At 36.8% G+C, this 57671-nt stretch carries 53 protein-coding genes and 1 pseudogene (2 of these 54 running past the window's edge); 18 read left to right on the top strand and 36 right to left on the bottom strand.

Annotated elements, in window-relative coordinates:
- The 7 genes from J0N78_RS09170 to J0N78_RS26145 all read right to left on the bottom strand — a co-directional run.
- Positions 1-877, bottom strand: partial view of a NupC/NupG family nucleoside CNT transporter gene (locus J0N78_RS09170; protein WP_209122734.1) — the 5' portion only. The gene continues 344 nt to the left of window position 1, outside the view; only the first 877 of its 1221 coding nucleotides appear in the window; its start codon is at positions 875-877; its stop codon lies off the left edge, out of view.
- An 813-nt stretch (positions 878-1690) separates the two neighbouring features.
- Positions 1691-3133 carry a glycoside hydrolase family 1 protein gene (locus J0N78_RS09160; protein ID WP_209122733.1) on the bottom strand — a complete coding sequence of 481 codons (1443 nt, stop codon included), beginning with the start codon at positions 3131-3133 and terminating at the stop codon, positions 1691-1693.
- Between the two features lie 79 nt (positions 3134-3212).
- Complete coding sequence (locus J0N78_RS09155) at positions 3213-5063, bottom strand: beta-glucoside-specific PTS transporter subunit IIABC (protein ID WP_209122732.1); 1851 nt, start codon at positions 5061-5063, stop codon at positions 3213-3215.
- A 204-nt stretch (positions 5064-5267) separates the two neighbouring features.
- A complete protein-coding gene (licT, locus tag J0N78_RS09150) occupies positions 5268-6098 on the bottom strand; it encodes a BglG family transcription antiterminator LicT (RefSeq protein WP_209122731.1) in 831 nt (276 codons plus the stop codon).
- Between the two features lie 224 nt (positions 6099-6322).
- Positions 6323-7327: a helix-turn-helix transcriptional regulator gene (locus tag J0N78_RS25755; RefSeq protein ID WP_209122730.1), complete on the bottom strand. Its 1005-nt coding sequence runs from the start codon at positions 7325-7327 to the stop codon at positions 6323-6325.
- Between the two features lie 215 nt (positions 7328-7542).
- The gene (locus tag J0N78_RS26150) at positions 7543-7722 is read right to left on the bottom strand and encodes an HPP family protein (protein ID WP_280637201.1); all 180 of its coding nucleotides are present in this window, start codon (positions 7720-7722) and stop codon (positions 7543-7545) included.
- A gap of 37 nt (positions 7723-7759) precedes the next feature.
- Positions 7760-7951 (bottom strand): HPP family protein, encoded by a 192-nt coding sequence (locus J0N78_RS26145; RefSeq protein WP_280637199.1) that lies wholly within the window; start codon positions 7949-7951, stop codon positions 7760-7762.
- A gap of 42 nt (positions 7952-7993) precedes the next feature.
- On the opposite strand from J0N78_RS26145, the gene J0N78_RS25750 reads away from it, so the two are divergent.
- The 3 genes from J0N78_RS25750 (at position 7994) to J0N78_RS09130 (ending at position 9377) form a co-directional block, all read left to right on the top strand.
- Positions 7994-8218, top strand: coding sequence for a P1 family peptidase (locus tag J0N78_RS25750; RefSeq protein ID WP_307794918.1), 225 nt, complete (start codon positions 7994-7996; stop codon positions 8216-8218).
- A complete protein-coding gene (locus J0N78_RS09135; RefSeq protein WP_247747208.1) occupies positions 8163-8657 on the top strand; it encodes a P1 family peptidase in 495 nt (164 codons plus the stop codon). The genes J0N78_RS25750 and J0N78_RS09135 overlap by 56 nt, the downstream gene beginning before the upstream one ends.
- A gap of 324 nt (positions 8658-8981) precedes the next feature.
- On the top strand, positions 8982-9377 hold the full coding sequence (locus J0N78_RS09130; protein WP_209122729.1) for a hypothetical protein: 396 nt from the start codon (positions 8982-8984) through the stop codon (positions 9375-9377).
- A 106-nt stretch (positions 9378-9483) separates the two neighbouring features.
- Here the strand turns inward: J0N78_RS09130 and J0N78_RS09125 are convergent, their stop codons facing one another.
- The 3 genes from J0N78_RS09125 to J0N78_RS09115 form a co-directional block, all read right to left on the bottom strand.
- Positions 9484-9774: a phospholipase A2 family protein gene (locus tag J0N78_RS09125; RefSeq protein WP_209122728.1), complete on the bottom strand. Its 291-nt coding sequence runs from the start codon at positions 9772-9774 to the stop codon at positions 9484-9486.
- A 348-nt stretch (positions 9775-10122) separates the two neighbouring features.
- Positions 10123-12078, bottom strand: coding sequence for a phospholipase D-like domain-containing protein (locus tag J0N78_RS09120; protein ID WP_209122727.1), 1956 nt, complete (start codon positions 12076-12078; stop codon positions 10123-10125).
- A 371-nt stretch (positions 12079-12449) separates the two neighbouring features.
- Entirely contained in the window at positions 12450-13451 is a 1002-nt protein-coding gene (locus J0N78_RS09115) for a DUF3231 family protein (RefSeq protein WP_209122726.1), read from the bottom strand.
- A 479-nt stretch (positions 13452-13930) separates the two neighbouring features.
- Between J0N78_RS09115 and J0N78_RS09110 the strand changes: the two genes are divergently transcribed.
- On the top strand, positions 13931-14884 hold the full coding sequence (locus J0N78_RS09110; RefSeq protein WP_209122725.1) for an EamA family transporter: 954 nt from the start codon (positions 13931-13933) through the stop codon (positions 14882-14884).
- Positions 14885-14914: 30 nt separating this feature from the next.
- Here the strand turns inward: J0N78_RS09110 and J0N78_RS09105 are convergent, their stop codons facing one another.
- Genes J0N78_RS09105 through J0N78_RS26495 form a run of 3 tightly spaced genes read right to left on the bottom strand, consistent with a single transcriptional unit; the run spans position 14915 to position 15839 of the window.
- Positions 14915-15478, bottom strand: a complete 564-nt coding sequence (locus tag J0N78_RS09105; protein ID WP_209122724.1) for a hypothetical protein — start codon at positions 15476-15478, stop codon at positions 14915-14917.
- A gap of 51 nt (positions 15479-15529) precedes the next feature.
- A complete protein-coding gene (locus tag J0N78_RS09100) occupies positions 15530-15688 on the bottom strand; it encodes a DUF421 domain-containing protein (RefSeq protein ID WP_209122723.1) in 159 nt (52 codons plus the stop codon).
- A complete protein-coding gene (locus tag J0N78_RS26495) occupies positions 15660-15839 on the bottom strand; it encodes a DUF421 domain-containing protein (RefSeq protein ID WP_374193897.1) in 180 nt (59 codons plus the stop codon). Before J0N78_RS26495 ends, J0N78_RS09100 begins: the two co-directional genes overlap by 29 nt.
- Before the next feature lie 134 nt (positions 15840-15973).
- On the opposite strand from J0N78_RS26495, the pseudogene J0N78_RS09095 reads away from it, so the two are divergent.
- Together J0N78_RS09095 and J0N78_RS09090 are read left to right on the top strand one after the other, a co-directional pair.
- Positions 15974-16695: pseudogene (locus tag J0N78_RS09095) on the top strand (DUF421 domain-containing protein).
- Between the two features lie 197 nt (positions 16696-16892).
- Entirely contained in the window at positions 16893-16994 is a 102-nt protein-coding gene (locus J0N78_RS09090) for a YjcZ family sporulation protein (protein WP_209122722.1), read from the top strand.
- 100 nt (positions 16995-17094) lie between these two features.
- Here J0N78_RS09090 and J0N78_RS26345 read toward each other — a convergent pair whose 3' ends face one another.
- The gene (locus J0N78_RS26345) at positions 17095-17859 is read right to left on the bottom strand and encodes a protein NO VEIN domain-containing protein (protein WP_209122721.1); all 765 of its coding nucleotides are present in this window, start codon (positions 17857-17859) and stop codon (positions 17095-17097) included.
- Positions 17860-18075: 216 nt separating this feature from the next.
- On the opposite strand from J0N78_RS26345, the gene J0N78_RS09080 reads away from it, so the two are divergent.
- Positions 18076-18993, top strand: coding sequence for a bifunctional helix-turn-helix transcriptional regulator/GNAT family N-acetyltransferase (locus J0N78_RS09080; RefSeq protein ID WP_209122719.1), 918 nt, complete (start codon positions 18076-18078; stop codon positions 18991-18993).
- A 99-nt stretch (positions 18994-19092) separates the two neighbouring features.
- On the opposite strand, the gene J0N78_RS09075 is transcribed toward J0N78_RS09080, so the two are convergent.
- The 8 genes from J0N78_RS09075 to J0N78_RS09040 form a co-directional block, all read right to left on the bottom strand.
- Complete coding sequence (locus J0N78_RS09075) at positions 19093-20220, bottom strand: DNA adenine methylase (RefSeq protein WP_209122717.1); 1128 nt, start codon at positions 20218-20220, stop codon at positions 19093-19095.
- Positions 20221-20560: 340 nt separating this feature from the next.
- Complete coding sequence (locus J0N78_RS09070; protein WP_209122716.1) at positions 20561-21736, bottom strand: TraB/GumN family protein; 1176 nt, start codon at positions 21734-21736, stop codon at positions 20561-20563.
- A 165-nt stretch (positions 21737-21901) separates the two neighbouring features.
- The gene (locus J0N78_RS09065; RefSeq protein WP_209122715.1) at positions 21902-22228 is read right to left on the bottom strand and encodes a DUF3870 domain-containing protein; all 327 of its coding nucleotides are present in this window, start codon (positions 22226-22228) and stop codon (positions 21902-21904) included.
- A 474-nt stretch (positions 22229-22702) separates the two neighbouring features.
- Positions 22703-23920 carry an acyl-CoA dehydrogenase family protein gene (locus J0N78_RS09060; RefSeq protein ID WP_209122713.1) on the bottom strand — a complete coding sequence of 406 codons (1218 nt, stop codon included), beginning with the start codon at positions 23918-23920 and terminating at the stop codon, positions 22703-22705.
- A gap of 12 nt (positions 23921-23932) precedes the next feature.
- A complete protein-coding gene (locus J0N78_RS09055; protein ID WP_209122773.1) occupies positions 23933-25120 on the bottom strand; it encodes a CaiB/BaiF CoA transferase family protein in 1188 nt (395 codons plus the stop codon).
- 303 nt (positions 25121-25423) lie between these two features.
- The gene (gene lhgO, locus J0N78_RS09050; protein ID WP_209122711.1) at positions 25424-26635 is read right to left on the bottom strand and encodes an L-2-hydroxyglutarate oxidase; all 1212 of its coding nucleotides are present in this window, start codon (positions 26633-26635) and stop codon (positions 25424-25426) included.
- A 128-nt stretch (positions 26636-26763) separates the two neighbouring features.
- A complete protein-coding gene (locus J0N78_RS09045; protein ID WP_247747206.1) occupies positions 26764-27018 on the bottom strand; it encodes a biotin/lipoyl attachment domain-containing protein in 255 nt (84 codons plus the stop codon).
- A gap of 55 nt (positions 27019-27073) precedes the next feature.
- Positions 27074-28066 carry a glutaminase gene (locus tag J0N78_RS09040; RefSeq protein ID WP_209122709.1) on the bottom strand — a complete coding sequence of 331 codons (993 nt, stop codon included), beginning with the start codon at positions 28064-28066 and terminating at the stop codon, positions 27074-27076.
- 296 nt (positions 28067-28362) lie between these two features.
- On the opposite strand from J0N78_RS09040, the gene J0N78_RS09035 reads away from it, so the two are divergent.
- The 7 genes from J0N78_RS09035 (at position 28363) to J0N78_RS09010 (ending at position 36353) form a co-directional block, all read left to right on the top strand.
- Positions 28363-29685, top strand: a complete 1323-nt coding sequence (locus tag J0N78_RS09035) for an ATP-binding protein (RefSeq protein WP_247747205.1) — start codon at positions 28363-28365, stop codon at positions 29683-29685.
- Positions 29682-30605 carry a response regulator gene (locus J0N78_RS09030; protein ID WP_209122706.1) on the top strand — a complete coding sequence of 308 codons (924 nt, stop codon included), beginning with the start codon at positions 29682-29684 and terminating at the stop codon, positions 30603-30605. The genes J0N78_RS09035 and J0N78_RS09030 overlap by 4 nt, the downstream gene beginning before the upstream one ends.
- A 366-nt stretch (positions 30606-30971) precedes the next feature.
- Positions 30972-32078 carry a spore germination protein gene (locus tag J0N78_RS09025; RefSeq protein ID WP_209122704.1) on the top strand — a complete coding sequence of 369 codons (1107 nt, stop codon included), beginning with the start codon at positions 30972-30974 and terminating at the stop codon, positions 32076-32078.
- A 261-nt stretch (positions 32079-32339) separates the two neighbouring features.
- Positions 32340-32465, top strand: coding sequence for a hypothetical protein (locus J0N78_RS26140; protein WP_280637198.1), 126 nt, complete (start codon positions 32340-32342; stop codon positions 32463-32465).
- Between the two features lie 5 nt (positions 32466-32470).
- Positions 32471-34030, top strand: a complete 1560-nt coding sequence (locus J0N78_RS09020) for a spore germination protein (protein ID WP_209122702.1) — start codon at positions 32471-32473, stop codon at positions 34028-34030.
- Positions 34031-34057: 27 nt separating this feature from the next.
- Positions 34058-35161, top strand: a complete 1104-nt coding sequence (locus tag J0N78_RS09015) for a spore germination protein (protein ID WP_209122701.1) — start codon at positions 34058-34060, stop codon at positions 35159-35161.
- Positions 35148-36353, top strand: a complete 1206-nt coding sequence (locus tag J0N78_RS09010) for a Ger(x)C family spore germination protein (RefSeq protein WP_209122771.1) — start codon at positions 35148-35150, stop codon at positions 36351-36353. Before J0N78_RS09015 ends, J0N78_RS09010 begins: the two co-directional genes overlap by 14 nt.
- Positions 36354-36544: 191 nt before the next feature.
- On the opposite strand, the gene J0N78_RS09005 is transcribed toward J0N78_RS09010, so the two are convergent.
- Both J0N78_RS09005 and J0N78_RS09000 read right to left on the bottom strand, forming a co-directional pair.
- Complete coding sequence (locus J0N78_RS09005) at positions 36545-37966, bottom strand: alanine/glycine:cation symporter family protein (RefSeq protein WP_374193896.1); 1422 nt, start codon at positions 37964-37966, stop codon at positions 36545-36547.
- A 478-nt stretch (positions 37967-38444) separates the two neighbouring features.
- Positions 38445-39428, bottom strand: coding sequence for an MBL fold metallo-hydrolase (locus J0N78_RS09000; protein WP_307794917.1), 984 nt, complete (start codon positions 39426-39428; stop codon positions 38445-38447).
- 340 nt (positions 39429-39768) lie between these two features.
- Between J0N78_RS09000 and J0N78_RS08995 the strand changes: the two genes are divergently transcribed.
- From J0N78_RS08995 to J0N78_RS26135, 3 genes are all read left to right on the top strand, one after another.
- Positions 39769-40935: a M20 family metallopeptidase gene (locus J0N78_RS08995; RefSeq protein ID WP_209122699.1), complete on the top strand. Its 1167-nt coding sequence runs from the start codon at positions 39769-39771 to the stop codon at positions 40933-40935.
- Between the two features lie 409 nt (positions 40936-41344).
- The gene (locus J0N78_RS08990; protein ID WP_209122698.1) at positions 41345-41845 is read left to right on the top strand and encodes a MarR family winged helix-turn-helix transcriptional regulator; all 501 of its coding nucleotides are present in this window, start codon (positions 41345-41347) and stop codon (positions 41843-41845) included.
- A 195-nt stretch (positions 41846-42040) separates the two neighbouring features.
- Entirely contained in the window at positions 42041-42535 is a 495-nt protein-coding gene (locus J0N78_RS26135; RefSeq protein ID WP_280637197.1) for a CBO0543 family protein, read from the top strand.
- A 115-nt stretch (positions 42536-42650) separates the two neighbouring features.
- Here J0N78_RS26135 and J0N78_RS08985 read toward each other — a convergent pair whose 3' ends face one another.
- The 12 genes from J0N78_RS08985 to J0N78_RS08930 form a co-directional block, all read right to left on the bottom strand.
- Entirely contained in the window at positions 42651-43478 is an 828-nt protein-coding gene (locus J0N78_RS08985; protein WP_209122697.1) for a crotonase/enoyl-CoA hydratase family protein, read from the bottom strand.
- Between the two features lie 43 nt (positions 43479-43521).
- On the bottom strand, positions 43522-44580 hold the full coding sequence (locus tag J0N78_RS08980; protein ID WP_307794916.1) for a phosphotransferase family protein: 1059 nt from the start codon (positions 44578-44580) through the stop codon (positions 43522-43524).
- A 95-nt stretch (positions 44581-44675) separates the two neighbouring features.
- The gene (locus J0N78_RS08975; protein WP_209122696.1) at positions 44676-45434 is read right to left on the bottom strand and encodes an SDR family NAD(P)-dependent oxidoreductase; all 759 of its coding nucleotides are present in this window, start codon (positions 45432-45434) and stop codon (positions 44676-44678) included.
- 57 nt (positions 45435-45491) lie between these two features.
- Positions 45492-46232, bottom strand: a complete 741-nt coding sequence (locus J0N78_RS08970) for an SDR family oxidoreductase (RefSeq protein ID WP_209122695.1) — start codon at positions 46230-46232, stop codon at positions 45492-45494.
- A 2-nt stretch (positions 46233-46234) separates the two neighbouring features.
- A complete protein-coding gene (locus J0N78_RS08965) occupies positions 46235-47779 on the bottom strand; it encodes an acyl-CoA synthetase (protein ID WP_209122694.1) in 1545 nt (514 codons plus the stop codon).
- Positions 47780-47920: 141 nt separating this feature from the next.
- Positions 47921-48931, bottom strand: coding sequence for a zinc-binding dehydrogenase (locus J0N78_RS08960; protein WP_209122693.1), 1011 nt, complete (start codon positions 48929-48931; stop codon positions 47921-47923).
- A gap of 74 nt (positions 48932-49005) precedes the next feature.
- Positions 49006-49986 carry an NADPH:quinone oxidoreductase family protein gene (locus J0N78_RS08955; protein WP_209122692.1) on the bottom strand — a complete coding sequence of 327 codons (981 nt, stop codon included), beginning with the start codon at positions 49984-49986 and terminating at the stop codon, positions 49006-49008.
- A 30-nt stretch (positions 49987-50016) separates the two neighbouring features.
- The gene (locus tag J0N78_RS08950; protein ID WP_209122691.1) at positions 50017-50802 is read right to left on the bottom strand and encodes an enoyl-CoA hydratase/isomerase family protein; all 786 of its coding nucleotides are present in this window, start codon (positions 50800-50802) and stop codon (positions 50017-50019) included.
- 42 nt (positions 50803-50844) lie between these two features.
- Complete coding sequence (locus J0N78_RS08945) at positions 50845-52026, bottom strand: acyl-CoA dehydrogenase family protein (RefSeq protein WP_209122690.1); 1182 nt, start codon at positions 52024-52026, stop codon at positions 50845-50847.
- Between the two features lie 29 nt (positions 52027-52055).
- Positions 52056-53723 carry a long-chain-fatty-acid--CoA ligase gene (locus J0N78_RS08940; protein ID WP_209122768.1) on the bottom strand — a complete coding sequence of 556 codons (1668 nt, stop codon included), beginning with the start codon at positions 53721-53723 and terminating at the stop codon, positions 52056-52058.
- Between the two features lie 112 nt (positions 53724-53835).
- Positions 53836-55002, bottom strand: a complete 1167-nt coding sequence (locus J0N78_RS08935; protein ID WP_209122689.1) for a CaiB/BaiF CoA transferase family protein — start codon at positions 55000-55002, stop codon at positions 53836-53838.
- Between the two features lie 241 nt (positions 55003-55243).
- Positions 55244-56821 (bottom strand): acyl-CoA synthetase, encoded by a 1578-nt coding sequence (locus J0N78_RS08930; RefSeq protein WP_209122688.1) that lies wholly within the window; start codon positions 56819-56821, stop codon positions 55244-55246.
- 330 nt (positions 56822-57151) lie between these two features.
- Here J0N78_RS08930 and J0N78_RS08925 point away from each other — a divergent pair, with 330 nt between their 5' ends.
- Positions 57152-57671 carry the 5' portion of a TetR/AcrR family transcriptional regulator gene (locus J0N78_RS08925; RefSeq protein ID WP_209122687.1) on the top strand. Its footprint extends 68 nt past the window's final position, so 520 of the gene's 588 nt are visible here — the first part of the coding sequence; it begins with the start codon at positions 57152-57154; the stop codon falls past the right edge of the window.

Raw genomic sequence — 57671 nt, 5'->3', positions numbered from 1 at the left:
GAATGGACTGCAACGTAATGCCTTCAAAGCCAAACCAACCACCAATACCGCTTAGCAATCCGTTAATTAATGCGATTAAAGCAATAAACGCAAGAAGCATAGCACCAACATTTAGTGCTAGTTGTAACCCAACACCCGCTCCACGTGCCGCAGCATCAATTACATTTGCTGATTCTTTATCTCGCTCAATAATAATTTCATCCGATGTTTTTGATTTTTCAGTTTCAGGAATAATCATTTTTGCCATAATTAAGCCAGCAGGTGCAGCCATGAAGCTCGCTGCTAATAAATACTCAAGTGGGACTCCCAATAATGAATATCCGATTAATACAGAACCAGCAACAGATGCAAGTCCACCTGTCATTACAGCAAATAGTTCTGACTTTGTCATTTTATTTAAATAAGGACGAACAACAAGTGGTGCTTCAGTTTGTCCAACAAAAATGTTAGCAGCTGCTGACATCGATTCAGCCTTACTAGTCCCTAGTGCTTTAGAAAGTGCTCCTCCAAGTAGCTTAATTAACCATTGCATGACACCGATATAATAAAGCACTGATATTAATGAAGAAAAGAAGATAATAACCGTTAACACTTGGAATGCAAAGATAAATCCAACATTAGCTTCTTCTACAAACAAGCCTCCGAAAAGAAAATTGACCCCTTCATTTGCATAATTTATAACATCCGTCACTCGCATCGTTAACCATTGAAGAGCAGCTTGCCCTGCATCCCATTTTAAAACGATAAAAGCAAATGATAACTGAATAATTAAACCACCTATAATCGTTCGTAGATTAATAGCTTTTCGATTAGTTGAAAATAGAAACGCAATTGCAAAAACAGTAATAATTCCTAAAATACCCCATAATAAATTCATAACCACGACCCTCTCTCCTGTATTTAACTTTTTAAATTTCTAAAAATAATGAATGATAAGAACTTTATTAAAACGCTTACAATTAATGCAATAGTAAATGAAGGCTTTATAATAATTGAGTTACTTGCTCTTTTAATTCATAGAGTAGTTCTATCAATTTTATTGATAACCTATAGACCTCCTTCTTTTTATCTATCATTACATCAAAAAAATAAGTTAATATTTCCATTTAAGAAACCAACCCATTTTTTTACAAAACCTCTTCTATTAATCCTTGTATGACGTATGATGTCTGACCTCTTGTCGACTAAGTTTATCTTAATACATTTTCACTTATTCGTAAACCCTTATTCATAAAAAAACCTAACCGGTAAAATTATCAACTATCGATGGTAATTGTTGCCCTGGTGTTAAAGCACCATTTTCAATATCCTGCTTGATTTTTCGATAATTAAAAGGTATCTAGACTTTCATTTTTTTCTTTCGAGGAAAGTACGTGCTGCAGATGAACTTTATAAATTTATAGTCTATTTTTTCTTTACACCCTTCACCCATATCAGGTCGAGTTTTACCAACATGAAGAGTAAAACGCTTAAAAACTCGAAATAGGCAAACAGATAAGGGAAGCTCTTCTAATTATAATATCTTACCATACAATAAAAAAGGACCCTCTCCGCTCACGAAGAGAATCCTTTCAGCAACTTTCACATTGTTTTAAGCAGATGCCTTCTTTTGAGTAATAAATCTCAAAAGAATGATGAATTTCTTAAAGTACTGGAGGTAGATCTTAGCCCCTTAATCATATTAAAAGATCTATAAAGCTTCACCATTACTTTCAATTACATTTTTATACCAATAGAAAGATTTTTTCTTCTTACGTTCTAATGTACCACTGCCATCGTCATGCTTGTCGACGTAAATGAAGCCGTAACGTTTCGAGAATTCACCTGTTGACGCACTGACTAAATCGATACAACCCCAGCTTGTGTAGCCCATTAGTTCCACACCATCTACAACCGCTTCACGCATCGCTTCAATATGGTTGCGTAAATAATCAATACGGTAGTCGTCTTGAATAGAGCCATCTTCCTCGACCTTGTCGTACGCTCCCAAACCGTTTTCCACGACAAAAAGTGGAATTTCATAACGATCATAAAGTTTATTTAACGTAATCCGCAAACCAGTTGGGTCGATTTCCCAGCCCCAGTCGCTTGCTTTTAAAAACGGATTTTTTACTCCTTCAAGAAGGTTACCAGGAGTATTTTCAAGACCTGTTTTGTCTTTTTTCTGCGTAAGCGACATGTAGTAACTAAAGCCGATGTAATCAACCGTATGCTCCTTGATTAATTCCAAATCGCCTTCTTGAATGTCAAGCTTTATATTATGTTCTTTAAAAAATCGCTTAATGTACGCAGGATATTCACCACGGACTTGTACATCACCACAGAAATAATTGAATATACGCTCTTCTTGCAGGGCATACATCACATTTTCTGGATTGCAATCGTAAGAATAAACAGGGGCAAAAATAATCATACATCCAATTTGCGCATCTGGAATGATCTCGTGACATGCTTTTACTGCAATACTGCTAGCGACAAATTGATGGTGGAATGCTTGGAAAATCGACTGATATTTATCTTCTTCTTTTTCAATCGAGAATCCCATACTCATAATCGGGAAATGTAAGGCACTATTAATTTCATTGAACGTCATCCAGTATTTCACTTTATCTTTGTAACGATTGAAAATGGAGTTAACGTAACGTTCAAAGAACCCAATAACTTCACGACTTCTCCAACCGCCATATTCCTTAACAAGGTTTAATGGCATTTCATAGTGAGAAATCGTTACGACTGGCTCAATACCATGCTTGTGTAATTCATCAAACACACGGTCATAGAAAGCTAGCCCTTCTTCATTTGCTTCTAATTCATTGCCATTTGGGAAAATACGCGTCCACGCAATCGACATACGATATACTTTAAAGCCCATTTCAGCAAATAGCGCGATATCCTCTTTATAGCGGTGATAAAAATCAATTCCTTCATGGTTTGGATAGCTATATTTTTCTTTGTCAATTTCAAAATTAAAACCTGGTTCCTTTAATACGTTTAATCTCTCTTTTCCTCCAGGAAGAACATCAGCAATATTTAATCCTTTATTCCCATCATGAAATCCACCTTCTAATTGATTTGCAGCTGTAGCGCCTCCCCATAGAAATCCTTCTGGAAATTTTTTTGTTAATACATCCATCTGTTATTCCTCCTAAACCATATTCTTTATATTTTGTAAAAAAGGGGAAAGGTGAAGCATTATTTCCCCTTTGATAAACTTACACAAGAAGTGTTAATAAGCTTTCTTTCGCTTGAACTTTTCTCTTATCTGATTCCACGATTTCAATATAGCGATCTGTATTCGTAATGATGACAGGAGTTGTCACCTCGAAACCAGCTTCTTTAATTTTATCAAGGTCAAAATTCACTAAAAGATCGCCTTGTTTAACTCTATCGCCTTGCTTTACTTGAGGCGAGAAATATTTTCCATTTAACTGCACTGTGTCAATCCCAATATGAATTAAAATTTCTGCTCCATCATTTGATGTAATACCAATTGCATGTCCAGTTGGGAAAACAGCTGAAATGGTTCCATTGACTGGTGATACCACTTCTCCTACTGAAGGTTCAATGGCAATTCCTTTTCCCATTGCTTCGGATGCAAAGGCAGAATCACTCACTTCACTAAGCGCTTTTACTTCCCCAGAGATTGGACTAACAATGCTTTCTTTTTTCGTTAAATGCTTTTCTACAACTACCGATTCTCCAGCTGCTACGGTTTCATTCTTTACAATTTTTTCGTTTTTATTTTCAAACCCTATGAAAACTGTTACTAGAACAGCTAATGAAAATGCGACTAAAACACCAATTGCATGCAATCCCATAGGTGAATAGGCAGGAATTGAGAGGAAGCTTGGGAAATTGAACACCACTGCTTTTGACCCGAGCACTCCATTAATTGCTCCACCGATGGCACCAGCACCTACTACATAGACTAACGTTCGTTTGTACCGTAGAATTAAACCGTATAGAATTGGTTCTGTGATACCAGCTAACGCCCCTGGTAGCATCGTTGAACCAGCCAACGCTTTAAGCTTCTTGTCCCTTGCTCTAAAGAAGATACCTAGTGCTACACCGATTTGAGCGAATACTGCCGCCGAAAGCATAGAAGCGAGTGGATCTCCGCCTGCAGCAAGGTTTCCAATGATAATCGGAACAAGTCCCCAGTGTAATCCTAATAGGGTTAAGAACGTCCAGCTAGCTCCCATCACTGCTCCAGTTATTAAACCACTTCTTTCAGCTAAGAACCCAATGACGGCTCCAATTCCATTTCCTACATAAACTCCAAATGGACCAAAAATCATTACCGTTAAAGGAACAATAACAACAAGTGATAACATCGGTACTAAAAACATTTGTAAATCTTTGTGAATGACCTTTTTTATCATTTTTTCAAACGCAGCATACATACACACCGCAATAAAAACTGGGAAAACCGTTGAGGAATAATCGACGATAATCGCAGGAATTCCTAAGAACGATGTTGCTCCTCCATCAGCTAATAAACCTGTCAAATTGGGCTCAAGAAGTGCTGCTCCAATTGTTCCACCGACATAAGGGTTTGCGCCAAGTCTAATCGCAAGCGTAATTCCTAAAAAGATAGGAAGAAAGAAGAAGACAGCGTTTCCAGCAGCAGACAAGATAAAGTATGTCCCACTTTCTGGCGACAACCAACCTACCATTGTTAAAACCGTTAACAATGCTTTAAGCATCCCTGCTCCTGCAAGTGCACCTAATAAAGGGTGGAAACTTCGTGAAATTACATCAAAAATTTGTGATGTTATAGAACCCTTTGTTTCATTAGAGGAATCAGTATTGGCTCCAATATTGGTAATCTTCATGATTTCTTTATAAACCTCCCCAACATGTGACCCAATAACGACTTGAAATTGGCCACCACCTTGAACGACACTTAATACTCCGTCTGTTGCTTGTAATGCCTCTTTATTTGCTTTATTCGTATCTTTTAATGTAAATCTCAATCGAGTTGCACAATGGACCAAACTCGAAATATTCTCTTCTCCACCAACGTTTTGTAAAATCTTTTTTGCTAATGCTTCGTAACTCATTGTTTCTCCTCCTGTTCATGTTGTGTAGAAATAGTTTTAATAATAATTACTGTATAATTCAACTCTTTAAAAGTATTTACTTCATGGCGATATTCAATAATAATCCCTCCCTTCAAAGAAAAAAACCTAAATTGAAACTTTCATTCGCGAAAGTTCAATTTAGGTTTTGCCTTGTCAGTTACAATCCTAAAACAGAATTTTATTTTATTTTTTTACAACTCTTTCAATATGAATCGTTAAATAGAGCATTTCTTCATCGGTTAACTCATAATGATACTGTTTTTCTACAAATTTTCTTATTTTTTCTGAGCATTTATTCGCTTCAGGGTACTTATTTTTAATGACGTTTAAGAGATCGTCCTCGGGTTCATTATTATAATGATTTCCTTTAACTAATCTGTGAGCGAAAAATTTCAAATGCGTAATAAAACGGTAATAATTTAACGAGCTTTCATCAAATTCCATCCTAAAATGGTATTTAACGATCGTTAATATATCTTGAATCACCTTCGTCATATCTACAATATTTGTCATATCTTCATTCAACTGAGCATTCACAATATGGAGAGCTATGAAAGCCGCCTCATCTTCGGGTAAAATTACATTAAACTGTTCACAAATCATATTTAATGCTTCCATCCCAATTTCAAACTCTTCTTTATAGAGGTGTTTAGTCTCCCAAAGCAGTCCATTTTTAATTGGTAAATTATTTTTATAACGCTCAATCGCAAAATGAATATGATCGGTTAAAGAAATATAAATACTATCATTTAGCTTCTTTCCAAGATGGATTTTTGCGTAATTAATAATTCTTTCTGACAATTCCATATATTCCATTGGAATGTCAGCGATTAACGTCTTAAATTTCTTTGTGATATCTGCATCTTCCAAAGTGAAGATCTTCTCAATTTGTTCTTCGTTTATATCATCACCAGTCCGCTTATTATATGCAATACCACGACCCATGACGATAACCTCTTGCTTGTCCTTAATTGAGACTATTACATTGTTGTTTAAGATTTTTTCAATCTTCACTTTTTCACCTCCAATCACAAAAAAGACAAAACCATACTTTTAGCAAGTAATCGGTTTTGCCTGATCTAACAGTAACAACCCGTTCTGTATACGCTTTCTTATATCTTACAGCATGTTTTCCAAATATGCAACCACTCTTTTAAAGTTTTTAATAAATCATACAAGAAGAACCTACTGTTACCGCTAACGCAATCACTCCAAAGATGCACCATTCTCAGTACACCCTACTCCTCATACCTTTCTATTATTTTCCGTGTCTCTTCTCTAATCTCTGCTACAAGTGATGGTGGTGAAATCACCTTCACTTTACTACCCCATGTAAGGATCCAGCCTTTTAAGCCTGCACTAATTTTGGCTTTTGCTTTCAAGATAAAAGTTTGTTCATCGGCTTGTCTTAAATCTGCTTCAATTCCAAACTTATCAATGACGCCGTTTACTACATTTTGATCGAGCTTAAATTGAAGCATGATCCAGTCGTCTTGTCCACCAAACATATGAAAAGAATTTTGCACATATGTGCTAAGATCTCTCGTTTTTTCTATAAATTTTTCGTCTGTTATCTTGACATTCCTCATCCGATCTAAGCGATAGTTTCGTGGATTTTTTGCTTTGTTGTACTTAATATCGTCGCCGATTAAGTAATAAAAGTTGGACTCCCAAATGAGAGCATGTGGCTCAACCTGATAGGAGGCACCACCATGTCGCAATTGAAACACTTTATCGATCGTAAAATCTCCATATTGGAACGTAATCATTTTCTTTTCAAAGATTGCGGTATGAATGGTGTCAATATGTACCTTTATTAATTGATAATCACTATTAATCGATTGATGGTAGACGATCGGGTCAGGTAGACTTTTCGCCGTATGTTTACTCGTCAGCTTTTTAAGATTGATGACAAGATGCTTTTTTTCTTCTTCAGTTATAAATCGTGCAGATAGAATCGGATCAATAAGTAGTCTTAATTGATAGTTTTCAAATAACCGATCTTGATGACTATAAAAAATTTCCCCGAACTTCTCGACATTTTCGATGACCTCAAATCCTGAAGCTCTTAGAGTATTAATATATCTTTTCACTGCTTTTTGTTCGACGCTTCCTTCTAAGCCAAGTTCTACATCCAGCTTTTCAACTAATTGTTTGATCGACAGCTCATGATGTTCATCCGTATCTCTAAGGAAGATTTTTTTTAATAAAAGTAATCGTAAACCGGTTTTATTTTCACCCACTCCGGCATCCCCCTCATTCTAATTGGCTGTTTTCGTAAACTTTGTTGCTTTTGGACCGTTTTTTGAAAATAAAATAGCCTTCTCAAGACAAATTCATTTGTCTGAACGGCTATTTTATTTTCAAAACCTTCACGCTATACGTGAAGAGCCAAGCATCCGCTTGGCTTACGGTCCAAAAGCTAAAAGCAACAATCTTTGAGAAAAGAGCCTTCTATTTACACCCCCTGTTTAGGGTATTGTCGATCTTTGAACAAATTATTATAAATAACAGAAATAGCGATTAGTAGTAAAGCACTTATACATATCGTTAACAAAAAGCCCCAACCAGCCTCTGTATTAATAACTACAATAGCACTTGCCGCTGCTGGTGGGTGAAGAAGCTTTGAGATTACCATCAAAAATAACACTGCTGCCAGTGTAAGCCCAATCGTTTTAAATGCGTTTTTCTAAAATATCCCATATTGATAAGGCAACGATCGTTGAAATGAAATGCCCGCCTAATATGTGACGCGGTTGAGAAAATGGACTGGCATGAGCTGCAAATACAAGTAGACAGCTCGCCCCTATTGGACCAAGAACCATTGGAAATCCAAATGGAACCGCAATCAAACTGATTATACACATGGCTATTAGCCCACCCATTGCAGAAACAAGGTTGTCTTTTAGATTCACCTTCTGGTCCGAGTTCTTAGTACCTTTCATTTTAGTAAAATACGAACCATCGAAAATGCCTCGTCTGAATTTAATGAAGGAACGGTTGGAGCTGGGACTGGAATGATTTGTTACTCCTTAAAAGGGGGGATTGGGAGTGCTTCACGTCGGATAGAGTTAAACCATGGCATATACACAATGGGTGTTCTCGTGTTATCCAAATTTTGGAAAACTGAGTGATCTAACCATAAACGGAAGGCACATTGGTATTGAAATAAATGAAGCGATGATGCAAACACAAGAAGAACGAGATAAAGGGTCGATTATATTTATCGTTGGAACAGAGCTCCCTGTATCAGAGCGGCAGCTAAATCGTATTATTAAAAGAACGGTAACAGGGCTAGCACGTACAGGCTCTATTATTTCAAATGGGAGTGGTGATATTGCCATCGGTTTTTCAACTGCAACGAAAATACCTCATGATAAGCCAGGCCACTGTCTCACCATTCCAACTATTCATGAAGAAGATATGGATCTCGCCTTCCGAGCGGTTGGAGAAGCGACGGAAGAAGCGATAATTAATTCGTTAATTACTGCGACTCCTATCGTTGGTAGAGCTGGTAATGAAAGACTTGCCTTAAGTGATCTATTACAAAAATATGACATTCGCTTAACATGAAGTGAAACTACATCAGTGGGGGATTAACTTCATCCCCTACGGTTTGCTCCTGATTAAGACTGTTGGATCAATGTTGTCCAATTCCTATTGCAACTTATATTAGTTGCTTCTTTAATAGGATCTCAACCTCTTCAACTGGTAGTGGAGGACTGTAAAAATATCCTTGCCCGAATTTACAACCATTTTTAATTATCAACATAAAACTGGTAGCGTTAATTTTTTACAATATAAGCATTAGTCAGGTTGCCTATTTTCGATGAGGATAGGCTCATTTCCAAGTGACAATCAATACAATAGCTAATATCTTGAGGGAGGTGATATTACATGTATGCAGCTTCATTGCAAGGCATATACCCATTTGCTCCTGCTGATCAAAGGTACCATTTCTATCCTAACCAAAGCCCCTCCTGGCATAACGTCACTATGTATAAAGGATCGTTTGGACATCATCCTACCGCTTATCCTGAATATTTAAACTACGGACACTTCCAGCCGAGCACAAATTATGGGTATGGATACGCCACACATCCCCAACTAGGAGTCCACCATGATTATTTTGACGAATATGATAATAAACACGTTCAATACGTAAAAGCAAAGCCAGCTACAAAAAAACACCATCCAGCACCAATTCATCACCATGAATACCACTGGCATCATGGATACCCTTTCGGACAAGGATCTGGATTGTTCCCTAATTATTACCATTCAAATTACTAACCTGCCCTAAAAAAAGGATAGGTGAGCAGTAACACAATCTGCTTTTCCTATCTTTTTTGTACAACAAAATTGACACTGAATCGATAGTTAACTAGAATCCTATTATCTATCTTCTTCTGCTAAAACCGCAAGTGAACAACGTTTGAAATTTCATGTATTCGTACATGATCGCCGCCTTTCGTCCCTTGTCGGAATAGTTATTTACTTTTGGACGGAGACAATGAAGAAACTTCCGATCACATTCACATCGTGAACGTCCTGCACTTAAACATTGATCATGTCTTTGACAACACTCATCCACATCATTTATCGGGGCACCTGGTCCACTGCAACCTGGACCACACCACTTATATCCAGGAAATATACATAATCCAAATCCTCTTTTCCTTGATGGCATTTTTCCAACACCTCCCCTTTTTTCTATCATTTTATATATATGAAAAATGATTGAAAGGAGTATGTTTAGAAACCTAAGATAATTACTTTAATAAAAAGAAAAAAAACTGCCGAAGCAGCCGTATGGGACGACATAAGCATTCGACATTTGCATAATGAGTGTACTTAATTTCTGCCCTTACTCCATTTAAGACATAATAAATAGGAGCTGTCCCCAAGACAACTCCTGTTAATCCAAAGTACTCCATTAGAATTATAAAATATGTCTTTCAATCATTTTCCTTACTCTTTCATCAATTTACGATGATAGGTCAGTATTTCAATTCCAACCTTTCATCATTATGATTTTTTAGTTTATTGTCCCACCAGCTAGAGTATATCTTACATTGAACTCTTGTAAAAATTGATTTGTAATGAGCGCATCATGGATAAATAATAGGTTTTCATCATTGATGTTATTACCATTGTTACTCCAGTTAGTTGATCCTACTATAACAGTTGGGTCACTGCTTGTATCTACATCGATTAACATCGTCTTACTATGAAGCTTACGAGATTCATTATCTTGGTAAACCGGAGCAGGGTTGGCCCAGCGAGTATTCGGGTTATTTTCACTCTCTTGTGAGGCAGTACGTCCTGTCATATCTACACTTGCAGACCACCACTGGTTCCAGAAGCTTTCGTCAAAAACACCCTTTATATCAAATCCAGTTAAAGTCCCTTCAAGGTCATTATATGAACCTTCCCATAAGTACTTTAATTCGTCAACTAACCCTTGGTCACTCCATGCAAAAATTGTAAAGTATGTATTAATGTCTGCTGAGGTTTTAACAAATTCTCTCATTCTACCAACTGCATCATCACCAGCCGAGAAATAAATTTCTACTGTTTTACCGTTAATATCAACAACATGTGTTGTATTATCCGTTTTACGCGTACTAAAGTTAGAATTTACTTTATCAAAAGATAATGTAGAACTGCCCCACATCTCATTAAATTCAACCTCATAGATATCGGCTAGCTCTGGCCAATTGATTTCTACAACATGTTGTTGGTTACCATCTAAAACTCCTTGTTCCATATTCGTTTCAGAACCATATAATCCAGTAACAGTGAAGTTCCAGCTTCCTGTAAATACCCAACGGTCGTCAATAACAGCAAACTTATTATGCATTTGTGTTCCAGGACTATAGTAAGCATTTGTACTTTTTTCTTCTGCATCTACAAATAAATATCCTGTTACGTCACCGCTTCCAACTGTAACCGTTACATAGGGAAAATCATCTGGTGTTGAAGGTAAGCCAAAATCAGTTCTTACTGTACTATCTTCAACTGCAAACATTGGAGAGTCAGAGAATACATAAATATCATCTTCGGTTCCAATTATTCCATCCTGTCCTCGAACCATTTTTTCTACATATAGGCGCATTGTTTGAAAACGTTCAGCATAATGAGGATCATCTGCATCTTTTGCATCGGCAATAACACGCACATCTACTCCTTCTTCTGCTTTTGCTATTAATGTATCTATAATTCTAGGTAAATTTATTTCATAGGTTGCAAAATCAATACTTGTTGTTGCTTCATTTAAGCGCTTGATTAATCTGTCTTCAAGGTTAATATTATAGTTTGCATCATTTCCAGATGATGCATATGAAGTATCAGCACACTTATTAAAGTAAACATTAATAGCACCCTCTATTTCAGAAACATTATTTATATGTTCTGTTCGATCCGTACATCCATCTGCATTTGTATTTACTGCTCGTGGAGTACCATAACCTCCATCATAAACCCCTGTAGAATCAATCCAATTTGTAGAATCGGTACCAACTAGAAGAGGATCCATCCTTTCCATTGTAGCCTTTGAAGTGTTATCTCCTGCATACCAAGCATCTACGCTATCTATTAAACTACCTGCAGAATCTTTTAATTCAAGAATCTCTCCACCATTTTCCATAGAACCTGAGTAGATAAGATCTGCACTGACACCAGGAACAGTGTCATCATCAGTTCTCTCTAATATGTAATATCCTCCAGCAGCAATACTACCAGAAAGATTGATATTAGGTGATCCATCTGTCGCATTTAATGTCCACCCACTAAGATCAATTGCTGAACCTGTCGTATTATGTAATTCAATCCATTCATCATTATAGCTATATGATGTACCCATCCAAGCTACTTCGTTAATAACTACACTACGTGTTGTTTCAGCATGTACTTCCTGTTTAGTTTCGATAATAGGTACATAAAAAGAAACAATAAGTGCAAAAATTAATGAGAGCTTTAACGTTTTTCCCATTTTTTCAACTCCTTTTCCAACTCTGAATATGATAATGAATATCGATTTTATTATAAAACTAAATTGTTAATTTAATATTAAAAATATATTAATATTTAAGCGTTTTCACTATGAAGCGTATTTTTATCAAGTTGCGCAAATCAAACATTATGAAATAATAAATACCGTTTAAATGTAACGTTATTCTTTGGGAACGATTATAGATATGTGTTTAATCCAAAAATATCCTAAGTTGTTTCATGCATATATTGGGATCGGACCAACGCAATTTTGTAGTATTTCTCAAATCTAAAAAGTACGCCCACTGATTGAGCGCATTTTTAATTTTAATATTATTCTGTTATTTAAGCATCACAGCGGTACGTTTTATTTTATTCTTTTATCAATTTCTCTCTATTTGGTGCTTGTGGCGGTTCTTCTAACCATCCGTTTTCAATCATAAGATCAGCAACTTCTTCGGCAAACAACCCAATTTCTGAAGTAAGTCTAATATACGTAAAAGCTAGGTCATGTCGCATACTTGATGCAACCCCAAGTCCGTAATCACCAATACCAGTAACGGCTAAAAATGTAGTTATAAATAACATAAGCTTATCTGAAAAAGGAGCAACCTTTGACTTTGTAACTGAGGTATCCCATAATGAAGGAGCTGGTAAATTATCATCGACTAATTTTTTTGTAAAAATCCTGACGTGTTTATGGGCAATTTGTCTTCCTTTCCACATTAAATCTCGAACTTTTTCAGAATCGGCGACTTGACCGAAAGCTGTCATCATACTTTCACACATTAAATTCAAGTCAAGATTTGTTGATAAATTAGAAATTTCTTGAACAGCTAGAGGCCGGCGTTCTCCAAAAAAACCATTCATAAAGCTTTGGTTTTTAACATAACGAACTCGATCAGGGAATGGTAGATATGGTGATCTTATTAAGATCCCTTTATTTAACATTAGATGAAGGGATTTATCATCCAATTCCATAGTGGTTTCTATACATTTTTTATAAAATTCTCGTACGTCTTGTCGAGCAGATAAGCTTCGAGATAACGCATAGGTACCTAAACCTACTTTAGCCATACTTTTAACGAAATTTAACATAAAAATATCCGTAAATAATCGAGCAGCCTTTACATTAACATCCTGATCTGTAAATCCATGTGGGATCGGGAAGTTTTCCCTTTCTAATATCCGTTTAATCTCATCCGTGTAAAGAAGAGATAATTCAAGTGAGTATTCTAAAATCTGCTTTATTTCTTCATCTTCAACGGTATTATAAAAATATTTCATTAAACAAGTGGACGATGTATTATTTATATAACCAGCCCAAAGGCTAGCTATTTCTGAAGTTGTTAACTGAATTTCACTTTTACTCATTTTTCTCCCTCCCATTTTTATTGATTTTTTTGTACAACAAATTTAAGTACCAAGACTTTACTATGTAACTAATTGTGAAGAAGAAAAACCAGTTCCCTAAAGTTAAGGAACTAGTTGTATTGAATGATATTTTTATCTTAATATCGATTCAATTTAAGGAGGTAGAAAAAGCTATTTAGGTTTAATTGTAACTTTTCAATAAAATGAACCCATTTTGGAATTAGTATTTTAACCAATAAACGCAAAATATTTAACATTTTATCGCCTCCTAAGAAAAGTATGTTCTAAAAGCCTTATGATTACTTATGTAAATGAATGGAAAATTGTTTTTTATATACTAGCTATCGTCAATTTTGAAATTTTTATCTGTAATGTCATCACCTCAATATACTTATATTTTTCCGTTCAATTTGAGGATTTTCAAACTAATTTTTCATTTATTATAATACTATTATGATATTTAAAGGTGGAAAACAATCATGAATAGACCTACTAGAAAAACAGGATTATTTCTCGTTATAACGGGGGCGATATTATGGGGTGTGGGTGGCACAGTTGCACAAAAACTCTTTCAACAATTCGCAATCGATGTAAATTGGCTTGTTACAACTCGCTTGCTCATCGCTGGATTATTACTCTTAACCGTTCAATTTATAGGAAAGGATCGTTCCCAAATACTTGGTGTCTGGAAAAATAAGAAGACGGGTGTTCAACTAATAATTTTCGGGCTCCTCGGCATGCTAGCAGTTCAATACACGTATATGGCATCTATTAAACATGGAAATGCTGCTGTTGCAACATTATTACAATATTTAGCACCTGCAATGATTATTATTTATTTACTTTCACGTAAACAAACGGTATTAACACGACGAGATTTTTTATCGGTTTCTCTTGCTTTAATTGGTTGCTTTTTCTTATTAACAAACGGCTCACTCACTCAATTATCTGTTCCAACTTCGGCAATCGTTTGGGGAATTTTCTCTGGATTAGCATTAGCGTTTTACACTTTATATGCTGTCCCTCTACTTAAGCAATATGACTCCCTTGTTATCGTTGGCTGGGCTATGATTATCGGTGGGTTTGCTTTAAGTTTTTTCCATCCACCTTGGCAAATGGACTTTACAAGCATCCAACCTGAAGCTTATTTATACTTACTATTCGTTATCATATTCGGAACAATGATTGCATTTTGGTTTTATATCGAGAGTTTACAAAGTCTTTCACCTAAAGAAACAAGCCTTCTAGGTAGTTTAGAGCCACTAGCAGCTGTATTAACTACGGTCTTTTGGTTAACAGAACCTTTTGGAGCTTTTCAATGGCTTGGTACCGCTTGTATCATTGGAATGATTTTAATATTGTCACTAATTAAAAACTCTTCATCAAAAACGAATCAATCACTAAAAAATAAAAAGCCCCTAAGAGTTAGCTAATTTTAGCTAGCTAGCTCTTAGGGTTTACCGTTAATGGTATCTAAACATGATTGGAGCGGACACAATTCTTTTGTAATGCTTCCTTCTCTTTGATAAATCACTACTTTGCATAAACAGTAGTGAAAATGCCTCCCATAAAAACACCCAACCTCCAACCGTTAAATTCAGTGAAATGAGTTTTTGAACTAGTTTATTCAATTCTGAAAATTGGAAATAAGTAGATAATATCGTAAACATAATGGACACCAAAATATAAACAGCCGATTTTTTTCGATTTTGGGTAGTTTGCTTTGTTATCACATAGTGACGATAATTAAAATGATTGCGCACTCCAATTTCAATGTTTTTTTCCATTTTAATATCTTTTTTTGCATTTTGGAGATCAAAAATCAACTTTATTTTATTTTGTGAATCAATCTCATACGAAAATTCTTCTAGAAAAGATTTTAGACTTGAATCCAGGTCCCTAATATTATATATAGAAGAATCCCATGTATTAAATACATCATCATAATCCTTTAAAGCTATTTCGATTATATAGTCACCTGAAACTGGATCTATTGTATAAAATTGGTCTAAGAAATTGTTTTTCATAAATATAATCCCTCATTTTTAATTCAAGGCAATCTCATATCCATTCCAACCTTATAGTGACTGATTATCGTTTCTTTTATCTATAAAAATATTATCTAGCTGATCGATTTGGGCAATCGAAACCTCATTCACGTGTTTTAAACCAAACTTTTGTAAAATCGAATGAAGCCACTTTTCATCTTTACCTAACGAATCTAAACTTTCTGGCAATATTTGAACTGAATATTAAAGATGCTGTAATTGAACCTAATGTTACTCCTGCTACAAAATCAAAAAATGTCATTTGTGAAATTAGTTTTTTTCCTAAAATTCTACAAAGACTATAAAGAATAACAAAAGATAATATACAACGAACAGTCATCTCAACGATAGACATAATATCCCACCTCATCAACTAAACACATAAATATTTCCAACTATAGCATAAGAAATTTCGAAACAAATGTTACTTCAAATAATTAGCATAAAATTTATAGAAAAAAGGCGGTACAAACAATGTTTGAATTTCTGTCAGACTCACTTTTGGTTTTAGGAAGAATCGTTACGATTTTACCTTTACTTTTGTTTATGACCCTTTATATGGGAAAACGTGCAATTGGTGAGTTGCCAATATTTGATTATTTAATTATTATCACATTGGGAGCTGTTGTTGGTGCTGACATCGCAGACCCTAGTATAAAACATTTCCCCACCGCAGTAGCTATTATTATTATTGCTCTTTTTCAAAGGGTCATTACCAACTGGAAAATAACCAATCGTAAAATAGGGAGATTACTTACCTTTGAGCCCACTGTTGTAATTCAGAATGGGAAGTTTCTCGATAAAAACCTAAAAAAAATTCGTTATTCTATCGATAACATACTTCAAATGCTTAGAGAAAAAAACGTATTTGACATCAGCGAAGTTGAAACAGCAATTATTGAAGCAAATGGAGCTTTGAGCGTATTAAAGAAAACTGAAAAACATCCCGTTTAGAAGATATGAAGATTATAAAGCCAACATCTATGGTTGCTCTTCCAATCATCGTAGAGGGAACCATTTATTCGGATATCTTAAGGGATTTTAAACTGAGTCAAACATGGTTAGAGGAACAATTATCTAATCAAGGAGTAAATGAACTAAAGAATGTCTTTTTTGCCTCGATAAATCGTGATCTGGAATTACATGTTTCTTTAAAGGATGAACATAATGTAATTATTCCACAGATAAAACACTAACCTTAAATTCAAATATTCTGTTTCGATCGTTAAATAACCTTTATCTCTGTTTTAAAATTATCATCAATTTTTCTTTTAATACACGGTCAACATATCCTTTCGTAAAATGGTTTTTTACCGGATGAAGTTCGTCTACACATTCATAAAGACAAGGCATAAAATATAGTAATCCTGTGTATTTAGGAGGTGAAACCTTCATGAGTCATGAACACAAAAAAGATAATAATTTTGAGTTAATCGTTGTTCTGTTCATTTTATTAATCATTGTTGGGACAGCTTTTGTTAAACCTTATTACTAATTAGCACGAAAGTCCACCTGCATCCTTTCTCCTTAAACACTCACAAGAAGAGCCTTTTGGGGCTCTCTTTCCTTTTGATTGTAACTTTTTACCACTGTGCTCAGTTTTTCTTTAATGTAACTTTATAAGCGACTGATTGCAAATTTACGCTTGCGAGAAAATTTTCTCCATTCATCCTAAAAATTTTGCCGGTACCTGTCTCTAGATCAAACTCGTAAACCCTTACGATTTCAGCCTCATTTCCAAACTCTTCAATAAATGCTTTTTCATTTTCCGTTAAGTAAAACGGTGTTTCCCTCTGACCTGTTGTTGTTTTTACTTCTAAAAATTTTGGTTTTCCTGATTCTTCATAAGATAAAATATCGTAGCCTGCCCCGTCCCCCTCTTCAAGGGAAATATGAATCACTTTTTCATTTAGCTCTTGACTGAGTCTTTCTTTTTCAATTTTAAGAACAAACTCCTCCCCCATTAACCCAATCTTTTTATTTCTCATATTAAGCTCATCAAAGTTCACTTTTCTTGCCTGAAACCGTCGCTTCTTTTCCTTTCGTTCAGCAATTTCCTTTTTATCATTTCCTTCTCGTTCTAATTTTGGTAAAGACCTAGATCTTAAAATGCCATTTCGGCCTACTCTTCGATATTCACAGTACTTCAACAATTCATTGTTTTCTCGGTGAGAGATCATATTTCTTACTTTTTGCTCAAATTTCGTGTCATTGCGATTCATGTTGATTTCTAAATCGTTACCATCTGGCTTCATATCGAACATAAGGGCTTCTTTTAACTCTGTCGTCGTCATTTCCCCCGATTCTTCTAAAATTTTTATAGCAACAGCAAGTATTTCTCTTTCGGTATAATTACTCACTTTTACTCCTCCTTTAGTCCACTCTATTAATGCTAGCGTACCATACCATCGATGTTTTATGTTTCCTCGCTATTTCAGATTCAATAAAAAGATTATTGACTCACTCCCTTTGATTTACAAACTGTATATGGTATTTGTTTTATAGTTGACTGAGTCAACTATAAAAGGATAGAATATAGTTAGTGTTAATTTACTGAATAATAAGGAGAATTATCCATGAAATCAACCCAATATGTAGAGAAAATCCGAAAATTCAACAGGTATTATGCAAATGTTCTAGGCAAAATCGATCAAGCAATCTATAATCAACCTTTTCCATTAACGGAGGCACGGGTTATTACTGAAATCAATTACAGAAATGGTTGTACTGCAACTGAAGTCAGAGAAAATCTTGGTATTGACCGAGGCTATATGAGTCGAATTATCCAACGTTTCGAGGATGAAAATATCATCATAAAAGAACAGTCAAAAGTGGATAAACGTCAGCATTCTCTCTATCTAACTGAATATGGCAAAGAAATTTTCCAAGACTTAGTTGAAAATGCTAATCGTGGGGTAAATAAGATGATTGAAAACTTATCAAAAAATGATCTATCTAAGCTAGTCATAGCGATGGAAACAATCGAATCAATTTACTCGAAAGAACATTCTTCCCAATCAGAAGTCGTCATTCGACCATGTCAACCCGGTGATATTGGATACGTCGCCTATCTTCATGGAAAGTTATATGATAAGACATATAAGTTCGGTCGGATGTTTGAATATTACGTCATGAAAGGTTTAACAGAATTTATGATTAATACCGATAGAGGAGAGCTTTGGGTTGCTGAAGTGAATGGTGAAATCGTCGGTTCGATTGCAATTACGAAGTCCAGTGATACAGTAGCACAGCTAAGATGGTTTGTTTTGGATGAAAATTATCAGGGCATGGGCATTGGGAAAAAACTCATGGAGACTGCCCTTAATTTCTGTGAAGAACTAAAATATCAGCATGTATTTTTATGGACAGTAAGCACATTGCACACGGCTCGCTATCTTTACCAAAAATATAATTTTAAACTAACTGAAGAAAAACCAAATGAAGAATGGACCGGAACGAAATTAATCGAAGAACGATGGGATCTCGACCTTTAGATGAATACTAAACAAAGTAAAACGAAAAATCAAAATTGGAAACAAGGGATATTGGATTCATTACCAATAAAAAAGGTAGAGACTAAGCTGCTCTACCTTTTAATAATTCGTTATTAAGATATGTTCTACCTTACGATCATTTCGATCCATAAAACTTACGCTATACTCTTTGTTAAAGCCAATAATATTGATACCAGGCTGATTATAAAGATTAAAAATAAAGTCGGTATTTTTAATAATTAGCATGAAACGGCACTTGCACTCGTTTAATAAGTACTCCGCGAGCCGCTCTTGATCATGACTTGCAAACGAATGATTAGCATACGTCGAAAAATCACTATCATATGGCGGATCTAAGAAGATAAAGTCCTCTTCATGAATAGGAATTCCCTGTAAAAATTTCTCAAAGTCGACATTATATATATTCGTACGACTTAAAATTTCCTGCAGTTCGTCATTCCATAAGTACTCGATTTTATGATGAAATGCTTTACTATTATACGAAGTTCCACCATAAGGAACATTAAAACCACCGCTCTTATTATATCTAAACATTGACGAATAACAAAATTCACGTAAGTAGAAAAATAAAGCAATATGCATTTCTTGATTAAGATTATATTTTACCCTCTCATTATAAAGATAGCGATAATACGTATAAACACTTGCCCTGATACTGGATTCAAAGTTCTTTCGATAATCTTCTTCTGGCAGGTCGCCTTTTTTTAATTCGTTATTCTTAGTGTTACCGAATTTTGATAGGAGTGATTTTTTTAGCTCCGTTATTAACCTTTCAAAATTGATATTCAAACTATTTTGTACTCCTAATGCAATTTCATTTCGCTTAATTTCAATCATTTCATTAATAATTTGTTTTAATTGTTCTTTATCAATTTCGTTACTTTTAAATTGCTGATAGAAGCGTCGGAGTGTTTCATAATAATCATTGGACAACATTCCAAAAAAACTCCATACTTCCCATATTTCCTGTAAATATTGCTGAAACAACTCATTTTTTTCTTTTGTCAATGTATATAATGCAATCAGCTCACTTGAAAAATCATTAACATAAGCTTGATGATATCGTTCTTTTTTAATCGAGAGAAAGCATGCTCCCCCACCTAAAAAGGGCTCGATATAATTGTTCATTGTTTTCGGCATATATTGATGGATGATTTCCAGTTCGGCAGACTTGCCTCCTGGCCACTTTACAAACGGCTTTACCAAGTTAAACTTCCTCCTGCTAGTAATCTAGTTTATATTATAGCACTTTTTTAGAAAAAATAAGTAGCACCTGTAACAGATGCTACTCGTGTTTTAGGAAGGCTGTTTTCGTAAACTTTGTTGCTTTTGGACCGTTTTTTTGAAAATAAAATAGTCTTTTCAAGACAAATTTATTTGTCTGAACGGCTATTTTATTTTCAAAAGCTTCACGCGTAGCGTGAAGAGCCAAGCATCCGCTTGGCTTACGGTCCAAAAGCAAAGAGCAACAATCTTTGAAAAAAGAGCCTTTAGGAAAGACACTGCAATCACGTTCCACTTCCTAATATAATGCAATATTTTAAAATTAAGCTCCTAAGATGTTCTGTATAAACATACGAATGACATCGGCTCCACCAATAAACGTCCCTAACGCACTTCCTAAGTTCGTCAAGACAACGACCAAAAGAATGCGTGTTACCATATTGCTCCAAAAGCCTTTAACCGTAAAAACATCGTCGGACAAGTTTTCAAAATCTCCTACTTTCGGTTTTCGGATATAAGCTTCAACAAACCCAGCAAACCATCCAGCAGCAAGTAACGGGTTTAATGAGCTTATCGGAGCGACTATAAAAGCAGTAAGAATACTCAAAGGATGCCCAAAGGCAATCGCAGCTCCAAGCGCAGCAAAGCCTCCATTCCAAAGAATCCAACTTACCGTCAGATCCACTCCTATGGAAGGATTTGCATAAAATGTATACCCAATAATACTTAGAATAAATATTGGAATCATCCAAGCAATGACTTTCGGTGCATTTGATTTTGGTGGGCGCTGCGAAATCGCATCTAAGTCATGATCTTTATATATCTCTTCTTTTATACCAGGAACATGTGCCGCACCTAAAACAGCAACAACCTTATTGCCAGGAGCTTCTTTAATTTTTTGCGCTAAATATTGATCACGCTCATCAATTAACGGCACCTTTAATTTTGGAAAGGACACGGTGAACTCATGAAGCATCGAGTCGAGCATATCCTGTGATTTCATTTTTTCTAAATCCGCTTCTGAGATGTCTTCTTTATTGAAAATACTACCAAAAATCTCCATTAGAAGCTTGGCCTTTCCCCAAAAGCCAATATTATGCCAAATGCGGGCGAAGGTGATTTGTATATTGCGATCTGCTAATACGAGTTCCGCATCGATTTCCTTTGCTGATTCAATCCCTTGGATCATTTCTTGACCAGGCTTGATACCAAACTGCTTCGCCATGCGCTTTTGAAAAGAGGATATCACTAAATTCATTAAAAGTAAGGATGCTTTCTTTTCTTTAATCACTTTAAAGATGTCCATATCTTTCCATTTATTACTATCGACAATCGACTGATAGCGCTGTTCATCGAGTTCAACACATACTGAATCAGGCTGCTCCGCCTCGATCACTTCTTTTACTTGTTCTGCACTTTGTTTGGAAACATGGGCAGTTCCTATTAAGATGAGTTCCTTCCCATTTAAATCTATTCTCGTAATATTTTGCTCCGACATAAACTACCTACCTTCTAGAGTTCTATTTCATGTAAAAAACGAGTATTAACATATTCATTATCCATTATGGCAAATAATCAAAATAACTACAATCGTTACTTCATCGTTATGGGAAGAATTGATACCGAAGCACCTGTTTCCCCTATTTCAACTTTTAATTTTTTCTTAAAATGTCTCTTCTTCTAATTGTTTAAATTGTATATGTAAGTCCTTTAATGCTGCTACTATTGCATTGGCCGCTTTCCCCCGATATTGTAGCTGTATACTTTTAATTGGCTCTTCGATACCATCTTTTAAGCTAAACCCTTTTAATAGATTACCGATGTACTGCCGACCATGTTCAGTAGCCAAGGTGCAAGAAGCATCAAGAATAACACCATATTTTGACTCTATTTCAGCAGTAACTGTTAGTGTTTCAAATACACTTTTGGCAGCCATTCCTTGTGGCAGACGAGAATGACCTGCTATAAAAATAATTTTTGGACGATACATTACCTTACTCCTCTCAAAACGAATATCTTATAAAGTGAAACTTCATTCAGTGGGGGGGTTTCCTTCCCCCCCACTGAATGTTAGTTGAACCAATCGGGTTGTTACTGGCGCTTATATCCCACTTAGCTTTTCTTGTTTCCTTAAAACCTTGAAGTGGGAATCTTAGCGCCAGTTAAGCGGGATAAAAATGTATTCCCTTTCCAACTGTCGTTTCCCTGCTTACAAGCGTAGCGATTCTGTAGAATAAATCAAAAAAAAGAATCCCTTTACATTTAGGAATTCTAATAACCTAGTGAAGCATCCTACATAGAAAAAGAGTTTGAGTTTAAATTTCTAATAATTGAAGCGGACTACCCTATACATGTAAAATAGCGATATTTATTGATGACAGTAGACCCTGGTTCGTTAACCTCATATAAAAGTATTTCTTTTTTCACGATTTTCACAACGGAACTAGGGTCAGTTATAAATTTATTATTTTATAGCCGCTTCTCGTTGATTTTCAAATGGCCAAGCTGGTAACGTTTTGGAAAGAGGCTTATCTTCTCGGTAGCCAAGCACATATTCTCCTTGCATTACCGTATGGATCTCTCTCGTTCCTTCATATATTACAGGAGCTTTCGCATTTCGCAAAAAGCGCTCGACTGGATATTCATTTGAAAAACCGTAGGCTCCGTGAATTTGTACGGCATCATTGGCCGCTTCTAAGGCGAAGTCACATGATTGCCATTTCGCTAATGACGTTTCTCTCGTATTTCTAATCCCTTCGTTTTTCAAGTACCCTGCACGGTAAACTAATAAACGGGACATCTGTAGACCTGCTTCCATTTTAGCGATCATTTGTTGAACCAATTGATGTTTTCCAATCTCTTTACCAAATGTACTTCGCTCATGACAATATTTCACACTTTCTTCAAGGCAAGCCATAATCGTTCCACAAGCTCCGGCTGCGACTGTAAATCGACCATTATCTAGAGCAGACATCGCAATCTTAAAGCCTTCCCCTTCTTCACCAAGCAGATTTTCTTTCGGTACTCTCACATTGTCAAAGAAAATTTCTCCTGTATTCCCTGCACGAATTCCTAATTTCCCTTTGATCGCTTTTGATGAAAAACCAGGCCATTCACGCTCTACGATAAAAGCAGATATCCCTTTATGCTTTTTCGTTTTATCCGTATAAGCAAATACGAGGAAATTGTCGGCAACATCACATAAGGAAATCCATGTTTTTGAACCATTTAAAATATAGTCTTCACCGTCTTTCACTGCAGTCGTTTGCAGTGCCGCTACGTCCGAACCTGCATTAGGTTCGGTTAGTCCGAAGGCCCCGACCTTTGTCCCTCTTGCTTGTGGTACTAAGTATTTTTGTTTTTGCTCTTCAGTACCCCATTGCAGGAGCGTCATACTATTTAATCCTGTGTGTACCGATACGGCGGTACGAAAAGCTGTATCTCCTCTTTCTAACTCTTCACATACGATCGCTAGTGAGTTGTAGTCCATTCCACTTCCACCGTACTCTTCAGGAATACAAACACCCATTAAGTCGAGGCCTGCTAAACGTTTCATAATACCTCTTTCAAAATACTGTTTTTCATCCCACTCTTGGATATACGGATTGATCTCTCTATCTACGAAACTACGAACCATCTTTCTTAACATCGTTTGTTCTTCTGAAAACGAAAAATTCATCATAACAAATTCCCCCTATATCATTTGATTTTGTTTAAAATTTTCAATCATTTCAATGGAATAACCGAGTTCTAATAACACATCCTCCGTATGTTCTCCAGCAATCGGAGGATGCGAACGAATTTCTACTGGAGTTCGAGATAGCTTTAACGGACTACCTACTAATGGAATACTCCCTATTGTAGGATGTTCCATCTCAATGACCATATTTCTTTCTTTTACCTGTGGGTCATTAAATACTTGCTCCATATTTTGAATCGGTCCCGCTGGTATCCCGTTTTCATTCAGGAGCTTCAACCATTGTTGAGAGTTTTTCGTTTCCATTTGTGCTGCAATTTGCTCAACTAACTGCTCCCGATTTTCTAGCCGTTTCGCGTTCGTTGCGAACTTCTCATCGTCTGCGAAATGCTCTAAACCTAGCAAGCTGCACAATCTTTTAAACTGACTATCATTACCGACCGCAATGACCATTTCTCCATCCATCGTTGGAAACGGTTGATACGGAACGATATTAGGGTGTTGATTTCCTAATAACCCTGGAATATGGCCTGAGATTAAATAATTACTTGCTACGTTGGCTAACGTACTAATTTGCGAATCAAATAATGAAATATCAATGCTTTGCCCTTCACCTGATTGGGCTCGCTCTTGCAGTGCGGCGAGAATACCGATGTTTGCATAGAGGCCAGTGATAATATCCGAGATGGCCACACCGACCTTCATAGGTCCTGATTGTTCACTTCCAGTAATGCTCATTAATCCAGACATTGCTTGAATAATAAAATCATAGCCAGGCAGGTTTTGATACGGTCCATTTTGACCAAACCCTGTGATTGAACAGTGGATGACCTTAGGATTAAGGGTTTTCAGCTCGTCGTAACCAAGTCCCCACCTCTCCATCGTTCCGCTTTTAAAATTTTCGATCACAACATCAGATCGTTCGATGAGTTTTTTTAAAACCGCTCTGCCCTCTTCGGTTTTTAAGTTCAACGTAATTGCGCGTTTGTTTCGATTAGCACATAAATAATATGCACTTTCTGTCCCTTTAAAAGGAGGTCCCCAATACCTTGTATCATCACTCCCACCTGGGGCTTCTACTTTTATAACTTCTGCTCCTAAATCACCTAAAATCATTGTCGAATAGGGACCTGCTAGTACTCTCGTTAAATCTAGAACTTTAATTCCCGTCAAAGCACCCATTATTACTGCCTCCTTTCTTGAAAGTTCATAAATAAATTTGAGAAACAAAAATAGCCAACTGCATTATGAATAGACATAATACAGCTGGCTTTGATTACATATCTGCTCTACGGAAATAGAGTCATTGTAAATTACTCAGCTTTACTATTTTGTTTAGGTATTATTACTTAAAATGTAAGCTCACGATTTTGTTCGAGACTGTCAAACAAAGATGAACTTTCCTTATATATCTAAATTATAAAAGAAAAAAAGATGGGTGTCAATAAATATTTCGAATTTTAAAAACTATTAAACCATCCTTCTCGTTTAAACTACTAATGAATGCAATGTTATTCGTTTACTGATTTTATCAACGACTTCTATCCCAATCCGAATTGACGCCGTTGCTGCTGGTGACGGGGCATTACAAACATGGATGCACTTTTTACCCATAATGATATGAAAATCATCAACTAAACGACCATCAGGTTTTAAAGCTTGAGCTCTAACACCAGCAGGTGCAGGTTCGAGATCACTACCTTGAATGTCTGGAACTAATAGCTGTAAGCTTTCAACAAATTTGGCTTTATTAAAGGAGCGAATGACTTCTTCAAGCCCTTCTTTCATATGTTTATTTGCTAGTTTCCAAAAACCTCGATAGGTAAGGACTTCAATAATATCTTTCACGTTGATATCTTTTTTATAGTACCCTTCGCGTTTTAAGCTTAGAACGGCATTAGGACCTGCTTCGATTGTGCCATCTATCATTCTCGTAAAATGTACGCCTAAAAAAGGAAATTTCGGGTTTGGAACAGGGTATATCAAATTTTTAACGAGATAGCGTTTTTCAGGCTTTAATTGAAAATATTCTCCTCGAAACGGAACGATCTTCATATCCGTAATATACCCTGCTAATTTGGCAATTCGATCACTATGTAAACCAGCACAGTTAATAAGAAGTTTTGATTTAAATGTACCTTTGCTTGTTTCAATCGTAACACAGTCGTTCGCTTCATTAATATTTTCTACGCTCGTATTTAAGGAAATCTTGGCACCTGACGCTTCGATCAGCTGTGCAAACTTTTCACTAACTTGTTGATAATTTACAATCCCTGCCATTGGGACATGGACAGCTGCTAAACCATTGACGTGTGGTTCTAATTCCTTTAATTGTTCAGCACTCACCTTTTTGATTTTCAATTCATTTTGTAACCCACGTTCATACAGTTTTTCCAATAATGGTAACTCCTCTTTGTTCGTAGCGACAATGACTTTCCCGCAAATCTCATGGTCAATCTGATGCTCATTACAAAACTCAACCATTAGGTTACTTCCTTCTCGAGCAAACTTTGCTTTATAGCTGCCAGGTTTATAATAAATTCCTGAGTGAATCACACCGCTATTGTGACCGGTTTGATGCTTTGCCAAACAACCTTCTTTTTCCAATAATAAGACCTTCGCATTTGGATACTTGTTATATAAAGCAACTCCAACAGAAAGACCGACAATCCCACCACCAACAATTGCAAAATCAAACATTCATATTCCTCCTCAGGTTTACAATTTTCTAGCATAAAACTACCCAAAGGAAAGTGGTTTAAACAAAGAAGCAAAGATTACTAGAATAATCTGTAAATACCGCTTTCTTATTTATATAGTGGAAAGCATTAATCACTACCAGTTATCAATAAATCATCTTTTAAATGAGCTAAAATGTTTTCAGTTGAAACATGATCTCCTTCTTTTACACAAAGAGAGGTAATAATACCACTTGCACCTATGGATATCTCCATTATATCCCCCTCAAAGGATTTAATTAAAAATAATTTTTCCCACTCATAGATATATGAATTTTCTTTAATAAAAACTTTTTCAATTGTCCCCTTAAAAGGACTAACTATTGTATGAATTTCTTGAATCATTTTTAACACCTTCCATAGTATATTTAAATCCATCCTCTAAAACGATAAGCCCCTTTTAAAAAATACTAAGATCCCACATTTGAGCAAGATGCTTTAAAAGCTCAACACCAGCAAGACTATTCCCAAACTCATCTATAGCAGGTCCATAAAGACCAATGCCACAACCATTTTGAAAAGGTAATTCTTTTCGGTCCTTAGCGGGAACTGCTGCCATTATCCCACCTGAAACTCCACTTTTTGCTGGTATTCCAATAAAGGCTGCAAATTTCCCTGATGCATTATACATTCCACAAGTCAACATTAAAGCTTTCGTTATTTTTGCTACTTGTACAGGAAAGACTCGTTTTTTACAAATTGGGTCGTATCCATTATTGGCGAGAATCAAACCAATTTTCGCGATATCTTTTGTATTCACTTCTATCGAGCATTGTTTTAAATAAACTTCTAACGCTTCTTCAACTTCTGTTTCTAAAAATCCTGTCGCTTTTAAATAATAAGATAAAGATCGATTTCGATAAGCTGTTTGCCATTCAGAATGAAAGACAGTTTCATTAATAGTAGGACGCTTCCCAATCATTTTTTCTATTAACCTAAAAATAGATTCTAATTTTTCCTCTGGTGTTTCTCCGTTAAGAAGAGACGCAACTGTAATCGCTCCAGCATTGATCATCGGATTATATGGTTTTCCAGTTTTATGCATTTCTAAACGAACAATAGAATTAAACGCATCACCTGTTGGTTCTACATCCACTCGCTCTAAAACATAAGATATTCCACGGTCTAAACATGCAGCGATAAAACTGATCACTTTTGAGATACTTTGTAAAGTAAAAGGAACCTCCCAATCTCCTGACTTGAGCTCCCATCCATTTGAATTCATAATATAAAATCCTAATGCCGTTAGATTAGACTTTTCTAAAGCAGGAATATAGTCGGCACATCGACCTTTAAGACCAAGTGAACGATAATGCGTGATCAGTTCTTCTAGATATCTTCCCTCCTTGAAGTCAAGTAGCAAAGTACTTTCATTTGATAAATGATTATCCATATCTTCCCCCTCGTAAACGCTTACAAACCTATATTAAGAAGCTGTAATTTAGTTTATAATTTAAGCTACGAAAAAAAACAAAATACTACAAATAAATAGAAATGAATTCATGAATATTTATAAATAAATTTTATATATACACTTTCTATTGTTTAAGGTTTATGGCAATATATAAAGAAAAATAAGAGATGAAACCCTGCACATGAACGTGTCTAAAAATCACAAAAAAATAGAGCTTTATTAACAGGAAAAAAAAGAATTAATGAATATTAATTTTAGATCAGGAAGTGACATCTATGAAAATGAGTCCTTATCTATGGAAAGATTATACTATTATAGTATTAATGCTTCTTTTCGTACCATTAGCAGGTGAAATAAACTTTTATCCTATTAATGAAGCGTTTCGTATTAGTTTAGGTCCACCAGCTTTTTTCTTTTCCCTATTATTTTTGAGAAAAACACCTGCAATCATTCCAGGATTTTTAACAGCTATACTTGTTGTAGGTTTTCGTATTCTACTAGATATGATGTATCAAGACTTTAATTGGTTATCTTCTTTTGAATCTCATTACCCTACTTTTTTCTTTTACTTCACTTATGCTTTTATTTTTTATTTAGTCAAAGTTAATCGCTTTCATGACCAACCTATAGTCATTGGAGTGTTTGGGATAATCATTGAAATCATCGCAGACTTTGCAGAATTTATTGCACAATTTTTTGTTTTAGGGGTTACAATAACTACGGCTTCACTTGCTCAAATCTTTTTTATTGCACTTTCACATAGTTTTATTGTTTTAGGTGTATTTAGTATGATGAAACTGTATGAAGCTCGCTCACGTGAGGTAGAGGTTCGAAAGCGTAATGAACATATGCTATTGCTTATTTCGAATTTATACGAAGAATCTATTCATTTAAAAAAGACACTACAAACCGCTGAAGATATTACAAGAAAATCTTTTGGTCTATACAAGGAAATGAAACAAAGTAGCACTGATGATCTAGAAAAAAAAATAAAAAGTTCTGATAAAGTCATTCATCAATTACTCCAAATCGCAGGTGAAGTGCATGAAATAAAAAAAGATAATCAAAGAATTTATGCTGGATTATCAGAACTTATTTCAAAACAAAGCTTCACTGATTATATTAATATTAATAATTTAATGGAAATCATTGCACAAACAAATAAAAAATATGCTTGTTTACTAGGTAAAAATATTGATCTTGAATATATTATTCAAGATGTTCACCGGTCTTATCATGTGTATACTATTCTATCTATTATTAATAATGTAGTGGCTAATGCAGTAGAAGCAATTCAAGAAATAGGTACGATCAAAATATATATAAGCAGGCAGCAAAACTTTCTTAAATTTCACATTGAAGATGACGGACCTGGCATCCCAGAAAAATATAAAGATATCATCTTTAACCCTGGTTTTACATCAAAATTTGATAATACTGGTAACCCCTCTACTGGTATAGGGTTAACCTATGTTAAAGATATGGTTGGGCGGCTAAATGGAAAAGTCACCCATAATCATGGTCCTAATCATAAGGGGACTATTTTTACGATTACATTGCCAATTGAAAATTTGGTTGAAAAGGAGTTAATCGGATGAATTTTTATATAACTGACGATGATGTGACGGTTCGTTCTATGCTTACTCAAATGATCGAGGATGAAAATCTAGGAAAAATTGTTGGTGAGTCAAGTGATGGTAGTTCATTGGACGGCGACACATTAAATATAAAACAGGTAGACATTTTATTAATTGATTTATTGATGCCTAATTGTGATGGTCTCGAAACCATTCAAAATATTACTCCAACATTTAAAGGCAAAATCATTATGATTTCTCAAATAGAGTCAAAGGATCTAATCAGTGAAGCCTACCTACTTGGAATTGAACACTATATTATAAAACCGGTTAATAAAATAGAGGTGTTAGCTGTTATCCAAAAAGTGATTAAACACCTTCTCTTAGAAAAATCAATTTATGACATTCAAAAATCTTTAAATATTGCACTTCATATCGATACGAAACCTCATCAAAGTGAAACTACTTATGATATTAAAACTTATGGTCAATACCTATTATCTGAATTAGGGATTGCTGGTGAAAATGGCAGTAAAGATTTAGTTGATATTTTATGTTTTTTATTTAACTATGAGAAGGAATATACCTTTGAAGAAGGAATGCCAGCCCTTAAAGATATTTTTGAGAATTTAGCTAATAAAAAGCTTGATGTTCCAGCTGATGAGCAGGATTTGAGTAGAGAAGTAAAAGCTTCTAAACAACGTGTACGAAGAGCAGTTTATCAGTCATTAAAACATTTAGCTTCTTTAGGACTCACAGATTTTTCAAACCCTAAATTTGAAGAGTATGCATCTCACTTTTTTGATTTTACTATGGTTCGTAAAAAGATGACAGAGTTAAAAAATGAGTCAAAACCAACCTATTCAACTACACGAATTAACGTAAAAAAATTTATTCAAGCCTTATATTTTGAAGCAAAACGACTCATGTTAGAGGAGTAAACCGAGAAAAAACATAAGCAAACAATAACAAAACCCTTTATGTTTTCAATAATGATTCACCCCACTTTTCTGTTACTAAGTAGTAAACCTTTTAATACTTCAAAAAAGCCAACGTCCTTAATATACAGGACATTGGCTTTTTTGGTTTAAAAAATCACTTGTGTACAAAATCCAAGCGTTGGCCCAGAATGTGATTGTAATAGTTCCGATTGTTTTTATTTCCGGATATAACCAAAGTGGTTTGCAAATACTAGCAAAAAAGTCAGGGGTTTTATATGAAAAGCTGACTTATCCCTATTCATCTGAACTTTTAACAATTGGCTCCGAGTCATAAAAGATGTAGTGTACGAAAAGGAGTGATCAGCGATGATAACCCGTCCAAAAGACCAAATTACCACATCGCAAGCAGTTGTCGTCATCATCAACACAATAGTTGCTGTAGGGATCCTCACCCTTCCAAGAGCAACTGTGGAGGAGGTGAAGACGCCAGATGCCTGGATAGCCGTTATTTTGGGCGGGCTGATTTCGATGATAGCAGGGGTGATCATTGTAAAATTAAGCCAACAGTTTCCCGACAAAACCTTTTATCAATACAGCCAACAACTTGTAGGGAAATGGGCGGGGTGGTTACTTAGTCTACTTATTATCGTTTATTTTTTTACACTTTCTGCATTTGAAGTCAGAGCGCTGGCGGAAGTGACAGAATTATATTTGCTAGATGACACACCGATCTGGGCAATTACCATGCCATTTATGTGGGTAGGTCTCTATCTGATCATTGGCGGCATAAACCCGATCGCCCGTCTGTTTGAAATTATATTCCCTATTACGATTATTATTTTTTTACTGGTTACCTTTATGAGCTTCGGAATATTTGAGATAGATAATCTCCGCCCGGTATTAGGGCTGGGAGTCATGCCAGTGCTAAAAGGAATAAAGACAACGGCTCTCGCGTATACAGCTGCTGAAATCATGTTGATCCTTGTGGCGTTTATGGAACAGCCAAACAAAGCAGTAAAAGTCGTTCTAGTTGGAATAGGCATTCCCGTGCTCTTTTACGTGATAACCGTCGTAATGGTCATCGGAGCGTTATCCGTCGATGGAGTGGCAAAGAGAACGTGGCCTACGTTTGATCTCATACGGAGCTTTGAAATCACCGGTTTAATATTTGAACGGTTTGAATCTTTGTTGCTCGTGATATGGATTATGCAAATATTTGCCACCTTTACCATTACCTACTATGCTGCTGCTTTGGGTCTGTCCCAACTCTTCCAAAAGAACATTCAACCATTTATGTATGGCTTGCTACCTGTTATTTATATCCTTGCCATGATTCCAAAAAATACGAATGACCTATTTGCACTCGGGGATATGATCGGCAATGCCGCGTTGTTTTTATTTGGTGCACTGCCACTGTTCCTTCTCGTTGTTTCGAGATTGAAGGAGGGAAAGCATAAAAGCCGATATTTTTAGTGTACAGAAAATCGTTTTTTTGATAAAAAGCATCGCTTAGTGTTCAAAGTCCGACCTTTGGCCACAGAAAGGGATTGTAATAATTCAGATTGTTATAAATTTCAGCATATAACCAAAATGGTTAACAAATACTAGTAGAAGAGTAAGTTTTTTTAAAATGAAGTATCGAATTTTCTCTGCTCACCTGAACTTTCAACAAAATTTCACAAACGTTTTGGGTGGTGTCAGCTGCTGGCATGGGGCAATTATAGGGGGATTAAAATGTGGAAAGCGATAGTTTCATATCTTCCAGATTGGATCGTTTTCATACAAGCTTTTATTACATTTTTCATTCCATTTGTTATTTCGAAATTTTTTAACTGGATCCGCACATTAGAGGAAGAGTGATGAGAATGAGAAGGTGGAAATTAAAGAACAGACTAATAAAAAGGGCCATTCAAGGTGATAAAAAGCAGGAATCCAAGCCTTTTCAAGTTTCAACAGGTCATTTTACTGGTGATCTCACCTTAGATCTAGAACTTGTCAGGCAAGAAATAGGTCATAACTCGGATGTGCACTTTCGCGAGTTTAACATAGGGCATACGGGCATTCGGGCGGCAATCTTTTTCGTTAGCGGGCTAGCAGATATAGATCTTATCGACAAACATATTATGAAATCACTGATGTTAGATCTTTCCGATGAAGAGAAACAGGTGCAAGGGACCATTTCATTAGATTTTATTAAAAATCATGTCCTTTCCATTAGTCAATTAAATGAAGTAGAAAACATTAAAGATTTGGTGTCAGAAGTATTAATAGGTTCGACTGCACTTTTAATTGATGGGTCGTCGGATGTATTAGTTCTCGGTACAATGAAAGGAAAAACACGGGATATTCAAGAGCCAGCTTCAGAAGAATCGGTTAGAGGCCCACGGATTGGTTTCAATGAAAATTTAAGCGATAATACCGCCCTTTTAAGACGCAATGGTAAAAATGAGAACTTATCAATAACAAAATTCCAAGTAGGAAAGCGTACAAAAAAAGAACTTATTATTGCCTATATTAAAGATGTAGCTGATCCAGAATTAGTGGAAGAGGTAAAGAAAAGGATAAGGAAACTCGACATTGATAATGTACTGGAATCAGGCTATGTAGAGCAGCTGATCGAAGATAATTACCTCAGCCCTTTTCAGCAAGTACAGAATACGGAGCGCCCTGACCGTGTCATGGGCGCTTTAATGGAAGGCCGGGTAGCAATCCTGTTGGACGGGTCGCCGTTTGCCTTAATTGTTCCAGTTACATTTAGCATGCTGTTGCAATCACCTGAAGATTATTATGACCGTTGGATTCCCGGCACGGTCATTCGCTTATTACGTTTTTTTACAGCTCTAGTTTCGTTATTGGGGCCAGCGATGTATATTTCTTTTATTTCATTTCATCAAGGATTGATCCCGACCAATTTAGCCATTTCCATTGCAGGAACAAGAGAAGGTGTTCCGTTTCCATCAATTATCGAAGCACTGATTATGGAAATAGCCATCGAAATTTTGCGGGAAGCCGGGCTGCGCTTGCCTAAGCCGATTGGCCCAGCAATGGGGATTGTCGGCGGTCTGATCATTGGTGAAGCTGCCGTTCAAGCAGGCATTGTGAGCCCGGTGATGGTGATTGTCGTAGCGGTAACCGCCATTTCCTCCTTTACCATCCCTCAGTATAGTGCAGGGATTACGTTGCGCATCCTTCGCTTTGTGGCTATGTTTAGCGCTGCTGTGTTTGGATTGTACGGGGTTATTCTGTTTCTCCTCTTGCTTATGAGTCATTTGGTAAAACTGAAAAGCTTCGGTGTGTCTTATGTCAGTCCGGCTGTTCCTTATCGAGTAAGTGACTGGAAAGACTTTATGGTACGTATGCCGCTCCAGATGATGAAACGTCGTCCGAAGATGATGCATACGATAGATTCCATACGCAAAGGATAGCTCACTACAAAAAGGAGTGGATCAGCGATGATTGCCAGTCCAAAAGACCGAATTACCACATCGCAAGCAGTTGTCGTCATCATCAATTTTATAGTTGCAATAGGGATCCTCACTCTTCCAAGAGTAACTGTGGAGGACGTGAAGACGCCAGATGCCTGGATAGCCGTTATTTTGGGCGGTCTGATTGCGATGATTGCAGGAGTGATCATTGTGAAATTAAGCCAACAGTTTCCCGACAAAACCTTTTATCAATACAGCCAAGAACTTGTAGGGAAATGGTCGGGCTGGTTACTTAGTCTACTTATTATTGTTTATTTTTTTACTACTTCTGCATTAGAAGTCAGAGTGCTGGCAGAAGTAACAGAATTATATTTGCTGGATAAGACACCGATCTGGGCTATTACCATGCCATTTATGTGGATAGGTCTCTATTTGATCATTGGCGGCATAAACCCGATCGCCCGCCTGTTTGAAATCATCTTCCCCATTACGATTATTATTTTTTTACTGGTTACCTATTTGAGCTTCGGAATATTTGAGATAGATAATCTCCGCCCGGTATTAGGGCTGGGGGTCATGCCAGTGTTAAAAGGGGTAAAGACAACAGCTCAAGCATATACAGGTTTTGAAATCATGTTGATCCTTGTGGCGTTTATGGAACAGCCAAACAAAGCAGTAAAAGTCGTTCTAGTTGGAATAGGCATTCCCGTGCTCTTTTACGTGATAACCGTCGTCATGGTCATCGGAGCGTTATCCGTCGATGGAGTGATAATGAGAACATGGCCGACGTTTGATCTCATACGAAGTTTTGAAATCACTGGTTTAATATTTGAACGGTTTGAATCTTTGTTGCTCGTGATATGGATTATGCAAATATTTTCCACCTTCACCATTACCTACTATGCTGCTGCTTTGGGGCTGGCCCAACTCTTCCAAAAGAACATTCATCCATTTATGTATGGCTTGCTTCCTGTTATTTATATCATTGCTATGATTCCGAAAAATACGAATGACGTACATACACTCGGGGATATGATCGGCAATGCCGCGTTGTTTTTATTTGGTGCACTGCCGCTGCTGCTTCTCGTTGTTTCGAAATTGAAGGAGGGAAAGAATGATGCAAAGCCGTAACAATGTACAATCCCTTTTCATTTCACTGTTAGTTATTTTCCTCCTGTTTCTTACAGGGTGTTGGGATCAGAGAGACATTGAAGAGCTGTCCATCAATGTAGGTGAAGCGTTAGATATGGGAGAACCCTCTCCACATGAGCAAGAGTTTGAGAAAGAAGGAGGCGGATATCAAAAAAGAAACTTGTTCACATTTACCATGCAAAATGTTGTCCCACAAGCATCTGGGGGAGGACAACAAGAAGGAGGAGGACAGCAAAAGGCTTACGAAAATCTTTCTGTTACTGGAGACTCCGTTTATCAGTTATTTCTTGAACTCACATTGATAGATGAACATATCCCTCTCGGTTCACATCTGAAAGTAGTGGTAATTGGCGAAGAGTTAGCTCGTAACATAAATCTGCTAAATCTGATGAATGAGTATATCCGTTCCCATGAATTAAGAGAAAGCGTCATTTATTTTATTGCCAAAGGAAAGGCCAGAGACGCTTTGGAAGCAAAAAGAACTGAGATTCCGGCGTTTCACCTCGTTAAAATCTCAGAGAACGAAAAAATGACAACCCGGATTTTGCCTCCAGTGACTCAAGCGAAGTTAAATGCATATCTGTCGGGAGATTCCAGTTTCCTCCTACAAACGGTGTCTGCAATAGAGGGGGAAGTAAAGTTTGCAGGAGGGGCCGTGATCAATGGAAAGACAAAAAAACTGCATGGTTTTTTAAATGCAGAGGAATTAGATGGCATAACATGGATAACAGGAAAGGGAGAAGGTGGAGCGGTGAAAAGCTTCGATGAAGAGACAAATCAGCTGATCGTTTATCAGGCAGAGTCAATAGAAAGCAAAATTACATCTTATCTTGATGGAGAAAACATCTCTTTTGATGTGAAAATAGAATCAAAGGGAAGGTTGGTCGAAGATTGGGTCTGGCCGGGAAATGCTTTTGAAAGCGAATTTCTAAAGAAGACGGAAAAAGCCGCAGAAAAAGAAGTGGAGCGGTTGGTGAGTAATGTATTAAAAAAAATGCAAGAAGAATACCAAGTAGATGTTGCTGGATTCGGAAACCGATTGAGAATCGAGCATCCTAAAGTATGGGAAAAGATCAAAAAAGATTGGGATAAAACATTTAGTGACGTTCACATCAACTACAGTGTGGAAATAACCATCACAGATTATTCCACAACAGGTACGAAGGAGTAAGGCCGCTTATCAATCATACCTATAATAAAATGGACAAGAATTTTTTATAGAGAGGCAGAACTAGCGTAAGTTGCTAGCCTTGCCTCTCTCGCCCCATTTTCCCAATACCTTTCAAATAAACTGCTGTCTGGATATTTAATTTAGGCCATTTGATATCGCTCCTATTATAGATACGAATCAATAGGAATGAATTATGCTTTTTTACGCTCCTCTATTCTTTCCTCTTCCCAGCATTCTACATTTTTAAGCCCCTCAATGTTATTAGCATAGAATACTGGATCTTTTCCCTCTTTTTTCTGATTTAAGTAATCTTTTAATACCGCTATGGCAATTTTTCCTGTTAGTGCTAAAGCAATTAAGTTGACGACTGCCATTAATGCCATAAAAAGATCTGCTAAATTCCAAACCATGCTCAAGCTCGATACCGAACCGAATGCAACCATCCCTAATACGCCTATACGGAAAACAAAGATAATCGTTTTATTTTCTTTTATGAACTCTAAGTTTGACTCCCCGTAATAGTAGTTCCCAACGATTGAACTAAAGCAGAATAATAGAATCGCGACTGCAACAAAAATACTGGCCCAAGAACCAATGTGACTACTTAGTGCTGCCTGAGTAATTTGAATGCCTCCCATTCCTTCTTTAGGAATTTCAGCTAATAGAATAATGAAGGCTGTTGCACTACAAATAATTAGAGTATCCACAAAAACACCTAACGTTTGAATAAAACCTTGTTTTGCTGGATGGCTTACATTAGCTGTTGCGGCTGCTACTGGCGCACTACCCATACCAGCTTCATTAGAAAATAAGCCACGCTTTACTCCGTTTATAATAGCAGCACCGATACCACCGCCAATAGCTTGCTCTATTCCAAATGCACTTGACACAATTAAACTAATTACACTCGGAATCTCCTCAATATTCACAATCACAACATATGTAGCTATAATAAGATAGAAAAGTGCCATTACTGGTACAACAACTTGTGATACTTTGACAATACGTTTAATACCACCAAAGATAATAAATCCAACAATAACCGTTAATATCAATCCTACTACAATACGATTAATACCAAATGCTTCTTCAAATGCAGCTGATATTGTATTTGCTTGAACTGAATTAAAGGCTAGTCCAAAACAAAACGTAATTAAGAGAGCAAATAATATTCCTAACCATCTTTTCTCGAGAGCTTTTTCCATATAATATGCAGGACCGCCTTTAAAGCCACTCTTATCTTTCACTTTATATACTTGTGCTAATGTGCTTTCAATAAAACTTAATACAGCTCCAAATAACGCCATAATCCACATCCAAAATATAGCGCCGGGACCACCTAATGTAATGGCAATTGCAACCCCAGCTAGATTACCAGTACCAATTCTTGATGCAGCACTAATACAGAATGCACCAAATGATGAAACTTGTTTCTTTCCACTATTAGTCGAAGAACTTTCTTTCATTAATTTAAACATTTCTTTCAGATTCGTAATTTGAACAAATTTTGTTCTAATTGTAAAATAAATACTTAAACTAACGAGTATAACGATTAAGATATACGACCACAGTACGGTATTTCCCCAATTAATAATATTTTCCACCATCATTATCACCTCTTTATTCCTTTTTTTAATCGATTAACAAGCTTGATTTCCTCCTCCCCCCTTTTAGTAAGCGTTTTCATTCATCTATACCTAAAAAGAATACAAATTTATTTTATAAACAAAGCTACAAAAAGTAACAGAACACTACATATTAATAAGAAAAATTTTAAAAGTTTTTGCTACCTCCTTTACCTATATATTTAAACAAGGAAAAAGACCAACAAAAAACAATGTTGGTCTACATGTCATAAATATATATTTTTTATTGTTTTTTGATATTCATGTTTCAGATAGTACTTGAGGGTTATACTAATTCGTAGCTTGTATTAATCAAGGACAAGAGTGAACGTTTAAGAAATGACTACATTAGCCCCTATACATGTAATTTTTATTTCATTTCCTTACTCGATATTCCTCTTAAAAGAAAATACCTTGTTAGGAAGTCAGTCATCTGAAAATCACCAGGTGTTAATTGAAAATATTTTTAAACAACCCGATAATGCCAAACTCCATCTTTCATTTGCTTCTCAATTTGCTTATCTGCCTCTAAAGCATCTAAATGACCGACAACCTCTGACATGACGAGTGAAAATTGTTTTTGATATTGACTTTGATAAAGCTGCTTGGCGAGTTTGCTACCAGTAGAAATTCCAGATTGAATTAAACCTTTAATTTTCTCAGATTTCTTTACAATTCTCGATAATCTCATTTCAATAAGTTGTTTTGGGTCCTCGATCATTTCACCATGACCGGCAAAAACAAGGTCTACATTTAAATCCATAAATGCTTTCAATGATTGTTTATAATCGACCAACGAACGGATTCGCTGATTCATAAAATCCGGTTCAACGAGCGCATTACTCGAAATATGCTGAATTAAGTGATCTCCACCAAAACACCATCTTCTTCTTTCATCAACAAGGGCAATTTGATCTGGGGCATGCCCAGGCACTTCTTTCACATAAAAGTCGAAAATGCGCATTCCTTCTTCAAGAGGGGAAATTGCAGCCGTTAATTTCAAATGAGCATTTTTTTCAACTGATTTTTTTAAATAGTCGACCTGTTTAGCACCTTCTTCCCCGCAGTCCATTTCTTGATAAAATTGTTCAAAAAACGCGATACGTGTATTTAGAAACTCTGGATCTCTTTTGACTCTCGGAATGGCAAGTGGATGAGCATAAACCGGAATAGGGTGTTGCTCTGTAATTCGATTCACAACTCCTACATGATCAATATGATGATGCGTTAATAAAATTTCTGTTATATCTTGAAGGTAAAATCCGTTTTTCTCAAGCGTTTCCATTAGCCCTTCCCAACAGCTATCACTAGGTATTCCCGCATCTATGAGTGTGAGTGATTGATTATGTTTAACGAGGAAGAAGTTATATGTCAAAAGCCCAGGGTTGGCGGGAATAATAATTGGATAAACACTATATCCATCTCTTTCAAAATTATTAATGATCAACACACCTTTCGCTAATTTTCAAATTGAGGCTCACTTTAAGTAATCCGAAAGTTTCGATAATTCAAGCCTAACACAGGATGTGATGAATGAAAATAAATAAGAGTGGAAATAACGGTGACAGGCACCTTTAGAGTACTTAAGTTGCCTGTCACCGTTTGTTTATTATATAAACTTCATACTACACCAGCACGTTTCTTTAAACATATATCATTACCTCCTACTTATTTATTATTATTTTCTCACAAAACTATTTACTTCGCAATGCGAAATACTTTATTATTATCTAAGGTAATGAAACTGCATGATACAATATGCAAATCTAGTGTTTTATGGAGGTTTTTATATGAAAAAGCTAATCATTCAAGAAATCGAGCAAATTCGTGAGCAACTTTATAAAATTAGTCAATATATTGGTGAAAATCCTGAATTAGGACACGAAGAGTTTAAAGCTTCGAAAATATTATCTGATGAACTAAAAAACCACAGCTTTCAAGTAGAATTAGGAACAGCAGGACTTGCCACAGCATTTGAAGCTGTTTTCGATAGTGGGGCTCCTGGTCCAAGCATTGCTTTTATGGCGGAATACGATGCACTTCCAGAATTAGGACATGCTTGTGGGCATAACCTCATTGGAACGATGGCTGTTGCAGCAGGCATTGGCTTAAGTAAAGTTATTAAAAACTATGGTGGAAAAGTGTATGTTTATGGTACACCTGCAGAAGAAACACGTGGGGGAAAGGTAACGATGACCGAGCAAGGCATCTTCGATCATTTAGATGTCGCAATGATGGTTCACCCTTTTCACCGTCATGAAGAAAGTGGTTTTTCACTTGCTATGGACGCCATTCAGTTCGAGTTTTTCGGAAAAGCAGCCCATGCTGCCGCTTCTCCACACGAAGGAATAAATGCCCTAGATGCAGTTATTCAAACCTTTAATTCAATCAATGCATTAAGACAGCACGTTACTCCAGATGTTCGTATTCACGGAATTATACCAGAAGGCGGAAAAGCTGCAAACATCGTACCTAATTATGCAGTTGCTCAATTTTACGTCCGTGCTGCTCATCGTACTTACTTAAATCAATTAATCGAAAAAGTAAAGGGCTGTGCCGAGGGAGCAGCTTTAGCAACAGGTGCCAAGCTAGAAACATCCTATTATGAATTTTCCTATGATGACATGAGAACCAACGAGGTGTTGTCTAATTCTTTCACTGAAAATCTCTTGCAATTAGGTGTCGAACGATCAGAGATTTATCAAAAAGGTTCTGCCGGCTCATTGGATATGGGGAATGTAAGTCATGTCGTCCCATCAATCCATCCCTATATTCAAATTTGCAACGAACCGCATGCGTGCCATACGCACGAATTCCGCGAGGCCGCTATGAGTAATCAAGGCTTTGAAGGCTTAATACTTGGTGCAAAGTGTATGGCCAATACTGCATTTGATATATTAACAAAACCTGAGCTATTAACGAAGGTTAAGGAAGAATTTAGTCGTACAAAAAAGTAGCTTTGAGGAATACTATAGCAATACGAATCGTTTTAAGCTTCGATAATAACCTAACAGACTTTTAGGTTATTATCGAAGCTCTTTTCAGTTCTTAAAAGTTTAAAGAAAGAAAATATGGTCATAATAATTATACATTTTCCAATAACAGGAAATTTTTTTCATTGAAATGTCTAGTATTAAAAAAATTGGCTGTTTTCGTTAACTTTGTTGCTTTTGGACGGTTTTTTGAAAATAAAATAGCCTTTTCAAGACAAATTTATTTGTCTGAACGGCTATTTTATTTTCAAAACCTTCACGCTATGCGTGAAGAGCCAAGCATACACTTGGCTTACGGTCCAAAAGCTAAAAGCAACAATCTTTGAGAAAAGAGCCAAAAAATTACACTGGAATTGAGGAACAGGGTGATCTTTTGAGTTCAATGAGAGAACGATTTGCCAAAAGCTATGAAACACATGGATACATAAGGGCTTTAAATTCGGCCTTAGAAAACGATCTAATCCGTATTCTAAAAAAATACGGGATTACCTTCCCTAGTTTCCGCACGCTGTGGATCCTGTATTTTGACACGGAAATGACGATGTCTGATCTTACCTACATTGCTCAAACGAATATTTCAAATGCATTCCGTCAACTAACCAAACTAAATGAGGATGGTTTAGTTCAAATTGAAAGTGGTAAAGATTCGAGGACAAAAATATTATCGATAACAGAATCTGGTAGAAAAATTATACAAGAGTTTATTGATGAACATGTGAAGTCTTCTGATTTACAAATTGTTAGCATATTAGAAAAAATCCCCGAAGAAGACCTAGCAAAGTTTATCGAAGTAGCTTCATTTTTAAGTACAGAATTAATTGGAGAAACATATACTCAATGGATAAAAAAGTCAAAAAACATGCTATTAGATTAAAAGAACAAAAACGTCGAGTAGCTTCAATTGAAGCTACTCGACATTTTTTATTTGCATTCGCAAATAAGTTTCAGTTCAAGTGGTAATAATAAAAACCATAAAGTGAAAAGGGATAATTTTACTAAAACCGTTGAATTTATTCTAGGGATAAAAAGAAACAAAAAAATTCCTAGTGAAAGGAGATGCTAGCTACTGATGAAAAACTATAAGTTGGAAAAAAGTATTATATTTTCATCTTCATTTATAATCATCTTTCTTTTGATCCTTTATGTACCAAAACAAAAAGTTCGGCAAGCATTTGTTTCCTTTCTTTTTCATCAAGTCATTACATGGTTTTTCGGTTTACTCGTAGTTGAAAAAGGCTTAATAAAATATCCATATCGCTATTTTTTTAAGCATTCTAACAAATCGAGCTTTCTGTTTGAATATTTAATTTTTCCGGCAATAGCAGTACTTTTCAACCTTTACTTTCCTAAAAAAAGCAATAAAGGACGAATAATTTTATACTATTTCTTATACACATCCATTATTACTTCTTTTGAAATGATTGCGGTGAAATATACAAAATTAATTCGATACAAAAAATGGGCTTGGTACTGGAGTTTTGTTACAATATGGACCTCTTATTACCTTTCTCACTTATTTTATAAATGGTTTTTTAAGAAAACACCAAAATGCAATATCGCATAAAGGATTTAATTTCCACCCTTAGTTTCCAGACAAAACAAAAGCAATTACAATAATTATCAATTGTAACTGCTATTGTTGAGATGTCTCATTGATTACGTTTCATTTAGGTAGCTTCTTACCACCACGGATAAAAGGAGGGCATATCTTTACTCACCTTTAATTTGAATTCCGGCTGCCTTTTCTCGAAAAAGGAAGCAACACCTTCTTTTGCGTCTGCTTGGGCGCTTGACCACTGAATCATTTTTGATTCGATTTCATGAGATCGTGCTGGATGATTAGCTCCAAGCATTCTCCATAATAATTGCCGTGAGAGCGCCACAGAAGTTGCTGACGTATTTTCGGCTATCTCCTTAGCGATGGCTTGTGCGGTTGGTAATAATTCTTCAGGTGAAACAACCTGGCTCACGAGTTTGTTATCCAACGCCTCCTGCGCAGAAAACACACGACCGGTTAACACCCATTCACTTGCTTTACTAATCCCAACAATACGAGGTAAAAACCAGCCGCTACAGGCTTCAGGTGCAATCCCGCGCCGACAAAAAACAAAACCCATCTTGGCAGTTGTTGCTGCAATTCTTATATCCATCGGAAGCGTCATCGTAATGCCAACACCAACAGCAGCTCCATTGATTGCGGCAATGATCGGCTTTTTCAAATCGTAAATTCGTAAGCTAAGGATCCCACCAGTATCACGGAATTCCTCCGTATCCTGCACGTCTCCTGTAAAGGATTGGCTACCGTTATCTAAATCAGCGCCCGCACAAAATGCTCTTCCTTCTCCAGTTATGATGATCGCGCGAATGTAATCATCTTCATCTGCACGGTCAAATGCAGCAACAAGCTCTTCAAGCATTACGGTGTTAAATGCATTCATTCGTTCAGGGCGATGGAGTGTGATCGTCATAATGTGATCCTGTATGTCGCATTTTATCGTTTGACTCATTAGTTCCTCCTTCATGCTTCCACGTCGCTTTAATTAGTAATTCCTACCGTAAAAACTCTTTTCGCTTTGCAAGCGTCGCATTTTCAAATAAATTACGAACACCGATAATCAAACTTTCAAACCTTGCATCATCCGCCTTGCCAATCTTCCAGCGATAATAAATTTGCTGGAGAATAACCGCAATTTTATAAAAAGCAAATGTTAAATAGAAATCAAAATTGGAGATGTCTCTCCCGCTTTTTCGAGCATATGCTTCTAGCAATTCCTTACGAGAATAAAAGCCCGGTTGCCCCGTAACAGAAGGTAAGCCGGATAAAGATTCACCTGCTTGCGTCCAATAAGCAACAGCTGAGCCTAAGTCTGTCAGTGGGTCGCCAATCGTACACATTTCCCAATCAAATACACCAACAACTTTCCCAGGATCATCACTACAATACATCATATTATTTAGTTTAAAATCGTTATGGACAATCGTTGGAGCAGGAGAAGTAGGGATATTGTCGATCAACCATTTTTCAACCTGTTCCACATTTGGTATTTCATCAGTTTTAGAATTTTGATAGCGCTTGATCCATCCATGAACTTGACGCTCCAGATAGCCATCAGGTCGACCAATCGAATCCAATCCTGCTTCTTTTATATCAATCTCATGTAACTTCACAAGTGTATCGACAAAAGCTTTAGACACTAACTTTCCTGTTCTTTCCGTTTTTTCATAGACTTCTGGTAAGTCATGATCTAATACAACACCATTTTTCTTTTCCATCACATAAAAATGTCTTTCCATTATTTCAGGATCTTCACAAAATAGTAACGGCTTAGGCGCTAGGGAGAATACCGGGTAGACCTTTTCTAATATTCGATATTCCCTTTCCATATCATGAGCTTTTGGAGGAATTGGGCCAAATGGAGGTCTTCTTAATACGCCCTGCCATTCTCCTATTTCAATAAAATACGTAAGGTTCGAATATCCATTTGAAAAGGCTCTCGTCCTCATTTGGTCTTGACTCAAGTTTTGTATATGACGACGAATGTACTTCTCTACCTTCTCCCAATGTATTTCATTTGTCGTTTCAATCGATGTGTTTTGGTTATTCGTCACTCATTATCACCCTCTTTAGTAAGTTAATAAAAAGTTTTTATCCATGGCAGACTACCGATCAAACTACTAAGGATGATTTAATTTTAGTTTCTAATTTATTGCGCTAACCATCCACCATCTACAAAAATGGTTTGTCCTGTCATGTAACTACTTGCGTCTGATGCGAGTAGAATTACTGCTCCTGATAATTCAGAAGGTTGACCTAGCCTATTTAACGGCGTCTTACCAACAATTTTATTTAAAACTTTCTCGTTTTCCAGTGCTTCGTTATTCATATCGGTTTTAATATAAGCAGGGCCGATCGCATTTACTTGTATACCGTATCTCGCCCATTCTAGTGACAATGATCTTGTTAAATTGATCACCGCCGCCTTGCTCGCCGTATACGGACTTATGCCAACATCACCTACAGCACCAGCTACTGATGCGAGATTAATAATCTTTCCAAATCCTTGTTCCTTCATCAATTTCCCTGCTGCCTGACAACAGAAAAATAATGATTTCACATTTAAATCCATGACTTGATCCCATTCTTGCTCCGTGACTTCAAGTGCAAAATTAGTACTAGAAACGCCAGCGTTATTTACCAAAACATCAACTTTCCCAAATTGAGCTTTAACGGTTGCAATCATTTGCTGAATTGCTTCTACATTTCGTAAATCAACTGATAAGCCTAACGCCTGTCGACCGAGTTCTTCCACTTCAGTGACTACTTTTTTATTTAATTGATCATCTCTTCCAACAATGACAACGTCCGCTCCTGCTTCTGCAAGTGCTAATGCCATAGAGCGACCTAAGCCACGATTTCCTCCTGTAACAATGGCTACTTTATTTGATAAATCGAAAAGGTTCATCGATGGTCTTCTTCCTTTCTATTAGTAGATTAAAAAATAATTTGAACGATATCCTCTTTAAACAGTCAATGAATAGCCACCATCCATCCGCAAAACCTGTCCTGTCACCATGCTCATATTCGGATGACAGTAGTTTAAGATCATGTCAGCTACTTCTTCTAGTGAAACTGTTTTTTGTGCAGGTGTTTTTTTAGCAATTGCATTTAATCGTTCCTCTGCATTAGGAAAAATCGAGCGAAACGCTTCTGTATTCATCGCCCCTGGAGAAACGATATTCGCTGTTATCCCATCGCTAGCCCACTCTACAGCAAAATACTTAATGAGTGCTTCCATCGTTGCTTTAGAAACACCGACACTAGTATAATTCGGAACAGCACGACTTGCTCCGATACTTGAAATCGTAAAAATTCGTCCAAATTGCTGATCACGCATATGCGGGTAAACTTTCTGAGCTAAATATAACAAGGCCGAAGCATTAACTGTGAGTGTTCGTTCCCACTGTTCTCTTGTAATCGAAGTAATCGAACTCGTTTTGGCATAAACCGCATTATGGACTAAAACGTCAATTGGAGGTAATTGCTTAATCATCCGGTCAATTTCTTCAAGTTGACCGACATCTGCTTGGATTATTGTCGCAGTTCCTCCTCCCTCTTTAATTTTGTCTTCTGTATACTTGGCTGCTTTTTCATCTTGATAATAGTTAATCAAAACGTGATAATTTGCTTTAGCGAACTTATAAGCAATTTCACGACCTAATCCTTTTCCACCACCTGTTATTAATACGCTTTTACTTGACATCATTATTCACTCCTTAATGCGGTTTTCAATACTTTTCCAGCCGCATTTCTTGGTAGCTCTTTTAAAAATTCAACGACCTTTGGTTTTTTATACGAGGCTAAGTATTTTGCACAATAGTCAATTACTTCTTGCACCGACATCGTTTCATTCGGCTTCATTACGACGATGGCTTTGACATTTTCACCCCAATTGGTATCAGGAACACCAATGACAGCGGCTTCTAGTATTTTGGGATGGGTATATAACACTTCTTCGATTTCAGCAGGATAAATATTTTCACCACCGCTTATAATCATATCTTTTTTACGGTCGACAACGTAAATAAATCCTTCATCGTCCATTCGCACTAAATCACCACTGTGAAACCAGCCACCTGAAAAAGCTTCTTTTGTAGCTTCTGGATTTTTATAGTATTCTTTCATTAACGTCGGCCCACGGTAAACGATTTCACCAATTTCACCAACAGGTACGTCGTTCATTTGTTCATCCACGATTCGCACTTCAACATTTATGACTGGCTTTCCAACCGATGTCGTTTTTCTTAGTGAATCCTCCGGGTGTAAACAAGTCGTACAAGGACTCATTTCCGTTTGACCAAATACATCGTAAATGCTTGCGTGCGGGAAATGGTGCATCATTGCCTTCTTTAACTCTAAGGGACAAATGGCTGCAGCTGTCATACATTTTTGTAATGAGGAAAGATCATATTTTTCGATTCCTGGAACTTGTAAAAGAAAATTCCACATCGCAGGAACGAGAAATAAACTATTAATCTTTTCTTTTTCAACCGTTTGTAAAATAAGCTCTGGCTGAAAAGTTCGATGAATGACGGAAGTTCCTTTCACTAAACAAGTATGAATTAGAAAGGACATCGAGCCGACATGAAATAATGGAGGGACGAGTAAAAATCTAAAAGAGGTGTCTAACTCAAATTCCCAGATCATATTCATGCCATTTTGAAATAAATTTTTGTGAGTGAGGACTGCACCTTTTGGACGCCCTGTTGTGCCTGACGTATAGACGATCATACAACCATCATTTTCATTGATATTAATTGGAGATAGATCTTCTTCGACTTCGGAAAAGGTCGTATCATAAGCAAACATATCTGGATGATGATCGATTTCGTCAACCACCACAACACTCTCTAAGTCTTCTAGTCTATGCCGGATTGCCTCAACTACTTCGATATACTCTTTTTCAATAAATAGAAATTTAGTTTCTGAGTTTTGTAAAATATATTCTATTTCGTTTTGCTTCAGTCTAAAGTTAATCGGCACTCCTACTGCCCCACTTAACGTAGTAGCAAAGAAGATTTCTACAAAAGGAAGGCCATTTTTTAAAATAAACCCTACTTTATCATTCTGCTTTAGGCCCTGCTTCCTTAACCAGTGACTAATGTTCGTCGCCCGGTCGTAAAGTTCCGCATACGTCACTCTTCGGTCCTCATAGACAAATGCCTCTTTCGTTGGGGTTTGGTAAGCTGCACTCTTTAGTAATCCCCCGACTAATTGTTGGCGAGACGATAACAGTTCAGTTGAGCTCATACTGATCTACTCCTTTAAAGTCGTTATAGAAATAGATGTTGATTTGTAGCATTATTATTTATTATGTAGGAAGCAAATTTCGTCTCCCTTCGTATTTCAATGGCTGCAATCCTCGGAAGCGATCATCTCATAGAGACTCATTTATTTCGGAATCTCTATGACGATCTTGCCAAACTGGTTACCCTTTTCCATATACGTATGTGCTTCAGCAATGTGCTCAAGCGGGAATGTAGCGTCAATAACAGGCCGAATTTGTTGTTTTTCGTAAAAAGAAAGCATTTGTTGAAACTCTTCTGGCGACCCCATAGTTGTCCCTAAGATATCAATTTGTTTCAAGAATACTTTCGGCATGAGTAAATTTGGAACAGGTCCGGTAGTTGCACCAAACGTCACGATTCTACTCCCATGCTTAGCTAATGTAACTAACTCATTGAAGGTTGGGCCGCCGATCGTATCAATACTTATGTCTACACCTTCTCCAATCATCGCTCTTAACTGCTTACTCCAGTTTTCTGTACGATAATTCACACCGTCTACTGCACCCAATTGTTTGGCTTTTTCAATCTTTTGATCATCACCCGAAGTAACGTAAACCTTTGCTCCTGCTGCAACGGCCATCTGTACAAGAAAGGTTGCAACACCACCTCCAACACCCGGTATGAGCACCGTTTCTCCTTGTTGTATATTTCCTCTTGTAAAAAGGGCTCGATACGCTGTTAAACCACCTAATGGAAGTGCTGCCGCCTCTTTCCAGCTTAAGTACTGCGGTTTTGGAAATACATTTTCAGCCGGAACCTTTACATACTGCGCATGTGTGCCATTAGTAGGTACACCAACAATCGAAAAATCCTTCGTATAATATCTTGGATTGTCCCCCCAATTGAGTGCAGGGTTAATGACAACTTCATCTCCTAATGCAACATTTAAAACCCCTTCTCCTATTGCATACACAACGCCTGCCCCATCTGCACCTGGTGTAGCAGGAAACTTAATTCCAGGATATTGACCCTTTCTAACAAAAACATCCCGTCGGTTCATCGCGGCATACTGAAGTTGAATCACGACTTCTCCACGGCTCGGTTCTGGAGTTGGAACATCTTCTAGTACTAACTTTTCCGGCCCACCGATCTCCCTAATAACAATTGCTTTCATTCCTTACCCCTCTTTTCTTCTGTATTTACCCTAATCAAACTTGCAAATCGAAGTGGAGTCAGCTATACTACTCGTTATAATTTAACAACCAGTTTCCCCCACGTTTTACGATCACCCAGTAAGTTTAATGCTTCAGGTACTTCTTCAAAATCAAACTCACGATAAATTAAGGGATTAATTTTTCCTTCTTCGTATAATTTCATTAATTGGTTATGTTCTTGCTGAACTTCAGCTGGTTTCAGCTTGGAGAATAGTCCCCAGTGAACACCAACCACGGAGTAATTCTTCACTAAAATATGGTTAGTCGGCGCATTCGGAATATTCCCGCCCGCAAAGCCAATGACTAAAATTCTACCGTCAAAAGCAATACATTTTCTGGAACGATCAAAGGTTTCTCCACCTACTGGGTCATAAATAACATCCGCTCCTTTACCGTCCGTTTTTTCTTTGACGACTTGAACAAAATCTTCTGTTAAGTAGTCAATAACGATATCAGCTCCTAGACTTCTACACACTTTTGTTTTTTCTGCTCCACCAGCTGTCGCAATGACATAAGCACCTGCAGCTTTTCCTAATTGAATTGCTGCTGAACCGACTCCTCCTGCACCTGCATGCACTAACAGTACTTCTCCTGGTTGAATATTCGCTCGTTGATGTAGCGCGTAATAAGAAGTATGATACGTGATAAACATCGATGCGGCTTCATTAGATGACATCGATGAGGAAATCGGATAAATTGACTGCTCATCAACCGCTACATATTCAGCTGTACCACCGGCTGGTAGTTTTGGTAATGCGATAACCCGCTCACCTACTTGAAATTTACTTCCTTCATTTACTTGTACTACTTTCCCAGACACTTCAGCACCTACGGTAAACGGGAATGGCGGCTTTTCTTGATATTTGCCTTGACAGAGTAAAATGTCAAAAAAATTCAAAGCAACGGCTTCAACCTCGATTAACACTTGATTTTGATCGATACTCGGTTTGGTTATTTCTTCTAAACGCAACACATCACTTGGATTACCGTGTTCTTTTACTAACCAACTTCTCAATGGAAACACACCCTTCTTAACTAGATATATTTAATTTCCCGTAAAAACCGGCTTTCTTTTTTCAAAAAATGATGTTACTCCTTCTTTATGATCATCAGTAGAAAATGCAATCGCTTGGGCCATCGCTTCTTCTCTCAGTACTTGCTCTAAAGATAATTCATAACTCCTGTTTAAAATGTGCTTCGTTAAACCTAAAGCTTGGGTTGCGCTGTCTGCAAGTGTCGATGCCAACTCCTTCGCTCTTTCTAATAGCTCTTCTTGTGGAAGCACTTCGAGGACAATCCCATATTCCTTCGCCTCATGCGGAGTAATCGATCGACCGGTAAGCGCCAATTCTTTCGCTCTAGCCATTCCGACTATTCGTGGTAGGTGGTATAATGCGCCTAGATCCGGTACTAGTCCAACTTTATTAAATGACATCGCAAATGTTGAATCATTAGAGGCTAAAATAAAATCACAAGCAATCGCAATACTAAATCCAGCGCCGACAGCATAACCATTGACAGCAGCTACGATCGGTTTTTCCAGTTGTGCTAACTCTACTAAAAATGGCAATCCAAATTTCATATAGTTTCTAGAAACAGCCGCGTTGCTCCTGCTATCTGGAAACGTCTTAATATCTCCACCAGCACAAAACGCTTTGCCGCTACCCGTTAGAACAACGGCACGAATTTCTGAGTCTTCATTTATTCTAGCTATTGAATTTTGTAAACCTTCAATAATAGAACTAGAAAGCGCATTCATGTGCTTCGGTTCGTTCAATGTAATCGTCGCCACTCCGTTCTCCACTTCAAAAAGTACAGCAGGCACACTCATCAGTAACAACTCCTCCATTTTATTAATCCATCCTCACGAGCATTAAAAGTTTGCAGGATCCCAGCTCTCACCCTGTTTATATTGTTTGAGGATGCGGCGTGCAATCGATGCAGTATGTACTTCGTCAGGCCCATCATAAATACGGGCATACCGTGCATCTCTATACATTTTTTCTAGGGGAGTATCGGAAGTCACCCCAAGAGCACCGTGAACTTGTATCGCGCGGTCAATGACATCATGCAGAACTTTTGCGCCATACACTTTGATCATAGCAATATCTACGCGGGCATCTTCACCACGATCGATTTTTCTAGCCGCTTCAAAGGTGAGCAGACGTGCTGATTGAATTTCAGTGGCAGAATCAGCAATAAACTTCTGGATCATTTGTTTATCTGAAAGTAAAGATCCATGAGCAAATCGAGTCAGCGCCCGCTCACACATGAGGTCAAATGCTCTTTGGGCTTGACCGAGCCAGCGCATACTGTGGTATATCCGCCCTGGACCTAAACGTTTTTGGGCTATTACAAATCCATGACCACGTTCCCCTAAAAGGTTTTCTTTTGGCACACGTACATTCGTTAAACGGATTTCACAATGATTTCCTGAACTATGCCCCATCGTTGGAACAACGCGAACAAGTTCATAGCCTGGTGTATCCGTTGGAACGATTATCATTGAAGCTCTATGGTGACGATCGGCATCCGGTTCCGTTACACAAAACATCGTCGTAAATGCTGCTTTATTTGCACCCGTTGTAAACCATTTATGTGCATTAATCACCCACTCATCCCCATCTAAATACGCAGTCGATTGTATAAGAGTAGGATCTGAGCCAGCCACTTCTGGTTCCGTTAATCCAACTGAAGGAAAAATGTCTCCCCGAACCATTGGATAGAGCCAGCGATCTTTTTGCTCTCTCGTACCAAACATATTAAGCATCGTCGAGTCTTGAGCAGTATGTGTTCCAAGCACAAACATAGCAGCTTCTGAGCGGCCAACGATTTCATTGATGTAGACGTAATCCATAAACTTTAAACCGCCACCACCGATATCCTTCGGTAATCCTAATGCCCATAAACCAGCTTGCTTCGCCTCATCTTGTATTTCTTTTAATACTCGTTCTCCTTCTATCCCTCCTTCTTCGATAACCGTTTCCTCTGGAATTACTTTTTCATCAATAAAAGCCCGTACTTTATGACGTAATTCAATTACGATTTCACTCATCCTAAAACCTTCATTACGATCGGATTGACTCATATCCCTCTTCCCTTCACTGAAAATTCCTGTTCTTGAAGATGTCTCCAAAGCACTTTCCCTGAAGCTGATATAGGTAATTCAGTCACAAATTCGATCAATCTAGGATACTTATAATTCGACATCTTGCTTTTACACCAATCAATGATTTCTTCTGCCGTTATGTTCTTATGTCCTTCATTTAAAACGACCAACGCCTTAACGGTTTCTCCTCGTCTCGGATCAGGTGAAGCAATCACACATACCGAATTGATGGCGGGATGCATATACATCATTGATTCAACTTCAACTGGCCACACTTTAAATCCAGAAGCATTAATCATTCTTTTTTTACGATCCACGATAAAAAAATAGCCTTCTTCATCAAAGTAGCCAATATCTCCAGTCAAAAAGAACGTTTTTCCATCAATTTCAAGAAAAGCTTCCTTTGTTTCGGCTTCCTTATTCCAGTAGCCTTTAAATAGCTGAGGACTATTAACGATGATCTCACCTTTTTCATTGGTACCTAGTTGTTCGTAAGTCTCACTATCTATGATTCTCGCATCCACATCAAAGAATGGTATGCCCAAGCATTGCAATTTCGGACGGTCAAGAGGATTAAAATGGGTTTGTGACATCGTTTCTGTTGATCCATACCCTTCTGCATACACAATGCCAGTCAGTTTGTATAACTTTTCTCCGATTGCCTTCGGTAATGGCGCTCCTCCTCCACCGACGACTTGTAGTGAGGAAATATCATATTGTGGTAAGTTTGGATTGGATAAAAAATCAATCATCATCGTACTTATATTAACCCAATGAGTACAGCCCAATCTCTGAATCGTTTCACCTGCCACGTCTCGGTCCCATCTCATCATGAGAACGATCGTGCCTCCTGCTTGTATCGTTGTATTCATCGAATGTTCCATTCCAGTTACGTGAAATAAAGGAAGCGTAGTCAAAGCTACAGTCTGTGGAGTATAATTCCCCCAAATAGCTGTACCTGAAATATTCGCTTGTACGTTTTGATGCGTATGAATACACCCTTTAGGATGTCCAGTCGTACCTGAAGTGTAAATAATTAATGCCGTCAAGTTTGAATCAAAAGATTGATTGATTATTTCTAAGTTAGAAGTGGCGTGATCCCACGGAGTGACATACGGTTGGTTAAAATCAACGGAAACTGTCCGAGCTTGAATTCCCAACACTTCCGAAGCAGCCTGTGCATAGTCCGAATACTCAGATACGATCACATGGTTTAACGAAGAGGAATGTATAATTGGCTGAACTTGCTCAAGTAACGATTGATCTAAAATCGCTACTTTTGCCTCACTATCCTTGATAAAGTAAGCAAGTTCTTCTGTTTTATTCATTGGGTTAATAGGAACGACAATTGCATTTATACTCAAAATGGCATAATAAGCAATAATAAACTGAGGACAATTTTGCATATAAAGGAGTACACGCTCGCCCTTGCATATATTTAATTCATTTTGTAAAAAGCGAGCTTTTCCCATTACTTCTTCTAGTAATTGTTTATACGTAATGTCTTGGCCATAAAAGTGAATGGCAGTCTTATTTGGATACCTTTTTGTAGAAACTTCCAGGTTATCTATTAAACTCGTTACTGGAATTGTTAATGATTTCGACACTCTTTTCGGCCAAAATTCAAAATGATTTTTAACCATTCCCATCCAACGTCACCCCGTTATATAATATTTAAGCTCAAAAAGAAGGATAAAAAGAGACCGAACAAACCGTTCCTAAAACCGTTTTCTGAAATACTTTTTGAGTAACCTATCATATATTTAGTTGTCTAATTTCATCGCTAGAGTATCCTAGCTCAGCTAAAATCTCATTGTTATGCTCTCCTAGTTTAGGAGCTTGGAAGCGGATTTCCCCTGGTGTTTCCGAAAGTTTAATAGGAACTCCTATTTGCTGAATTTCTCCTAAATTCGAGTCGTAAATGTCCTTAATCAGTTGACGATGGACCACTTGGGGATTTTCAATGACTTCATCAAAATTTAATACTGGAGCTACACATGCATCGACTCCATCAAAAATCTCGGTCCATTCTTTCAATGTTTTTTGCTGAATAATCGCTTGAATTTCAATTTTCATTTTATTTTGCTGTTCAAGCGGTGCATCTAAAAGCGGAATTATGTCATCCTTATTAATCGTCTTACAAAATTCCACCCAAAACTTAGGCTCAAGTGCCCCTACTGATAAATAACGGTGATCTCTCGTTTCATAAATTTCATAGCAAGCCTTCCCGCCGTTCAGAGGGGATGCCCCTCGTTCTGGGACATGCTTCGACGCTAAGTAATCTGGTAACAACGTTTGGAGCCACGATATCGACCCATCTAGCATCGAAATATCTACAAACTGTCCTTTGCCTGAATTATTCCTTTCAAGAAGTGCAAGTAGGATTCCGTTTGTAGCCATTTGTGCACCTCCACCGATGTCTGCAATTTGCACGGCTGCTGAAATCGGTTTTCCTTTTTGTTCTCCTTGCTGGTCGATTAACCCAGCATAACTCAAATAATTAAGGTCGTGTCCAGGGTATTGGGCATACGGACCAGTCTGGCCATACCCTGTAATTGCACAATATATTATTTTTGGATTAATGTCTTTTAACGTTTCATAGCCTAATCCGAGACGGTCCATGACTCCTGGTCGAAACGATTCTACTAAAATATCAGACGTTTCAACTAGCTGTATAAATAATTCTTTACCTTTCTCAGACTTAAGATCAAGGGTTACACTTCGCTTATTTCGATTTAAAGAAAGGAACATTTGATTTTGTCCTTTGACTTGTGGTTCATACCAACGCGCATAGTCACCAACTTTTGGATCTTCCACTTTAATGACATCTGCTCCAAAATCTGCAAGTGTTAATGTACAAAATGGACCAGGTAATAATCGACTCAAATCTAATACACGAACATTTTCTAATGGTAGCGTCAAATCAACACCTCTTTTCCAATGAATAATGAATGACCGCTAGTCAGTAACCTACATAATCAACCATTTATGTAAGTGCTTTCATATAACTTTTTCTTAATAATATCAACAGTCAGATATTTTTACAAGTGTTTATTTTTTGAATATTAATTTAAATTTATTATTCTATTATATTACATCTATTATTTTGGTATTAATCGGATAATAATTATGTCAGTATTAATATTATAAATTAGCAGAGTCTTTACAAGGATGGGGGACATTTCGACTGAACATTTTGATCTTCTCTTAAAACTCGTTTTAGCACTTTACCAGAAGTATTTCTCGGTAGTTCATCTAGAAATTCTACCATTCTTGGTTTTTTATAAGAGGCTAAATACTTATTGCAGTGTATAATCACTTCTTCTTTTGTTAGCGATTTACCTTTTTTTAAGACAACGTAAGCTTTTACACTTTCACCCCAATCGATATCTGGAACACCAACAACCGCAGCTTCTAGGATGTCTTCATGTTTATAAAGTACAGCTTCAACTTCAGCTGGATAAATATTTTCTCCACCGCTAATGACCATATCTTTTTTACGATCTACAACATAAATAAACCCTTCTTCATCCATTCGAACTAAATCTCCACTGTGAAACCATCCACCAGAAAACGCTTCTTCCGTCTCTTCTCTTTTTTTGTAATATTCCTTCATCAACGTCGGACCACGGTAGATAATTTCACCAATTTCACCAATAGGGACATCATTCATATTTTCATCAACAACCCGTACTTCAACATTGATGATCGGTTTACCAACAGAAGTTGTTTTCCGAATCGAATCTTTAGGATGTAAACAAGTCGTACTTGGACTCATTTCGGTCTGACCGAAAATATCATAAATACCCGCATTGGAAAAGTAATGCATGATTTTCTTTTTAATTTCCGCTGGACATATTGCTGCACCAGTCATACATTTTTGCATGGAAGAAAGGTTATATTCGGCAAGGTTAGGAATTTGCAAAATCGTATTCCACATCGCAGGAACTAAGAAGATCGAATTGATTTTATCTGTTTCTATTGTATTTAATACATTGACTGCATCAAATTCACGCTGAATGACCGTTGTTCCATTTACACTACAACCGATTAACAAGCATGAAATAGCTGCAACATGAAACAATGGCGTGACGATGATTTGCTTAAAACCAAAATCTAATTCAAATTCCCATACTAAGTTTTGGGCATTCATCACTAGGTTTTTGTTTGTAAGAACGGCTCCTTTAGGTCTACCTGTAGTACCTGATGTATAGACAATCATACAATCATCATCGTCCGTAACTTTTCCTGATATAGAATTGTACGGCGCATTCGTTTTGTAAATTGTATCATACGAAATAAATGTACTAGTTGAAGGGTCTCCAACTACGATCACTTTTTCCACTCTCGGGAGCTTTGATTGAATAGCTTCAATAACATTTGCATACTCCTCTTCGATGATAAGAATTTTCATATCCGAGTCATTGATAATATACACAAATTCTTCTGCAGCAAGTCTAAAGTTCAGTGGAACCCCAACACCTCCTGACAGAGCAATACCGAAAAATACTTCGACAAAAGCAAGCTCATTTTTGAAAATAAACCCTACCTTATCTCCAATTCCAATACCTGACGCTTGCAGCCATCCAGCTAAATGGAGTGTCTTTTTTTCTAACTGCTCATAAGTTAACGATTTTTCATTATAACGAAAAGCCATTTGATTCGGTGTTCTATGTGCCGCTCTACGAATTAACTCACCTACTAATAGTTCTCGTGACATTTCTAAGCAACTTGTTGTCATTACTTTACCTCCAGCCATCCCCTAAGTGATTGATAGGTTCAAAATTTAAACATAATCGAAACCAATGAATGACCTCTTTTTTAATTATTTATTTTATTTTAATAATAACAATTTTCAGTTTTTATTACAATAGTTTATTTTTTGACTTATTATTCAAAAAATAATGTAATTATTCAAAAATTTATGTATAATGATAATAATAAGTTGTGATAGAATGTATAAGGTTGACTTTATTTCATGGAAGATGAACAATGTTTCGTAAAGTAATCTTCTTCACTCATAACTATAAATTCCTGACGATAAAGGACTACCAAAAGGAGGTTTATCTATATGTCTTTAAGAAAAAGAAAAATCGAAAAAAAGAAAGAAGAAATTTTAAGATCCGCAGCTGAAGTATTAAGTGAAAAAGGATATCACGGTGCGACGATGGAAGATATCGCAACGAAGCTATTAATGACAAAAGGTTCTATGTACTATTATTTTAAAAATAAAGAAGACCTTTATTTTCAATGTCATAGAATGATGATAGATAAAAGTAATGAAAAAATTGAAGAAATTATTAATAGCGACTTGACAGCACTCGAAAAATTAAAGTCTGCAATTGTTTCCCATATTCATTTAGCGACAAGCGAAAAAGCGATGTTTAGCTTAATGGATAAACCAGAACAAAAGTTTTCTGGAGAATATTTAACTGACATTTTAGAACAACGGTCAGAATATGAAAAGTATTTTGATAAAATCATCAAAGAAGGAATTGAATCAGGTGAATTTGACCATGTGGATGTCAAGCTTTTACGATTACTCATTTTAGGATCATTGAACTGGATCTTAGAATGGTACTCTCCAGAAG

The sequence above is a fragment of the Alkalihalobacillus sp. BA299 genome (genome assembly GCF_017745675.1).
In the GTDB taxonomy this organism is placed as follows: Bacteria; Bacillota; Bacilli; order Bacillales; family Bacillaceae_F; genus Alkalihalobacterium.
The sequence above is the reverse complement of the archived record's forward strand: the minus strand, read 5'-3'. Positions and strand labels throughout refer to the sequence as shown.

What these genes read in the sequence shown, in the direction of transcription:
- J0N78_RS09130 (WP_209122729.1), top strand. Translation starts at nt 8,982, where the DNA reads ATGTATGCAGCTTCATTGCAAGGCATATACCCATTTGCTCCTGCTGAT.
- J0N78_RS08960 (WP_209122693.1), bottom strand. Translation starts at nt 48,931, where the DNA reads ATGAAAGCAATTGTTATTAGGGAGATCGGTGGGCCGGAAAAGTTAGTA.
- J0N78_RS08930 (WP_209122688.1), bottom strand. Translation starts at nt 56,821, where the DNA reads ATGACAACAAGTTGCTTAGAAATGTCACGAGAACTATTAGTAGGTGAG.
- J0N78_RS09110 (WP_209122725.1), top strand. Translation starts at nt 13,931, where the DNA reads ATGAATAGACCTACTAGAAAAACAGGATTATTTCTCGTTATAACGGGG.
- J0N78_RS08975 (WP_209122696.1), bottom strand. Translation starts at nt 45,434, where the DNA reads ATGAACCTTTTCGATTTATCAAATAAAGTAGCCATTGTTACAGGAGGA.
- J0N78_RS08995 (WP_209122699.1), top strand. Translation starts at nt 39,769, where the DNA reads ATGAAAAAGCTAATCATTCAAGAAATCGAGCAAATTCGTGAGCAACTT.
- J0N78_RS09060 (WP_209122713.1), bottom strand. Translation starts at nt 23,920, where the DNA reads ATGATGAATTTTTCGTTTTCAGAAGAACAAACGATGTTAAGAAAGATG.
- J0N78_RS09160 (WP_209122733.1), bottom strand. Translation starts at nt 3,133, where the DNA reads ATGGATGTATTAACAAAAAAATTTCCAGAAGGATTTCTATGGGGAGGC.
- J0N78_RS26145 (WP_280637199.1), bottom strand. Translation starts at nt 7,951, where the DNA reads ATGTGTATAATCAGTTTGATTGCGGTTCCATTTGGATTTCCAATGGTT.
- J0N78_RS26150 (WP_280637201.1), bottom strand. Translation starts at nt 7,722, where the DNA reads ATGGTAATCTCAAAGCTTCTTCACCCACCAGCAGCGGCAAGTGCTATT.
- J0N78_RS09090 (WP_209122722.1), top strand. Translation starts at nt 16,893, where the DNA reads ATGAGTCATGAACACAAAAAAGATAATAATTTTGAGTTAATCGTTGTT.
- J0N78_RS09120 (WP_209122727.1), bottom strand. Translation starts at nt 12,078, where the DNA reads ATGGGAAAAACGTTAAAGCTCTCATTAATTTTTGCACTTATTGTTTCT.
- J0N78_RS09155 (WP_209122732.1), bottom strand. Translation starts at nt 5,063, where the DNA reads ATGAGTTACGAAGCATTAGCAAAAAAGATTTTACAAAACGTTGGTGGA.
- J0N78_RS09040 (WP_209122709.1), bottom strand. Translation starts at nt 28,066, where the DNA reads ATGGATAATCATTTATCAAATGAAAGTACTTTGCTACTTGACTTCAAG.
- J0N78_RS09025 (WP_209122704.1), top strand. Translation starts at nt 30,972, where the DNA reads ATGATAACCCGTCCAAAAGACCAAATTACCACATCGCAAGCAGTTGTC.
- lhgO (WP_209122711.1), bottom strand. Translation starts at nt 26,635, where the DNA reads ATGTTTGATTTTGCAATTGTTGGTGGTGGGATTGTCGGTCTTTCTGTT.
- J0N78_RS08950 (WP_209122691.1), bottom strand. Translation starts at nt 50,802, where the DNA reads ATGAGTGTGCCTGCTGTACTTTTTGAAGTGGAGAACGGAGTGGCGACG.
- J0N78_RS09080 (WP_209122719.1), top strand. Translation starts at nt 18,076, where the DNA reads ATGAAATCAACCCAATATGTAGAGAAAATCCGAAAATTCAACAGGTAT.
- J0N78_RS09030 (WP_209122706.1), top strand. Translation starts at nt 29,682, where the DNA reads ATGAATTTTTATATAACTGACGATGATGTGACGGTTCGTTCTATGCTT.
- J0N78_RS09105 (WP_209122724.1), bottom strand. Translation starts at nt 15,478, where the DNA reads ATGAAAAACAATTTCTTAGACCAATTTTATACAATAGATCCAGTTTCA.
- J0N78_RS08970 (WP_209122695.1), bottom strand. Translation starts at nt 46,232, where the DNA reads ATGTCAAGTAAAAGCGTATTAATAACAGGTGGTGGAAAAGGATTAGGT.
- J0N78_RS09045 (WP_247747206.1), bottom strand. Translation starts at nt 27,018, where the DNA reads ATGATTCAAGAAATTCATACAATAGTTAGTCCTTTTAAGGGGACAATT.
- J0N78_RS26135 (WP_280637197.1), top strand. Translation starts at nt 42,041, where the DNA reads ATGAAAAACTATAAGTTGGAAAAAAGTATTATATTTTCATCTTCATTT.
- J0N78_RS26140 (WP_280637198.1), top strand. Translation starts at nt 32,340, where the DNA reads ATGTGGAAAGCGATAGTTTCATATCTTCCAGATTGGATCGTTTTCATA.
- J0N78_RS09115 (WP_209122726.1), bottom strand. Translation starts at nt 13,451, where the DNA reads ATGAGTAAAAGTGAAATTCAGTTAACAACTTCAGAAATAGCTAGCCTT.
- J0N78_RS09135 (WP_247747208.1), top strand. Translation starts at nt 8,163, where the DNA reads ATGGCATATACACAATGGGTGTTCTCGTGTTATCCAAATTTTGGAAAA.
- J0N78_RS08940 (WP_209122768.1), bottom strand. Translation starts at nt 53,723, where the DNA reads ATGGTTAAAAATCATTTTGAATTTTGGCCGAAAAGAGTGTCGAAATCA.
- J0N78_RS09125 (WP_209122728.1), bottom strand. Translation starts at nt 9,774, where the DNA reads ATGCCATCAAGGAAAAGAGGATTTGGATTATGTATATTTCCTGGATAT.
- J0N78_RS08985 (WP_209122697.1), bottom strand. Translation starts at nt 43,478, where the DNA reads ATGAGTCAAACGATAAAATGCGACATACAGGATCACATTATGACGATC.
- J0N78_RS08945 (WP_209122690.1), bottom strand. Translation starts at nt 52,026, where the DNA reads ATGAGTGAAATCGTAATTGAATTACGTCATAAAGTACGGGCTTTTATT.
- J0N78_RS09065 (WP_209122715.1), bottom strand. Translation starts at nt 22,228, where the DNA reads ATGTATCGTCCAAAAATTATTTTTATAGCAGGTCATTCTCGTCTGCCA.
- J0N78_RS08965 (WP_209122694.1), bottom strand. Translation starts at nt 47,779, where the DNA reads ATGAGCTCAACTGAACTGTTATCGTCTCGCCAACAATTAGTCGGGGGA.
- J0N78_RS09020 (WP_209122702.1), top strand. Translation starts at nt 32,471, where the DNA reads ATGAGAAGGTGGAAATTAAAGAACAGACTAATAAAAAGGGCCATTCAA.
- J0N78_RS09010 (WP_209122771.1), top strand. Translation starts at nt 35,148, where the DNA reads ATGCAAAGCCGTAACAATGTACAATCCCTTTTCATTTCACTGTTAGTT.
- J0N78_RS09070 (WP_209122716.1), bottom strand. Translation starts at nt 21,736, where the DNA reads ATGTCGGAGCAAAATATTACGAGAATAGATTTAAATGGGAAGGAACTC.
- J0N78_RS26495 (WP_374193897.1), bottom strand. Translation starts at nt 15,839, where the DNA reads ATGACTGTTCGTTGTATATTATCTTTTGTTATTCTTTATAGTCTTTGT.
- J0N78_RS09015 (WP_209122701.1), top strand. Translation starts at nt 34,058, where the DNA reads ATGATTGCCAGTCCAAAAGACCGAATTACCACATCGCAAGCAGTTGTC.
- J0N78_RS09035 (WP_247747205.1), top strand. Translation starts at nt 28,363, where the DNA reads ATGAAAATGAGTCCTTATCTATGGAAAGATTATACTATTATAGTATTA.